Consider the following 57,671-nt stretch of genomic DNA (forward strand, 5'->3'; position numbering starts at 1 on the left):
AGGAGTCTAGCAGGTGGTACCGACCTGACGCAGCGTCCCCATCTGACGACGCTCGTGTCGCCCGAGTCGATCAGCGCGCTGAATGATCTATCGCCGCGTCTCCGAGTCCGAACTTGAGACCAAGGAAGGGAGCGTCTAGGGCGGCCGGATCGTCGCGGTCGAGCGCGATCATCAACGCGCGAGCTTCACCGTCGCGGGCGACCTCGAAGGCGCCCGCCTCGACGCCATGAAGGATCGCGTCGGCAGGAGCCGAAGCCCGCTCCCACGAAAAGCGGAGTTCCGGTCCAGCGCGGTTCGACTTCGTCATGGGCCCGTCAGTTCGCGTCGAAGCGGCGCTTCGGCTACGGGCGGCTGCACGCACTCGTGAAGCGCAACGACATTCACGTGAATCACAAGCGCGTGCATCGCCTTTATCGGGAAGCAGGGCCAGCTGTGCGACGCCGTGGGCGGCGCCGCGACGTCATGATCGGACACGAGTAATTGGCGTTGCGAGTGCACCCAAAGAGGTTTGGTTGATTGACTTCGTGGCGGGATGCGCTGTCGAACGGCCGGCGCCTGAAGTGTGATTAACGTCGACGACTTGACCAAAGAAGCTGTCAATACTGGCGTGGACAAAGGCATCTACGGCGTGTACCCCGCATGAGCGTTGTCGATCCGAGCAGCGCGTTTCCGCCACTATCTTAAGGCACTGGGTGCCGACCAGAGACAGGATTTTACGCGCCGGACATTCGCCCAATGGGCATAGATGACATGGCGTTGAAACTGGTTCGGCCAGGCAAGCCGACGCAGAATGCGTACATCGAGTCGTTCAACGGCAAGTTCCGTGATGAACGCCTCAACGAACACTGATTCACGAGTCTGAGGGATGCTCGCGCGGTGATCGCGGCGTGGCGCCTAGACTACAACCAAGAACGGCGGCACAGCGCATTGAATTGCCTTTCGCCGGCGGAGTTCGCGGCGAAGCATCGGGCAACAGCGGATGCTCCTGTCGCGTTCCGGGCGCTGATTTAAAAGAACTTTGCTAAGCCGATTGGCCTCACCGAAGACAGGTCAGGCCAGCGGAATCTGGCGCAGCATTCGAAAGGTTACTATCCCCAGCCGACATGGGAACGTTCTATGGCACGAATCCCTATGAGTGGTTACCTTCCACGATAGAGACGCTCCAACGGGTACACAGCGCAATGCGTGGCAGACTGCCCGACCACTCCACCACAGTAACGTGTCAGGCTCGGCTGTAGGGGGACCGCCCAAATCGATGCGTGTTCCACACAGTTCGATCCGGTGCAGGTAACAATCGCGTGCAAAAGACAACCGCCGAAGTGCAGCTATTTTCCGGGCTTCCCACGCCGTCAGCGTACTGCCCCGGCATGGGCGTCGCACTCGGCCGACGCGCAAGCGTCAGACCGCGATCATCCCGCCGTCCACTGGCAAATCAACGCCAGCGATGAAGCTGGCATCAGCCGATGCGAGGAACGATACAGCAGCCGCGACCTCCTCGGGACGGCCGATCCGCCCAAACGGAACTGCAGCAGCGAAGCTGGCCCGCACCTGATCGGCTGCTTCTTTCGTCGGCGCCTGCGAGTCCATGATGGGCGTATCAATGGGCCCCGGGCTCACGGCATTAATCCGAATTCGGCGTTCTTTTAGCTCCGCCGTCCACGTGCGAACGAACGATCGAACGGCCGCCTTGGTGGCGCTATACGTGCCGTATCCGGGGATGCCCTTCACCCACGCGATGGATGCGATCAGTACGATGGCCGCACCATCCGGCAACAATGGAAGTGCCTTCTGGACGGTAAACGTAAGACCGCGTACATTGACGCCGAATACCTTGTCGAAGCTCTCCTCAGTGGTTTCTGCCAGCGACTGAGGATCGACGATTCCGGAATTGGCAACGAGGATATCGAGAACACCTCTCTCAGTCCGTACCTTAGCGTAGAGCCGCTCAAGATCAGCCATGTTCTGCACGTCGCACTGTACACCAACGACGTTGTGGCCGATCTCTTGAACGGCTTTATCCAACTCCGCCTGACGTCGCCCGGCGATGTAGACGAAGGCTCCCTCTTCAACGAAAAGCTTGGCCGTGGCCAAGCCGATGCCACTGCTCCCGCCGGTAACGACGGCAACCTTTCCCAGAAATTTAGACATAAATTCCTCTCTGACCTCTCGCGGTCGAATTTCAAGACATGCCCATAGGACCTGTCATTTCAGTATTCTGTACTCCAAACTAATTGTTATACAGAGCACATTCCGCCGTCAACGAGCAACTCACTGCCCGCCACAAAGCTGCTGTCGTCGGAAGCCAGGAATAGCATGGCCGACGCAATTTCCTCGGGCCTGGCCATTCGACCGAGCGGGATGTTGGCAGCGTGTTTAGCGCGGACCAAATCAGCCTCCTCCTTGGAAGAGACCTGTGCGTCTATCAGCGGCGTATCGCAAGGACCCGGGGTAATCGTGTTGACCCGAACCCCGCGTTCCTTGAGCTCCATCGTCCAAGTACGTGCATAAGACCGAAGGGCTGTCTTCGACGCCGCATAAGCACTTCGTCCAGGGAACCCGCGGAGCGCGGCTATGGTGCCCGTCAGGATGATCGAGGCACCGTGATTAAGCAGCGGTAGAGATTTCTGAACTGTGAACAGTACGCCGCGGGCGTTGACCTCGAAGTTGTGATTAAAGCTGTCGATGGTTACGTCGGCCAGCTTAACGCTATCGACTGCGCCAACGTTCGCGACAACGATGTCGAGCTTTCTCCCATCAGCCGCTACCGCGGCGTAGAGACGATCAAGGTCCTCGATATTCCGCACGTCACCTGCCACCGTCGCAACGTTGGGTCCGAGCAAAGCAGCAGTCTTGTCGAGTTCGTCTTTGCGTCGGGCGAAGATGTAGACAAAGGCTCCCTCCGCGACAAAGCGCTGGACAGTCGCTAGTCCGATCCCGCTCGTACCACCCGTGACTACGGCGACTTTGTGTTGCAATCTGGTCATGTATTCCCTTTAGGTCATCGATACGCGAAGGCACGTTCATCCGCTCCTGAGCAATTACACGACAGTAGTGTTCTGCACGGTAGTCGGGTCACCAGAATATTGCTTATGCCGCACGGGAATGGGCTGAAGCCGCTACCCCTCTAGGGCGGAAATCTATCCCCTCAAGCGGCCTCATTGATCGCCTCGGCAGAGTTCATGTCAGCACGCTAAATCCACCCCGGGGGGAGCTCGCCTGGACGCAGTCGCCTGCCGATGATAGGTCGCCTCGACAGGCCCCACATCCGAGGCTAAAAACTGACACTCCTTTCGCCGTTCCGAAATTCCAGAAAGGAATAATCATTATCGCCACCCAACTACTGGTCCCCACCCTCTCGAGCGCGCATAAATACGACTGAACCGCACAATTGACCGCAGGAAAGAAATGCCCGCAAAAGCAGACGAAGACTTCCACGAGACCATTCTCTCGCGAGAATTGCTGGTCAACGGAACGCTACACAGTCGCATTGCTCAAGCCGCAGGTCTGGGACTCCTATGGACGAGCGAGCAAATGCGGCGCTCCCTCTCAGAAACCATGGAGGGAATAGACCAGAGCAACGTCTGGATCTTCGCTTATGGATCGCTAATCTGGAACCCGATTTTCCAGGTCGCACTGAAGCGTACCGCAAGAATCTACGGCTACCACCGTGGTTTCTACCTGAGCTCTGTTGTTGGGCGCGGAAACCCCGAGCAACCCGGCATCATGCTGGCCCTAGACGCCGGTGGATCATGTGACGGAGTGGTTCTAAAAATTGGAGGCGACGACGTTCAAACTGAGTTGGAACTCCTCTGGAAGCGCGAGATGCTTGCGGGCTCCTATCACCCCCGGTGGGTGATGGGGCGATCGTCGGAAGGAGACGTCCGGGCGCTTACGTTCGTGGCGAATCGTGGCGCGCCAAACTACATCGGCCGTATATCCGACGAAGAGGCCGCACGCAGGTTAATGATCGCCAGAGGCCCTCTCGGTTCGAACCTCGACTATGTCAGACGTACCCACGCCGGACTCGAGACACATGGAATCCACGACCGCAACGTGGCTCGACTTCTACTTGCCTGCGACGCGTCGCAATGCAAGGGGAGCTAACCCGTGAAGCGCCTTACCGTCGTTTCTACGCTAACCGCCGGCCAGATTGGTATCCGAACGCTCAAAACGTCCTCTCTCTTGGCGGCCGGCGGTCTTGAGATCGAGTGCCAAATCGCGGAATCCATGTCCAATGCCTGTCGGAGCTGGCTGGGATCGCTGCCAAGTGGTCGGTGCGGACCAAACGCAAGACGCGTAGTGGATGCGGGGCAGAAGGCTAGTCAGGTAACTCGGCGTTGCCGCCTACTGGTCAATTGCCTTGTCCATGCAACGCGGACACGCGCGTTGCATCGTGCTTGTCACAGTATCCGTTCTATTTATCGGTGGCGATTCAAGCTAGGTGGAGGATAGCCGCGAAGCCGGCACTGCCCGACGCTGTGCGGCCCGCTTCCTGCCGGCTCTCCGGTGCGATTGATGGTGGTCGGCCAATTGGAAAGCCTTTGAATTAGCGCGTGGTTGCATGGGCGAGTACGTACTTACCCTGACTATCCTCGCTCATAAACGGGTCTGTACTGTCTGATCCGCGACGGTCACCATTGGCAGCCAGCGACACCGCCTGACATTTTATCGACTGCTCAGCAGGTGGCGCATCGAGGCGGCACTTGAAGGACTCGAACGATAGTGGGACATCGCGCGAGCGCCTTCCGGCACACAAGCAAACACGAAGGAGCAAGACGCATGGCGCGAATCATCGGAGGCATCGCTGCCTCACACACACCCACGATCGGGTTCGCGTTCGACAAGAACAAGCGCGATGACCCGGTATGGGCCCCCATCTTCAGGAACTTCGCGCCGTTGTCCGCGTGGATCGAGGAAAAGCGACCGGACATGCTGCTGTTCATTTACAACGATCATGTGACGTCGTTCTTCTTCGATCACTATTCCGCGTTCGCGCTCGGCGTCGGGCCACGATGGCATCCGGCGGACGAGGGCGGCGGTGTGCGCAATTTGCCGCCCATCGACGGTCATCCCGCATTCGCCGCGCATCTCGGCCAGTCGCTGATGGCCGAGGAGTTCGACATGTCGTTCTTCCAGAACAAGCCTCTCGATCACGGCTGTTTCTCGCCGCTGTCGATGTTGTGCGAACACCGCCCCGCGTGGCCGGTCAAGCTCGTGCCACTGCAAATGGGCGTACTGCAATGGCCTGTCCCGTCGGCGCGTCGTTTCTACCGGCTCGGCCAGGCGCTGCGACGTGCAGTCGAGAGCTATCCGGAAGATCTGAGCATCGCAATCGTCGCGACGGGCGGCCTGTCGCATCAGGTGCACGGTGAACGGTCGGGCTTCAACAACACCGAATGGGACGAGCGCTTCCTCGATCTGTTCGAGCGAGATCCGGAGCGGCTCGCGAACATGACGATCACCGAATACGCGACCCTCGGAGGCTACGAAGGCTCCGAAGTCGTGATGTGGCTCGCGATGCGTGGCGCGCTTCCGGCTGGCGTCGTATGCAAACATCGCAGCTACTACCTGCCGTCGATGACCGGCATTGCAACGGCTGTTTACGAAAGCGTCGATACCGAGCCAGATCCGTCTGCGATCAAGCATCATCGGAAGCGAATCGCGGCGCAGCTCGACGGCATCGAGCGGTTGCAGGGCACGTACCCGTTCACGATCGGCACGGCAGTGAAGGCGTATCGGATCAACGACTACCTGCACCGGATGATCGAACCGGATCATCGAACGCGCTTTTTGAGAGACCCCGAAGGCAGCTTCGACGCGGCCGGTCTGTCGGACGAGGAACGCGATCTGATGCGCCGGCGCGATTGGCCGGGGCTACTGCGCTACGGCGTGATCTTCTTTCTCCTCGAAAAGCTGGGTGCCGTGACGGGCGTGTCCAACCTACATATCTACGCGGCGATGCGCGGCCAAACGCTCGAAGACTTCCAACTCACGCGTAACGCGCAGGACGCGTTGTACTCGGTTGCGGGAAACAGCGCAGGCCCTCTCGGATGGCAAACGAGCGTTGCGCGCGACGACGAGTGACGCGGCAGCGAGCGTGTATCACAAGAAAAAGGTTACTAAGAGAGCAGCTATCACTGCCGCGACTACGCTGCAAGCGATCTGGATAGTGACGACGCAGCGCCCAGCGGCGCGAGCCCGTCGAACCGGAAGGCCGTTACTCGCTGCGCGGGACTTGTGACGCCGCCCTACCCACCTTTTGCACTGCGGGCGACTGCATGAGTCGCAACCGCTTTTGCGGCGCCGCGCAGTTGATCAATTTGAGGAGTGCGAGTGATTATCGACATACACGGCCATTACACGACTGCACCGCAAGCGCTGCAGACCTGGCGCAACCGGCAGATTGCGAGCATCGGCAACCCGTCCGAGGCGCCGAAGGTATCCGAACTGAACATCAGCGATGACGAACTGCGTGAGTCGATCGAGAACAATCAGTTGCGGTTGATGCGAGAGCGTGACATCGATCTGACAATCTTCAGTCCGCGCGCGAGCTTTATGGCCCATCACATCGGCGGTTTTCAAATCTCGAGCACATGGGCGGCTATCTGCAACGAACTGTGCCATCGCGTGAGTCGTCTGTTTCCCGACCGCTTCGTGCCGGCCGCCATGTTGCCGCAGAGCCCGGGAGTCGATGTTACGACATGCATTGCCGAATTGGTCCGCTGCGTCGAGGAATTCGGCAATGTCGCCATCAACCTGAATCCCGATCCGTCCGGTGGCCACTGGACGAGCCCGCCGCTGTACGACCGCTACTGGTATCCGGTCTACGAGAAGATGGTCGAGTACGACATCCCTGCGATGATCCACGTGAGCACGAGCTGCAACGCGTGCTTCCACACGACGGGTGCGCATTACCTGAACGCCGACACGACCGCCTTCATGCAATGCCTAACGTCCGACCTGTTCAAAGATTTCCCGGCGCTGCGCCTGGTGATTCCGCACGGCGGCGGCGCCGTGCCTTACCACTGGGGACGTTTTCGCGGACTCGCCCAAGAACTGAACAGGCATCCGCTCGAAGAACATCTGCTGAGCAACGTGTTTTTCGACACTTGCGTCTACCATCAGCCGGGCGTTGATCTGCTGACGCACGTGATTCCCGTCGACAACATCCTGTTCGCCAGCGAGATGATCGGCGCAGTGCGCGGAATCGATCCACGCACGGGGCACTATTTTGACGATACGAAGCGCTATATCGAAGCTGCCAACATCGGGCCGCAAGACCGCTATGCGATCTATGAGGGCAACGCGCGACGGGTGTATCCGCGTCTCGACGCACAACTGAAACTAAAGGGGCTTTGACCATGGTCGAACTTGGGGTCGTTTATCGCAATATCCGCCGTGCGGATGAGAGTGTCGCTCAGCGGCTCGCGGAGCTGGGTTCCGCAACAGTGCACGAAGCGATGGGCCGTACCGGTCTGCTGAAACCGTACATGCGGCCGATCTATCCGCGCGCGCGGGCGGCGGGGACGGCCATCACCGTGCTGCTACATCCCGGCGACAACTGGATGCTGCACGTCGCCGCCGAGCAAATTCAGCCTGGCGACATCGTTGTCGCGGCGATCACGGCTGACAGCACTGATGGCTACTTCGGCGATCTGCTCGCGACAAGCTTCAGGGCGCGAGGCGCGAAGGCGTTGATCATCGACGCGGGTGTGCGCGACGTCGCGATGCTCGACGAAATGCAGTTTCCCGTGTGGAGCAAGGCGGTCTCAGCGAAGGGTACGATCAAGGCGACGCTCGGCTCGGTGAACGTTCCCGTCGTCTGCGCGGGAGCACTCGTTCACCCAGGAGACGTGATCGTCGCAGACGATGATGGTATTGTCGCCGTGCCCGCCGCGAGCGCCGCGGTGGTGATCGAGAGGGCGGCCTTGCGTGAAGCCAATGAGGTCTCGAAGCGCGCGAAGCTCGCATCCGGCTTGCTGGGGCTCGACATGTACGACATGCGCGAGCCGCTGCGTAAAGCTGGTCTGCGCTATATCGATTAAAGTGAGCCCGCCGAATGGACTATGTAGCACGAACGTCAATTGAAGTCTCAGGCATCGCGTCGATGGCGACGCGGCCGATCCTCGCGCAGCTCGCGGCGCAATACGAACGAGATACAGGTTGCCGCGTGGCGATCACTTCGGTCGGCGGCGTCGAAGCCGCGCGCCGCGTGCAAGCGGGCGAAGCGTTTGACTTTGTGGTGCTCGCGTCCGACGTGATCGACCGGCTTGCGGCTGACGGTTGCGTCGATGCGGACGGCCGCGTCGATATTGCACGCTCGCGCGTGGCAATCGCGGTCGCCGCAGGCGCTCCGCGTCCGGATGTGGGTTCGGAAGAGGCGGTGCGCGATGCGATCCGGGTGACCGGACGAATCGGCTACTCGACAGGACCGAGCGGCACCCATCTGAAGCGTCTTTTAGAACGCTGGGGCATCGCCGATTCGATCGCCTCGCGAATCGTTCAGGCACCGCCGGGCGTGCCCGTCGCGAAGCTGATTTCGAATGGCGACGTCGATCTTGGGTTCCAACAGTTGAGCGAGCTGATGCATGTGCCGGGCGTCGACGTCGTCGGACTCTTGCCGCCCGCGATCGAGGTTGCGACGGTGTTCTCGGTCGCGACGTGCCGCGCAATGCACGAGCGTCACGCGACTGTAGGGTTTATCGAGTTGCTAGTGTCGCCGCATGCGGACGCTGTCAAGCGCGAGCACGGAATGGAGCCGATGTGATGGCCACACGGCAGTGAAAGCACGCGCGCCCAAAGCGCCAACGAAGCCGGATAACTCGGAATTTCATGTTGGCGACGCGAATGATCAATTGTCCTACAACCATGGCGGGCCTCGTTAAGTTGAGAGCAGGAAGTTGGGGGGTATCGCAGATGTAGAAGATTCCTTTTGATTATCGGGCGATTCCGGTGCCGCTCCCAGCTGGGGTTAGGAATTAAGTCGCTCCCATACAGAGCTCGACTGCGCTAGGCGAAGGTCGAAGCGACTGTTGCCGGCTACGTATTATGTTTGGAGCGATTGCTTATCGGCCCGTCCTCCGCCACCACACACAAATGCGACAAGGCCACGACTCGCTGCGGGCCAGGTAACAGACCGCCCACTCGCTCTGGCGAACGCCGCTAATACTGCCGCGCCGATGCTCCTGTCGCTGTTCTGAAGACACCACGGCCATATGATTACCCCGACGTTGTCCATCTCATCGTCGCAGTCGCGAACCGTTGTGTAGCTGCTGCGGATCACGCCCGTGTCGAGAGCCAAGCCCGCGCCCGGGCCGTTGCGAGACGATACGCTCGGCCAATCGGCTGCGGCCGATAGAAACGGTCTTGATGTGCAGTTTGCCGGAGTCTACGCGGTACAGAGGTCAGACCGGGTCGACCGATTCCCGATGACTTTCGCAAGCGATTGAATGCCACCCGTCCTCGCCGATTCATAGCCAGTTGGCGATAACAGTTATCTTCCTCCGCTGTTGAACGCCGAAATGCGCCCAACTACTATCTTATTGAGCTGCTCGATTATATGCCAGCCGACGGCGGCGCCGACGAATCGACCGACTTGAAATCAGTTTCTACGAAATCTCAATTTATGAATGGAGAGGTATTCCATGATCAAAGTTCTGGCAGTCTTGAAAAGAAAAGATGACATTACCCGAGAACAGTTCATCAGTTATTGGAGAGAAACGCATATTCCGATGGTCAAAACGCTTCCAGGTCTGCGAAAGTTCGTCTGCAACGTCGTTGTGGACGACTTTGTCCAGTCCAATTATCCTGCCGTAGATCGCTATGATGGGTGTAGCGAACTCTACTTTGACGACCTAGCGTCTGCCGATGCGGCATTCAACTCCGCTCAAGGAAAACTTAACGGTGAGGATGCACTTAACTTTATTGGCCAGCGCTTATTTCTAGCGACCGAGACCGTGGACATCACCGATCTCCAAGGCGTTTGACAACCGTTTGCCCGCGCGTTCGGCGGGCCGCGACTGCGCACCGAGCATTTTGTCTGCCGGCGCCACCTTCTCGGCTCGCCAGAAGCGACTCTTCTCTTGTGAATCGAATAATGCGAGACGCACTCGTATTACTGATAGCCCGAACGAGCAGCGGACCGTCGTAACACCTCGCCGACACCGAGTCGCTGGCGGAGAAGCCGCTGGACTTGCGTTTATGTATGCACAATCATTAGATTTAATGGAGACAAGATGAATGCCAACGTCATATCACGAGAGGGAGATGCGCTGCATGCAGGGGCGGTGTATGCGAAGGTCAGCCGCCGGCTTCTGCCGTTCCTATTTATATGCTACATGATTGCCTATCTGGATCGAATTAACATCAGCTTCGCCAAGTTGCAAATGCTCAGCGCCCTCCGAATGTCGGATGCGGTCTATGGTTTAGGTGCTGGTGTGTTTTTCGTGGGGTACTTGCTCTTCGAGATTCCAAGTAATCTTCTTCTGTTGAAGGTCGGTGCACGTCGATGGATTGCTCGCATTATGGTGACATGGGGGATTTTGTCGACCAATATGATGTTTGTTAAATCGCCGGCATCATTCTACGTCTTGCGCTTTCTCCTTGGCGTGGCAGAAGCTGGATTTATTCCAGCGGTGCTGTTGTATCTGACTCATTGGTTTCCAGCTTATCGGCAAAGCAAAGCGACCGCGCTATTCCTGACTGGAATTCCCATGTCCGGCGTTATCGGCGGACCTGTTTCAGGATGGCTGCTGAGTCATTTTTCGGGCACCCTAGGTCTTGCTGGTTGGCAATGGCTATTCTTTCTCGAGGGCCTGCCCGCTATAGTCATCGGCGTAATCGCATTTTTCTACCTCGATGATGACGTTCCCTCCGCCCGGTGGCTTTCATCGGCGGAAAAGACGTTGATTTTGCGAGACGTGGCCGACGATGAAGGTGGGCATAAAATGCATTCTGTAAGAGACGGCCTCAGTAATCCCCGGGTGCTTCTTCTCGGTCTAATCTACTTCTTCTTCATAATGGGGCTTTACGGCGTTACGTTCTGGTTGCCGACTATAGTCAAGGCGACAGGGGTGACCGATGCCCTCAAGATTGGACTGCTTTCTGCCGTTCCGTATGTGGCCGCCGTGCTCGCAATGATTTTGACCAGTCGCAGCTCAGACGCCACGGGGGAACGTCGATGGCACTTGGCCTTGGCTGGGTTCGTTGGTGCCGCCGGTCTCTGTGGCAGTGTGGCGTTCGCACAAACCACTGCATTGGCGCTGTGCGCACTTACAATGGGTACGATGGGTGTGATGACCACCATCTCGCAATTCTGGGCATTACCGTCGCGTCTGCTCACCGGCGCTGCGGCAGCAGCGGGCATTGCATTCGTCAATTCGATCGGGCAGATCGCTGGTCTAATCAGCCCCGTACTCGTCGGATGGATTCAAGTGTCAACCGGCACCGCAACCATAAGTGTTCTCGGTTTGGCACTGAGCATGGTGATTGGCGGACTGCTTGTTTTTTGGGTGCCTGGTCGCCTGGTGAACGTTCGGAGAGAAGCGATCGCAGGGTGAACGCCCATTGATTCGCTAAGACTACCTAGCGCAGGCAACGACCGATAAGGTGAATGATGGGCGTAAAAGATGAGCGACTGACGGAGATGCGGGCCTTCATGGCTGTTGCCACGGTGGGCGGGTTCACTGCAGCTGCATCACTACTTGAATCAAGTCAATCGTTCATAAGCTCGACTGTGTCTGGACTCGAACGACGTCTTGGCGTTCAGTTAATGCATCGCTCGACACGAGGTCAGCGTTTGACTGCGGAGGGTGAACGGTTCTTGGTTTCATGCAAACATATCATGCAGGAACTTGACGACGCCGAAGCCGACATCCGATCTGATGAGCCGAGGGGCGACTTACGCGCGAGCATACCGCTTGCCTTCGGTACCGACCAGATCGTCCCTCAACTGACATCGTTTCTAAGCACGAATCCCAACGTGAGCCTTCACCTGTCCTTGACAGACGAGCCGGTGAACCTAATGAAGGATAACTTTGATGTCGCCGTGAGGATGGGACACCCTCAGGACTCTTCGCTGGTTAGCAGACGTCTTTGCACAATTAAGCGCCTAGTCGTGGCGTCACCTCAATATATCTCCAAACGAGGCTATCCTACGACGCCCGCCGAACTGGCGCAGCACCAATGTCTAATATGGGAACCACCGATGGAAAGACTCAATCGATGGCCCTTTTTTCTTGATGGAGGGCGCGAAGAGGTTACAGTGCACGGGCATCTTCATGCAAGCAGCGGCACAGCGCTCTACAAATTCTGCCTGGCGGGCATCGGCATCATGCGCTTGGCGGAGTATTTGGCCATCCCGTCGATCCAAAAGGGCGAATTGGTCCCCCTTCTGACCGAGTTTCAAGCCATAGAGGAAACGCCCGTGTATGCGGTGTTCCATCGAGAACAGAAGCTGGTGCCGCGCATCAGGGCGTTCGTCGACCATTTGGTTTCCGCGTTCGAAGTCCCGCCGTGGCGTCAGCCGCCTGACCTTCCCAACGACCGCTGACGAGGCGGCAAGCGCGACATTTCGAGCTTGCCGATGGGAGGTACTTCTACGCTTCTACGGCATCGCACGTTTCGCGCGGAGCTTACATATTCTCGACGCAACGGATTGCCGCTACCTACACGGCAGAAAAATCAACCGAATTTTTCCGTCAATGCAACTTAGCACGCGACCTGCTCGCTTATTATGAATTTGGACGATACGTAGAATCCGATCGACTCGGTGCCGCCGGTGATTTGTCGTCTGTGGCGGGTACGCCGCCTTCGACTCCTCGCCACCGGCGAAAACCTTCGCCACTATACCGAACAAGATGATTGTCGCCGCACATTTCCGGGGCGGTTCAAAAACGGGCGAGCTGCAGGAGGTCGACAAGGAGCAGAAGCCGCAGACCGAACTTGAAGACGAGCTGGCACGCGTGCAGCGGAAACTGGCGGGAGTGAAGATGAAGCGTGATCTGTTGATATGGCCTAATTTTGCAAGCAGGTCGGGCAACGTCCTTGCTGTCGCGATTTCGAGCATCAATGTATCCGAGCTGATTGGTAACGCGATAGACGGGCTGTTTATCGACGATGGATCAAGCTCATATCCAGGGACTGGTTACCGCATTACATCGTTCCGTCACGGGATGTTGATGTCCACGCCGAACTGCTCCCGATCGTACACCGGCGAAATCGTTGGCTATGCGATAAGCGAACGCATGACGAAAGACTTGGTGATGCAGGCGCTGTTTCAAGCCGAAGTCCGAAGCCCGTCCTGATTCAGCACACCGACGGCGGTTCGCAACATTGCGCACGAGCTTACCAGAAGCTCGTTAGGCAGTTCGGCATGCGTGCGTCGATGAGTCGCCACGGCAACTGCTACGATACGCGCGGATCGAATCGTTCTGGGGTTCTCTGATGAGCGAACTGATCTGTCATCAGCGATTCGCCACGCAGGAGCAAGCCAGACTCGTCATAAGCGAATACATCGAAATATTTTACAACCGGCAGCGTACGCAGGCCCGTCTCGGCTACCTGTCGCCTGCCGTCTTTACACAGCGGTTCTATTTGGATCGTACTGCGGCTTAACGCGTTGGTCTCCACCAATTCCGACCGACCTCAGTCTTAGGTGGCTTGCCCTGAAGCTCAAAGGTCATGCTGAAAGAGATCGTGGCCGCCCTCACGCTGAGATTGGCTCCGACCGAGAAACCAATCCTCAAACCGGCCCCATTCACCGCCCTGACAAGATACATCCATTTGCCGTGGACCTCGGATATCTTGATCCTAGTGCCCAAGAAAGCGCCGCGTGCGTTCCATGACGATGCGCGCCTGCTCGCCGAACGGAAGTCCGCGCAAAGCAAGCGTCGGAGTCTCGATAGCGAGCGTCATGTCCGTTCGAAGCTGCGCGAGCATTGCTTGCAACGGTAACTCACCATCCCCTGGAAGCAGGCGCGCTGTGCGCGCCTCGGTGCGGCGACCTTCCACAGAAGCGGGCGATGCAAGCCGCGCATCGCAAAGCTGGATGTATTCGATGAGCTCCGGATTTATGCGCGCGATATCTTCCGTGTGCGCCCCCGAACGAAAGAACTGCAATGCATCGATAAGCAGCCGCGCATTAGGCTGGCCGCTGCCGTAGACGGTCGCAAGTGCATCGCTCGGGGTGCCGATCGCGCAGTACGTGATCGGCTCCAAACCCACTGTCATGTCAAAGTGCGCCGCCGCTTCACACAGCACGCAGAAGTTGTCCGTCAGGCGCGCGCGGTCGTCGTCCAAGCCTACGGTCAGCACATGCTTTGCACCCAGGCGATGCCCCACCTCCAGAGCTGGTAGCAGGTCGCCAATATTCGTGTCTGCTTGAAGCCAGCCCGGTTCGATATCGAGCAGCTTTACGCCCGTCGCGTGCGTGCGCGCTTCGAGTTCACGAATCAGCGCGGCGTCGTGCACGACATCGACGGCTCGCAGGCCGTAATAATTGAAGCCGCTGGCATGCGCGGCGTCCGCCAGTTGCAGCGGGCTCGCGTCCCGTAGCGTGAGATGGTGCAAGGAAAGTTTTTGCATGATCATTCTTGTCGATGGTTGAACAAAAAATCATAGGCAAGCGAAGCTGCGCCGGACGCTCAACAGCGGCGGCCGCTGATTCTCCTTCGCTTAAAAGGGCTAACTAGCGGGATCCAGAGCTCTCGATAGAATTTCCAATCAAGACTTCGCCATCGGCATCGGTAAGTTTTGCGGGGCCTGCCCACTTCAACCCGACAACCGCCGAAATCAGGCACGCACCCGCAAGGTACATTGCTACATACCTGTAACCGCCTCCGTTGTAGAGCACAAGGGAGGCTGCGATCAGAGGAGTGAAGCCGCCGGTGATCGCGCTGGCCAACTGATAGGCGACACCTGCCCCGCTGTAGCGAAACGACGGATCAAACATTTCTGTAAAGAGCGGCTGCTGAACCGCGACGACCGGATCGTGCCCAAAATTGGCAACCAGAACGAATGCGAGGGTGATCAATACGATGTTATGGGTTTGTAAAGCCCAGAAGAGGGGAAACGCGCCAACCACACCGATGAGCGCACCCGCTACATATACCGGTCTACGACCGATCCGGTCTGAAAGCGAGCCCAACGCCGGGATTAATGGAATGGCGACAATGCCAACCAACAGGGTCGCAGTCAGCAGGCTCAAGCGCGGAATTCCTAGGTTGTTACTACCGTAGCTCAACGCAAATACAGTGACAGTGTAAAAGGAGACTAGTTCGGCAAGCCGCATGCCGATGATTTTAAGAAAGGCGCCAGGATGACGCTTGATAGCTTCAATGAGAGGTACCTTAGCGACATGGTCTACGACCTTGACTTCCGCCACAAACTCCGGCGATTCATCTACGTTCCGGCGAATCATGTATCCGCCCCAGACTACCAACAGGCTTAACAAAAACGGGATGCGCCATCCCCATTCGAGAAACTGCTGTTCGGTTGTGAGGAGATCAATCAGCGAGACCACGGCGGTTGCAATGAGAAGTCCAACCGACGAGCCTACCTGTACGAAGCTCCCGAAAAAACCTCGACGTTCCTCAGGGGAATGCTCGACAGCCATCAAAGCGGCGCCTCCCCATTCGCCTCCGACTGCGAAGCCTTGTACAAAACGCAGGGCGACAAGCAGGATCGGTGCGACAATTCCGACTTGACTATAGGTCGGCAATAAGCCGATAGACGCAGTAGCAAGTCCCATCAGAACCAGCGTCAGCACCAGCATTGCTTTACGGCCAATCTTGTCGCCGAAGTGCCCGAAAACGACTCCGCCGAGGGGTCTCGCAATGAAGCCAACACCAAACGTCGCAAAAGTGAGAAGAACTCCAACAGACGAAACATTCCCGGGGAAAAATAATCTTGGGAAAACCAAAGCGGCGACGAGGCCGTAAACGAAGAAATCGTACCAATCCATCACAGCCCCGGCAAAACTAGCCGCGGCGGCCCTTCCAGCAGACAATTGCTGGGAGGGTTGCCCACTCTCATATTTGCTCATTTCGTAATCCTCCTTTTTTGCACATCGCGTCGTGGCAAACGTAGCCTTGTATCGATCATTCCCATTTCACAGAAACATCGGAATGCGAATTTTTCTAGCCGGTGATTGCACAACAACATTGATCTCAATCGTTAGTCGATAAGCTATAGCGTTCCATCTAATGAAGTTAGAATCGGTGAATGATGCCGACACCTGCCGCAAACATGCTGCGAGTCGCTGAGGGCGAGCCTTGAAAGCCATCGCCAATCGATGCGCTTGCCGCGATTTGGCTGTTCTTCGTCGTACCCGACGGAACGGCCAGCGTGGTGCCGTTGGCGCGCTGGAACGCTTCGAGTGCGTACAGACCCGTTCGCTTGGATAGCGTGTAGTACTGCGATAGGTTGAACTGATGGTAGGAGGCCGAGTTCTTGATTCCATTCGCACGGCTTGCCCACGTGTAGCTATATCCCGCGCCGAAGTCCCAAGCGGGTGTTGCCTTCCAGTGCAACACGCTGCCCACCGTGTTGAACACGGCTTCGTCGGTAAACAGGGAGTTGATACCGGGGATGTACTGCACGTTCGAATACGTGACCGAAATATCCCACGCGCCGTTGAATTGATAGTCGCCTGCGGCGGCGAACCGATTCTGTGCCTGCGCGCGCTGATAGCCCGCCGTGACCGCTGACACACCCGGTTGACCCGAACCATCTGTGGCCGCCGTGCTGTTGATAGTCGTCGAGCTCGCGCTGTAAATGCCGCCGCCGTTCGCCGCATTGTTCATGCGCTCGAAAGCAACGGCCGCGCCGATCGGACCGTTAGCGTACTGAATCGCTGCGGACCACGTCGATCCCTGATACACGCTGCCCGGCACACCGGCGAACGAGTACGAGCCACTGACCGTGAAGCCGTACAGCTTCGGCGACGTATAGACCACGGAATTGTTGGCACGGTAAATCGTATCCATGTTGTCCAGATCGCCCGGATGCGCACCGAAGTATCCAGTCAGCCAGTTCGTCGGGCTATACGGCGACAGCATCGTGAAGTACGACGTGTACTGGCGACCCACGGTCGCCGTACCATAGGTCGGGTTTGTCAGACCCACCCATGCCTGGCGGCCGAACATCGCGTTGGTGAACTGTTGACCGCCGTTGGTGCTGTCGAAGCCCGATTCCAACTGAAACACGGCCTTGGTGCCATCGCCAAGATCCTCGGCGCCCTTGAGGCCAAAACGGGTGCCAGCCCAGACGCCGGACGCCGTCTTGACGTTAGAGCGGCCAGCCTGGGTCTTGGCGAGGTTCGACTGACTTGTTTGATAAACGACCGAATTGTCGACGATACCGTACAACGTCACGCTGCCCTGCGCGAACGCTGGTGCTGCAATGGTGGCCGCGCCGGTAACCAATACGGGGCTCAAATGTTTCAGTCGACTGATCACGTATATCACCTCTCCATGTTTATTGTGGGTCGCTGCCGTGCTCGATTAGCTCAGTCGCGCAGCGTTGAAGTCCGATCGTGCCGTGCCTAGGAGCCAAAGGCGGCGTTTGTACTAACGGTGCGAACGTACTTGGTCGAGGCGGCGATCGGAAAGCAGGGGTTAACCATTGGGAAAGGATCGATAAAGTGCGGCCGACGGGGGTTAGTCAGGGGCCAGAGCCTTCCCCGAAGGCCTCCAGTTCGGCGCGGGGACCACGCTCACTGCTCCGTCTCCAATAACCGACACTCAACGCACCATAAGCAGATTAGATAGCCGGACAAGATTGTTTGAAGAGCGGACTCCATCCTGGACGTTTAACATAGAACACAATTTATATATGAGACACGCTTGCAATCCGGCGCGCCCTCAGTATCGCTACGAATGCATCCAGGAAAGGTACCGCCCGTCCGCAGCGAGGTTTAGTCGAAGGAGCGTCCAAAGCGTCACACATGCCCCTGTACTTTCTTAGATCGAGTCAACGACGCAACGACTCCGAGTAAACTTTTTGCGTCAATTTATCTGTTATTTAGGATCACGACTATTTCTTCCCTTGCATCGCGGACTTGCGACCTCCTACTGACGACGAACCGCGACGGCGCCACGCGTCCAGTCAATTGAATTCAATGGAGGACGCGTTCAGAATAATGAACTATCTTTAATTGACGGAGCGCATCTTCTGGTGGAGATGTGCGTGCTCCGAGACGTAGTTTTTCGTGTGCTTGCCACATGACGCAGCCACATTTCTTTAGAAAAGGAGTTTCAGAGATGTCCGTAAATGACCACGAGCGGCGGCGCCTCGATGCGCCAGTGGATGCGGCAACAAGATTGTTCTTCATCTTCGGCTCGCCCATCAGTCACGTTCGCGCGCCCGTTATCTGGAGTGCACTGATGAAGCGGTACGGTTTGAATGCAGTCTTTCTTCCCGCACACGTCGACAGTGCCGATTTCGATGAGGCGATCGCCGGGATCAAAGGGCTAAAGAACGTTGATGGGATGATGTTCACCATGCCCCATAAGATTGCTGCGTTGAAGCACGCCGACGTTCTGACAGAGCGCGCGCAGCTTGTCGGTTCAATTAACTTGCTTCGGCGCAGTGCCAGCGGTATTTGGGAAGGAGACAATGTGGACGGTGCTGGCTTCGTGGCAGGTCTGAAAGCAGACAATGTCCTTCTCGATGGCATCAACGTCTATGTTCATGGGTGCGGAGGCGTCGGCCAGAACATCGCGTGGTCGCTCGCCATGGAGCCGATAGCGAGCCTGACCGTTTTCGACATCGATAGCGTGCGTGCTGCTGAGCTTGCAGGAAAAATCGGCAAAAAGTCATCCGCCAAAGTGATCACGGGCACCCTCGCTTCCCGTGATTGCGGACTCGCGATTAACGCATCGCCTCTTGGGCTCAAGGAAACGGATCCAGTGCCATTCCCTGTGGTTGAAATGCTCCCGAGTGCGATCGTCGCCGACGTTATCATGGAGCCCATGATGACCCCGCTTCTCACGACCGCCCAGGCTCGAGGGCTTAAAGTCCATCATGGACGAAACATGATGAACTATGCCATGCCGATCGCTGCTGCGTTCTACGGTTTGCCGTCGTCGTTGGATTGGAACGGTGGACCATTGCAGAACTAATCAGCGCTAGAATTGCGTAAGTCGGCCGGTCCTTTGACGTTCCGAGCGTGCCGCGATGTCTACGTAGAAAGTCAGGGGGACGATACCTATGTAGTTGTCTCCTTCCACACCCACTGTCTGATGAACCGGTGCGAAACATTACTTTGAATATTGACGGCATCATCTTTGATAGCGATGGCACGCTCGTCGACAGCGAAACGCTGTCGGCAGAGGTGATCGTCGACATCCTGCACAGTCTTGGCGTAACCGTAACGAAGCAACAGATTCTTGAACGTTTCCGAGGAACGCGCTTTTCGATTTTCGCCGCGTCACTCTTGGCTGATTTCCCCGTGACGGACGTTGGCCTGTTCACACTTGAGTTCCGGAACCGAACTGCGGATGTCTTTACCGACCGACTTAAGCCAATGCCTGGTGCGGTTGAAGTGATTCGCAATCTCGAGATTGAAAAATGCGTTGCGTCCAATGGCCCGCGCGAGAAGATCGAGCTTTGTCTGGACGTAACCGGCCTTCTGCCTTACTTCCAGGACCGCATCGCCAGCGCGTACGAAATAGGTTCGTGGAAGCCAGACCCCTCGCTGATCCTTCATGCGGCGTCGATGATGAACCTGCCGGCGCATCGTTGTCTTCTCATTGAAGACAGTCTGGCCGGAGTTGAAGCTGGGTTAGCCGCGGGCGTGAAAGTTATAGGCTACCGGTTGAGTGACGAGATCCGAGGTGCCGTAAGTCATCCGATTCAAGTCATCGCGGAACTCTATGAGGTTCGCGAGATGGCAGGCCTGCCGCCCGCTTGAGCGCTTCCGTAATCTGGCTGTCTCAATTTCGACTTCTTCATTGCGTAGAACTCCCTCTGCTGGAAATATGCTTCTGATCATGCTTACCGGAAGGGCAGATTCCCGAGCAGCAGGCTGCCGATCATGACGACGATCTGTATCGATGTTTTGCTGTTGTAGAGGAGAGTCATGGTGACTTCACGCAGCCGTCCCAGCGACAGTGGCGTGCTATAGGTAACCGGATAGATGGCCGACACGGCCTTCATACCTTGCAGGACCTGCTGGCGTTGGATGTCGCCCATAAGGCGAATATCCGGTAAGCACCATGGTCTATGCGTGCTGAATAAAGCGAAAAGTAACAGGGACGATGGTCCGTCGAACACGGCAATCGCGCAATGCTCCCTAGCCTGAAGGCTGAGCTGACCGACAATCCCGGGCAGCGACAACCAATACAGGCGGAAGAATAGCCCTCCAAGCGGTAATGCCAGGCTCCAGCGGGTGGCAAAGGGTCGCGCTAGCCCAAACACAGTCCTGACGCGATGGACGTCCTGTCGCACTCCATGTTGGTTCCCCGCCCTGATTTCCGTATAACCGCCCAACAATTATCGAGTCGCACATCTCCCGGCGCTGCCGGGCCGCGCTGTCGTGCTGCGCATCGAGCTGCCCATGGAGTCTCGCCCCTTCGGCTTTCCATCGCTGATGCCTGCGGCCCCGCTGTTCGATCCGAGCGTGAACGCACAGAAGCCACGTGTAGCGTAAATCCTGCGATAGGACAAACCCGCTGCCGAACACCGTCTGGGTTACGCCGCGAATATGGCAACCCGGCTATGCCGGGATGTAGAGTAGCGAAGTTACGTGGTGTTCATCGCTCTCGCCCAGCCGCATGGGATGCACGCGCGACCTCTGTCGCAACGAGACGGATCGCATCGATCAGTGCACGCGCGGCCGGAGACGGCGGGCTTCCGGCGCGCAGCGTCAACCCGATGTCGCGCCGGGTGTCGCGCATCGGTACACTGAGCACGACTAGCTGGCCGTACTCGCATTCATAACGCAGCTGCTGCGCAGACAACGTCGCGATCATGTCGGTATGCAGCAGCAGCCCGCGAATCACCGCGAGATCTGCGGTTTCGACGGTCGGCATTGGCGGCTTCAGCTTCATCCGCCGAAACAGTGTCTCGAACAGAACGCGCGTCGGCGAATTCGCGCGCGGCAAAATCCATTGGGCGTTTGTCAGATCGCGCGGCGACAGGGTCTGCGCAGCGGCGAGCGGATGACCGTGCCGGGCGAGCACGACCAGGTTCTCGGACATTAGCCGCTCGCTCTCGAGACCGCTTGCGGCGTCATTCGCGCGCAGCGCGCCCAAGATGAAGTCGATGTCGCCGGCGCGCAACGCCGCAACGAGCCCCTCGTACGCGTTTTCATCAGTGACCACACGAACCTTCCGATGCTGTGTAACCACACGCGCAACTGCTTCTGGCAGGATCAGCGTGCGGCCGAGCGGCAGCGCGCCGACCGTCACGACGCCCTGGATGCTGCCGCGCAGTGCCGCGATGTCGTCCGATACATGGCTCAGCTCGTTCAGCGCGCGCCGGACGTGCAGCAAGAACGTCTCGCCGTCAGTTGTAAGCAGCACCCCGCGCGGATGCCGATGGAGCAGAGGAAAGCCCGCGCCGTTCTCGAGAATTCGGATCGCGCTGCTGACCGCTGGCTGCGTGACGCCGAGCGCACGTGCCGCGCTCGGCATGTGCCGGTGCCGTGCGAGCGTCAAAAACAATTGCAGCCGGCGCGTGTTAAGCAGATACGCGGGGCAACCGGCTTCGGGAACGATGCGGCGGCGCGAATGGCGGATCGCACACCAGCGCGCGAGAGAATCGAGTTCTGCGAACACACGCTCGCTGCGGTTGAGCACGGCGCGTCCGATGGACGTCGGTAGCATCCCGGACGGCTTGCGGTCGAAGAGCGAAGTGCCGAGCGCGGCTTCGATTTCCTTCACGGCCCGCGTGACGGCCGATTGCGTCCGAAACAGCGCGGCTGCCGCGCGGCTCACGCTGCCGGTTTCAGCGACGCGTTGCACGGCGTACAGGCCAGCGAGATTGAGAAAGTCAGCGTGGTCCATGTGTTATTGAAACTGCAGCAGTCGCCGAAACGACGTCGCGACATTGGTTCGCTGACTTGCGACCGCTCGCGCCGTTTCAGGCATCGGCAATGCCAGTTCAGACGATTGGCACCCTGGTCTCTGCTTCGTCTGCCGCACCGGTGCCAGCCTTTGCCGCATTCGAGGAGACGGCGCGAGCGACTCTTGTACCCCGTAGCGAGAACTACCACTCATCATTCGATTCGGCAGGAAACAGACGCCGCCTTATGTCTGGAGGAAACCGTGGCAGTGAATTGGCCCGGATCTGTATTCACGCGCGCACTCAGTGTCGGCCGGCGCGCGTTGTCTGCCCGTCTCTCCGCCGATTCTCCACGGCAGCGAGGCCAGCATCAGGTCCGATTTTCGAAATATCTTTCTACGGGAATCAGCTTGGCAACCGGTTCAATCGTCAAGCCGGAAGGAATGGCAAGTGCACAGTCCATCATCAGTATTGCCTCATTACAGGATCTGTTGCGAGCCGAATCCCAATTAAAGCGTCGAGTGGTCCTTCACCGCCTCCTTTAGGGCAGGCTTCAGGTCGCGAAAACGCTCGTCCAGCGCCTCGGGGTCGCTTTGATTGAGTGCGACCATCTTTATCCGCGCTTCGCCGGCGCGGATCACCTCGAATACATTGGCTGGAATGCCTTCTTTAACCGCAACGGCGACGTCGGTGGCGGACTCTCGGGAAGCCCAGTTCCGGGCCTGCGCGGTTTGAGCGCATCATGGGAGTATCCGTACCGCCAGGGTAAACCGGCAGGATATGTACACCTTCTCACTTTAGTTCGCGTCGCAGCGCCTCGCCAGGCCCGCTTTCACGGCAGCATACGTGGCATAGAACGGCACACCGGTTAACGCGATGCCAGACGCGACATTGACCACCATGCCGTCGCCGCTCGCGCGCAACGCTGGCAACGCAGCACGCGTCAGCAGGATCGGAGCCAGCAGGTCTACAGCCACCATCGATTCAATTTCCACTTCCGACACGGTTTCCAAGCGTCCAGCGCGCAACCCACCGGCATTGTTGATCAGGATATCGAGCCCGCCGAGAAGAGTCAGAGCCTCGTTCACGGTCTTCTCTCTCGCGGCAGGAGTCCCGACATCCGCTATACCCCCCCTGGCGCGACCATTTGCAGCGCCAAGATCTTTCGCTGCCGAGGCTACCAGCTCCGCTCGCCGTCCCGAAACAACGACCCGCGCGCCACTTTCAATGAGGGATTTGGCCAGTTCCAAGCCGATTCCGCTCGAGCCGCCAGTGATGAGGACACGCTTGCCTTGAAGTTCCATTGTCTAGCTCCTTCTCGCGGGAGCCTTTGGTCGCATCAATGTCAGCGCCGTGAATGCGCTATCCAGAAGATACTGCCGTTTATGCGGTCGAAGGCTCCTTCGGCTTCGCCCACTCGGCTCCAGCCATAAACGGGTCGAGTTGGGTGCGGGTAATGTGATTCGTGTAATTCGACAGTATCTTCGTACCGACACCTAGAATCACCTCCAGTACGTTACGACGCGAGTAGCCCGCGCCGATGAACGCGTCAACTGCCGCGTCTGGAGCGAAACCCCGCTCCCGCACAACGACACTGGTGAAAGCGCGCAACACTTCCAGCTTGGCGTCGGGAACGGGCTTTCCGGATCGAATGGCCTGCACCACGGCGTCATCAATCTTCTGCATGGCGGACAACTTGGTGTGCCCAGCCATGCAGTAGTGGCACTCGTTTTCGTAGATGGCGGTCAGATAGACAACTTGCTGCTCGGTGCTACTCAGGGACGTTTTCGAGAACAGCTCCCACAACGCAGCATAGCCCGACAACAACTCGGGCGACTCCGCCATGTTTGCCTGCAGATTCGGGACAAAGCCAAATCCATTTTTCACGGCTTCGAGGATCGGCTTCGATTCCGCCGGCGCGGTTTCAACGGTGTAGGTCGTAAATTTCTGCATGCACTTGAGTCCAGAAGGAACTTCCAATCCGGCGAACCTCGCCGGTACGTAGAAGCATTATTTTGCGCGTTCCTCGCGAGCGGAACGGCGACCGCCGGCATAATGGCTATTCCTTCATGGAATGAACGGCGAGTAAAATCCAATCAGTGCAGCTTTGCTCGAATACGTCGGCGGACCGGTGCTATCCGCAGCGTGGACTCTGGCGCTAAACTGCGGCCTGCGTCGCCTCTAGGAATGAAACTCCGCGATGGAATAAGCGTTATTCTGTACGTCGGACGTGCTCTTGCGGACTAGGGCGCAGCATGCCTAAATGACGCTTGCTGAACGCACATTGACTATGGATCTATACGCTGGCAAACGCTCACGGTGAATTACAAGCACTTTTGTATGCGTGGACTTGCGCTGAGCAAGAAGGTCGTAAGCTATCGTGACGCATCGGTCGGATACTTCGGTATTTCCGACATCGTAAAAAACGATCGCCCCAAGGGTACAAAAACGTTCTCAAGGAGCGATCGTGCCGATCACCACTTCGGTGAGAATCGGGTATAGCTGAGTGGCTTGATAACGCGTTTCGAGACGGCCCTCCGCTGTTTTCCTCCGGGGGAGTCGGCCACGGTCAAGCCCTTTGACAAGTGGCCTGGGACACAGGTCGTGCCGCCTGCATTGCGCGCCTCGATCGTGTCCATATCGCCGGTCCAACTTAGGGGCGCAGTCGTTCTTTACTGAACAGTCGGGCCTCGATGAAGCTTGTGAAGGCGCGCGCCTTCATACTTGCTTGACGTCCTGTCGGAAATACAGCCCAAAGATCGATATCGGGTAACGTCCAGTCTGCAAGCGCTTCTACTACCTTTCCAGAGCAAAGCTCCGTGGCGAACATCCATTCCGACGCGACAGTAATACCCAAGTCAGCGAACACTGCCTCCCGCACCCCTTCGGCTGCTGTGATGTGGACTCGCCCGTTTGCGACGATCGACTTCTCTTCTGCGCCGCGCTTAAATACCCACGTCGCGCCGCCGCCACGCTGATCGTAGATCACCGCCTTGTGTGTGGCGAGATCGTCCGGTGTTTGCGGGTGTCCGGCACGTGCAAAGTAGGACGGTGTGGCCAAGAGTACCCGCCGGCCGTGGCCCAATTTGCGGGCGGTCAAGGTCGAGTCAGCGAGGTCACCCATGCGTAACGCGACGTCGATGCCGGCCTCAATGAGATCCACATTGCGGTCGTCCAGGACGACATGAAGATCGAGCGAAGGATGTTGATCAAGAAAGGCCGGTAGATGGGGCACAACGTGAAGACGAGCGAAGGTCACCGCGGCACAGATTCTCAATCTGCCCGACAGCGTCGCACTTGCACCACGGGCCGCCTGGTCCGCCTCTTCCGCCTCGTCAAGTGCGCGCTTTGCGTGCTCGTAAAAATTTTGCCCGGATTCTGTCGGAGCAAGGCCATGCGTTGATCTGAAAAGAAGACGCACGCCAAGCCGCTCCTCGAGTTGCGCAACAGCCTTGGACACGGCCGGTTGGCCAATTCTAAGGTGCCGTGCTGCCGCCGAAAACGAACCCGTGTCGACGATCCGCACAAACGCTTCCATAGCAGCGAGTCGGTCCATTGATATTCCTCTTTGGAATGAACGATATCACTGTTTTCTGGCTACCACAATCGTTGCGGAATCGGCCAAATAGAGAACCAAGCGGAATATCTCCTTTCCAGCGGCTAGCAAGGAAAACTGATGCTGAAAGTCTTTGCGTTTTCAACTCCAAACAGTGTGCGAATACCCATAGCTTTGGAAGAGCTCGGGCTTGAGTATGAGATCGAGCCCATCAATGTGCGTAAGGGTGAGCAGAAATGGCCAAACTACCTTGCCATCAACCCGAATGGCAAGGTACCCGTTCTCGTCGACAACGACGGTCCTGGGGGCGAACCGATCACATTGACAGAGTCAGGCGCGATCCTTATCTATCTCGCGGAGAAGGCAGGTCGCTTACTTCCCAGCGCGGGCGCTGTTCGGGCAAGAACATTCGAACAACTGCTTTTTCATTTGACCGCGATAGGTCCAGCCTTAGGACAACTGGGATTCTTCAAACGCCAGGCGTCGGAGGAAATTCCCGTGGCCATCGCGCGGTTCCAGACAGAGTCAGACAGAGTGCTCGCTGTTCTGGATCGAGTTCTCGCTCAACGCCAATATGCGGCCGGCGGCGAGTTCACGATTGCTGACATCGCCCATTTTGGCTGGCTGTGGCGGCGCGAATTTGCGGGCGTTAACCTCGACGGATTCCCCAATATTGAACGATGGTATCGCGGAGTTGAAGGTCGACCGGCCGTGCAGCGCGGCATTCAGCGAGTCACTGCACTGGTCCCGACCGACTGATTTTCCAATAGTCCCTGTGCCTTTTGGCAGGTTTTGTCGGAATTCCTCGGGTGCACTCCCCGCGCGCTGCATCGTAACGATGGCGCGCAGCCCGATATATCCCTCGCATCGCGGCCTGTAGGTGGCCAGGAATTGCAAATCGGCGCGCGGACCGTCGCGTGCAGAGTGAAGTAATCGAAGCTCATACGAAAAAGGTACTCATTATGAAAAACAAGGTTCTGGTTGTCGGCGCAAGCGGCCTTATCGGCGTAGCAGCGATCGAAGCTTTTCTTAACGCTGGCTGGGACGTAGCAGGAACTTCAAGGCGCAAGCCAGAACTTCCCAGCGGCCGTAGCTTCGAGTTCCTTTCTGCGGACCTGCGCGACGCGACTTCTGTCAGTAAAGCCTTGGTGCACCACCACAATCTCACACATGTCGCTTATGCCGCCATTTCGGAAAGCGCAGAGGACCTCGTCGGAGGCTGGTCGAACGCGGAGCAGATCAAGACCAACAACGCGATGTTGCGCAACGTCGTCGAGTCATTGGTAGCGGCAAAGGCGCCCCTCAAGCATGTGTCGATCCTACAGGGGACGAAAGCCTACGGCGTGCATCTTCATCCAATCGCGATTCCTGCGCGCGAGAGCGATCCGCGCGATAACCATGCAAATTTCTTTTTCGACCAAGAGGATTACATACGCGAAGCCGGCGCTCGTCACGGATTCTCCTATACCGTGCTACGTCCACAGCTAGTGACGGGCAAGACACCCGGCGCCCTCAATGTCCTTCCAGCCATCGGTGTCTACGCCGCGATTCGCCGTGAAAAGGGAGAGCCGTTTAGCTTCCCGGGTGGACCTTCGTTTGTCTGGGAGATGGCGGATGCAGATCTGGTCGGTGAAGTCATGGTGTGGTCTGCAGAGTCGAAGGCAGCCGTCGACGAGACTTTCAACGTCACGAACGGCGATGTGTTCGAGTGGCGAAGCGTTTGGCCAGCGATGGCAAAGACGCTAGGTGTCGCCGTGGGAGAAGACGCACCCACAAGTCTCACGGCGTACATCCAACAGAACGCCGATGTCTGGCAAACCATCGTCAAGAAGTACGGGTTGAAGAGCGCCGATTTGCGATCGTTCGTTGCGCAGGGCGACCAGCATGCCGATTTCGCGTTTGCGTACGGTGCTCCCGCGGGCCCTGTCGCCTTCGTGAGCACAATCAAGCTTAGAAAGGCTGGCTTCAATGCTGCGGTCGACACGCGTGACGCGTTCCAAGCGGCCCTTCAAGCGATGATTGACCAAAAGTTGCTGCCACCCGCCCAAGGCTGATGCACTTCTTGGTCGTTTGAGATACCGAATGCGGGGCCGTCGTTGCCCCGGAGTCGATTTACAACGGGACGGAGCGTCTCTCGGGGAGTCTGAACAACGCTTCGTCCCATTCGGTATTTCTAGAAGAAAAGACGAGAATTTACGAAGGTGAAATATGCAGGATCCTGCCGGTCATGAGCGGGCGAACCAGAACGACATCGGGCACCGTGTAAAAATTCGGGGAAAGTGTGCGGCAAACCACATAGTCAGTGGTCCAGCTCCGCCCCCAAGCTGCATACACACGCACTGCCCGGCGAACGGCAAGCGGTCCTGATTCAGCGACCGATGGCGCAATCATCGGCGCCTCGTATCGCCGAGGCGCACAACGCTCACTCACGCCGGGAGCTAACCGCACGCTGCTCAACACATCGCCAAGCGGGTGTAACCAGACGCAGGGCTCGACCGATCTATTCAAGGCAGTTTGCCGCCAGGCGTGACCGACACACCGCCGGTCACTCCGCCTGTCGCCCCTTCCGACCCGGTCTACCATGAATCAATCTCAATCACTCTTTCGTTATTTCGATCCGTCCTGGCTATCCCTTCGTCTTAGCGCCATCGCACCACTTCCCGTTCGGTTGATCGTCGGATACGGATTTATCGCGCACGGTTACGCGAAGGTGGTCAAGAATCCCGAAAACTTCGCGGCGATCCTACATGCATTGGGCGTGCCGTTCCCACATCTAATGTCGTGGGCGACGATCGTCGTCGAACTGGGAGGCGGATTGGCTATCCTGCTCGGCGCCTTCGTCCCTTTGATTACGATTCCAATGATCATGGTCCTGCTAGTCGCCACCCTCACAGTGCACGCGCAGTTCGGTTTCACGTCGATCAAGCTGATGTCAGTGACCAACGGCGTGCCGCATTTTGGGCCACCGGGCTATGAGACCGACCTTCTCTATATCGGCGGTCTGCTGACGCTCGTGTTCGGCGGCAGTGGGCCGTTCGCCGTCGATACGCTGCTCAAGCCGTTCTACACGCGGCTTACCACGGCAACGTCGCGCAACTGATTCTTGCGGCGCGCGAATTTTATCCGGCTGTAACCGCGCCCCTCTCTTTCCCGATTTACCAAAGGTGACAGGCGACATCTGGAACCTGTCTCGCCATTAAATCATTCTCTCTTCAGGAACTCCCAATGAACATCCGAGCACTCGCCATCACTGCACTCTTCGCCTTCACCTTCCTGGGCACCGCTCGCGCACAAGGCGTCACAAACGACGAGCAGCAACAAGTGCAAACGCAACCGGCGAAGCCAGCGGCGAACGCCGTCATGGGTCCGCAGGCTGACCGCACGTTTAACTCAGGCTCGACGAATCAAGCGGTGCCGATGTCTTCGGCACCGCGCTCAAACGACGGGTGCGTAGGACCTGTCAGCTTCTGCAATATCTTTTTCGGCAGCTAGGCCTTTTCGGCGCAACGGCTCTATCAGCTCAAAAGTCGGGCAGACTCTTATCCCGCAGCAAGCGGCTCGCTCCTTAAGCCGTTCCGTATCGCCGTCTATTGGCATCAGCCGCCGGCATCGGCAGCCATATGCGTCGTGGCAACAAATGGCACTTCGCGTCGCAGCTACGAACTGTTGAGGCCGAACGTGGATTTTTCCGCTGGGGCACATAGGTGGCTCACCTGCGGAAGCCACTCCTTGATGCTTAGTCATCGGCATCACGCCGCATCTGCGCTGACGATGTCGAACAATATTTCGGTGACTCTGTAACCGATGCCGGCTAGCAGGGGATCTGTCCAATTCGGCAGTACAACCCAGGTCCCGCACATGCGGGTAATTCAACCCCATTCTTTCGACGACCATGCCTCATCCTCGCATATCTTCGGCATCCACCGCTGCGCCAGTCGTCGGCATGCGCCTCCTGCTATGGCAACCATTCATTTGACGCCGACGCAACCCGTGATGGCTCAAGCGGCATCCGACGAAAATGGCGAAGGCCGCGCGCGCGCCGCGAGCTCGCTGACCGATACAGAGCGGCGGCTCACTACGCTGCTCCAGGCGTCGATCGCAGGGGACAAGCACGCATATCAAGGGTTCCTCAGTGAACTCGCGCGTCATCTGCGGATCCGGCTGCACAAGCATCTCTGGCAGCAAGATGCCGACATCGAGGATCTCGTGCAGGAAGTGCTGATTGCCGTACACAAGGGCCTCGACACGTTTCGGCCTGACGTCCCGCTCACCGCATGGATCAGCGCAATCGTCCGCTACAAACTTGCCGATCACTTTCGCGCGAGCGCGCGACGCGGCGAACTGTTCCAGCCGCTCGACGACGATGCATCCACTGCGGCAATGGACATCGCAGTCCCATCGAATCAGGATGCGTTCGACGCCCAGCGTGATCTCGACCGGCTACTCGCGACGCTACCGCCGCGCCAGCGCGAATCGATCGTGCAGACCAAACTATGGGGTCGATCTGTCGCCGAAACCGCGGCATCGACCGGTCTCACTGAATCCGCCGTCAAGGTCAGCGTACATCGCGGGCTGAAAGCGCTCGCAGCAAAGATCAAAAGGAGAAGCCATGAAGACTGACATGCTCATCATGATGCTCGCGCAGGGTCCCCGCGCGCCGTCGCGTGCGGCCGTGGGCCGCCGGCTCGGCACCGGCGTCATGTTCGGTGTGGCCGCCGCTTTACTGCTGCTCGTATTTGCTGTTCCGGGGGCGTGCCGGTCCAGGCGCTCGCCGCGCGGCTCACAATGCCCGTGTTCTGGGCCAAGTTGGCGCTCCCTGTCTCGATGACCGCCGCGGGCGTAGCGGTCCTGTCGCGTTTGTCCCAACCGGGCGTACCGACTGAGCGAGCATGGAAACTGCTCTGCGTGCCGATCGTGCTCGTCTGGCTGTCCGCGCTGGCGGTACTCGCGGGCGCGCCGGCGCCGATGCGCGAGGCGCTGATTCTCGGCCACACCTGGCGAGCCTGTCTCGCCCATATCGTCCAGCTCTCGATTCCCGGGTTCGCGGCGCTATTGATTGCGATGCGTGGTCTCGCCCCGACCCGGCCTGCACTGGCAGGCGCGACTACCGGCCTGCTCGCAGGCGCAATCGGTGCGCTCGCTTACTGCCTGCGCTGCCCAGAGATGGCACCGCCGTTCTGGGCGACGTGGTATCTGGCCGGCATGTCGGTGCCGGCGCTCATAGGCGCATTGGTGGGGCCGCGCGCGATGCGGTGGTGACCAGGTTCGCGATTCGCACGGTCAAACACCCGTGAAACAGAACCTTGCAAATTGATCACCCGACATTGAGCTTGCCGCTGAGCCGCGCGTGAAACGCGCGGCTACGTTCGTCCAGTCCGGTGAACTGCACGGCGACGTCGTGCCGCCGATACTTCGCCTCGATCGAATCGAGCGCGGCGACTGTCGACACGTCCCAGATCTGCGACCGCGAAAAATCGATCACGACGGTACGCGGATCGGCCGAATAATCAAATCGATCGACGAGTTCATTGCTGCTGCCGAAGAAAAGCGGACCATGTATTTCGTAGCGTACGCTCTGTCCATTGGCGGACACGCTGCGCGTCGTGCGGATTACATGCGCAACGCGTCGCGCAAACAGCATGGTTGCGAGCAGCACGCCGCCGACCACGCCGATCGCAAGATTGCCTGTATAGACGGTCAACGCAACAGACATGAGCATCACGGCGGTTTCCGTCAACGGCATGCGGGCGACAGTAGCCGGCCGCAAGCTGTGCCAGTCCACCGTCCTGACCGCGACGACCATCATCACCGCCGCAAGCGCCACCATCGGGATATGTGCCATGACGGGACTCAGCCCAGTGATCAGCGCGAGCATTGTGAGCGCGGCCGCGAGCGTCGAGACCCGCGTGCGCGCGCCGCCGATTCCCACATTCACTACCGTCTGACCGATCATTGCGCAACCCGCGATGCCGCCGAACGCGCCCGCACACAGGTTTGCGAGCCCGAGCGCGCAGGATTCGCGCGTCTTGTCCGAACGCGTTTGCGTTATTTCATCGACGAGCTTCGCCGTCAGCAGCGTCTCGAGCAAACCGACGAACGCAATGCTGACCGCCGTTTGCCACACGATTTTCAGCGTCCCCAGGTCAAACGGTACAGTCCACGCCGTGAGGCCTGGCAGGTCCGCACGCACCGGCTGGCCCGCGCCGACTGTCGGCACGCCCCAGTGCGTCGCGAGCGCGAGGCCAGTGGCGACGACGATAGCGATCAGCGGCGAAGGAATGACGCGCGTGAAACGCGGCGCGCCCAGCACGATCGCGAGCGTTATCGCAAAGAGGCTATAGACGGCGGGAGATTGATGCATCACGTGCGGTAGCTGCGCACAGAAGATCAGGATGCCAAGCGCGTTGACGAAGCCGAGCATCACCGGCCGCGGAATGAAACGCACGATGCGTGCGAGGCCGAAGAGGCCAAACGCCGCCTGGATCAGCCCGCCGAGCAGCACGGCGGGAAGGATGTAGCCGGTCCCGTGCGTGTGCGCGAGCGGCCCGACCACGAGCGCAATGGAGCCCGCCGCCGCCGTGACCATCGCCGGACGCCCGCCGGCCAGCGACATCACGACGAGCAGTACGACCGAGGCGAACAACGCGAAACGCGGTTCCACGCCCGAGATGAACGAGAACGAAATCACCTCGGGGATCAGCGCGAGGCTCGTGACCACGCCCGCAAGCACCTCACGCAGCCATTCGGCGCGCGACGCGGGCAATGCAATGCGCGATGCGACGCGCGGTTTATCGATCCTGTTCGCAGGAGTTGTCATGACCCTATCCCGTTTGTTGACGACGTGGGGAGCGGCGTGGGCAGTGCCCGGCGGGCGGCGCACGCGTCAGGCACGTACGACGCATCGAAAGCCGATGTGGCTCGTTGACGTGTCGAGCGTCTGGCCTTGGCGCGCGGCCGGCCGATAACGAAGGCAATAGTTCGGTGCGCACAGGTGCGAGCCGCCCTTCACCACGTGGCGCACGTTCGGATCGTCGAGCTTCGATGACGGAATGCAGCACGACTTCGTCTCTCCGGCGCTGGGCGCCTCGCCGTAGCGCGTGGCGGTCCACTCCCACACGTTGCCCGCGACGTCGTAAAGACCGTACCCGTTGGCGGAATACGACTTCACCGGCGATGTGCGTTCGTAACCGTCGAGCCGCGTGTTCTGCCACGGAAACTCGCCTTGCCACGTGTTAGCCATCTGCCGGCCGTCCGGCGCGAACTCGTCGCCCCACGGATAGACCGCGCCGTCGAGCCCGCCGCGCGCTGCGTATTCCCATTCGATTTCGGTCGGCAGGGCCTTGCCGGCCCATGCCGCATATGCGCTCGCATCCGCAAACGACACATGCACGACCGGATGATCCAGGAGTCCTTCGAGACCGCTTTCCGGGCCTTGCGGATGCCGCCAGCTCGCACCGGGCACATACGCCCACCACTGCCGATAGTCGCCGCGCCTGACGCGCCCGGGCGGCTGCGTGAACACCAGCGACGCCGGACACAGCAGCGCGGGATCGGCCTGTGGATAAAGCGCGGGATCGGGCTCGCGCTCGGCCGTCGTCAGATAGCCGGTCGCATCGACGAACGCAGCGAACTGCGCATTGGTGACCGGATGCGCGTCGATCCAGAAATCCGGCGCGCTCGCGCGCCGCGCCGGACGCTCTTCCCTGTAGAAGAGATCGGAACCCATCGTGAAGTCGCCGCCCACAATTCGCACCATGCCGTTGGTGCGGGCGGTTTCCGTCGCTGGGGCCTGTGCCGCTGCCTTTGCGGAAGAGCAGCAGCATGCACGCTTCGCGGGTCGTGCGTCCGTCGTCGGCGCGCTCATCGCGTTAGGCGTTGAAGACCGACTTCGGGACGAAGTAGAGTTCCGAGCCGGGCGGAATCAGCTCTTCCTGCTTCACGCTATCCTCGAATTCGCGCACGACGCGATGCGCGTGTTGCATCACCCACCACCGCACATAACGCTGATTGACCGCTTCGCGCTCCTTCGGGTCCTCCTGCAGATGCGTGATCCGCGCGAAGCCAAGCGGCAGTTCGGGATCGTGGAAATGCTGCTGGCGTTTGAAGTTGATCTTGAAGTCCTTCCACTTCACCGCGTGCAGTTCGTCCTTGAGCCACACCATGCACGATTCGCGATTCGAGGTCGGCTGTTCGCCGAGGAAGAAGCGCGTCTGATCCTTGCCGTCGATGAGCCGGTCCTTCGGCGGCTCGGCGCCCGCGAAACTCAGCAGCGTCGTGAACATGTCGGTGACGTGCACCATCTCGTTGCTCTCGACGCCGGCCGGAATGCGGCCGGGCCAGCGCGCCAGGAGCGGCGTTCGGATGCCGCCTTCCGCCGAACTGAAGTAGGAGCCGTCGAAAAAGCCCCCTGTGCCGCGTCCCGCGAGATGGTCCTCGGCGCCGTTGTCGCCGCAGAGGATCACGATCGTGTCGTCGGCCACGCCGAGACGGTCCAGTTCGTCGAGCAGCACGCCGAAGTCGTGATCGAGCATCAGCAGGCAGTCGCCCCAGTCGCCGTTGGTACTCTTGCCCACGAATTCGTCGCGCGGCGACATCGGGAAATGCATCAGCGAATGATTGAAGTACAGGAAAAACGGTTCGTCGTTCTTCACGCAGCGCTGCATGAAGTCGATGCCGCGTTTCTGGTATTCCAGGTCGCAGGTCTTCTTGGTTTCCATGGTGAGCTGCTCGTCGAGGAGCGGTTTCGTGCCCTTGCCCTTGAAACCCTCGTGCATATATGAGTAGCCATCGCGCTCCGGCACATAGTGCGGATCTTCCAGCCACATGCACTCGTCGTACGTCCGCAGCGGACCGTACCACTCGTCGAAGCCGTGATCCGTCGGGAACCGACCGTCCTCCGCGCCGATATGCCATTTGCCGAGACACGACGACTTATAGCCGCCCTTCGCCAGCAGTTCGGCAATCGTGATTTCCCACGTCACTAGGCCGCCGCCGTTGCCTCCGAGCGCGATCGTGTGATTGCCCGAACGGATTGGATAGCGGCCCGTCATCAGCGCGGAGCGTGTGGGCGTGCACTGCGGTTCAACCACGTAGTGGGTCAGCTTGGTGCCCTCCTTGCTGAACGCGTCGATGCGCTTCGTATCCGCGCCGCGCAGCTTGCCACCGCCATAGCAGCCCAGTTCGCCCATGCCCAGATTGTCGACGTGGAAGAACAGGATGTTGGGTTTCTTGCTCATTGCAAAACTCCATCTGTCGGAAGCGCTATCCCCCGCTCCCGGTTAGGGATACTGATCAACAAAAATGCCGGCGCTCTTCGATCCGCCGTGCATGAAGCCCTCAAAGCATTTCTTCGACGCCGTTCGGGCCCATCTCGATGCCGAAACCGTCGACGCCGCCGGACGCCAGCTCCGATCCCATCGCGGCGAGCGACTCTTCGCGGATCAGGTTCTTCAGCCTGTGAACCAGTTCGACAAACTCGGGCGTGTCGAACATCGCCGGAGTGCGCGGACGAGGCAACGGCACGCGGATTTCCGCCTTGACACGGCCGGGCCGCGCCGTCATTACGTAGACGCGATCGGACAGAAACACCGCCTCCTCGATGTCGTGCGTGATGAACAGCACTGAAAGCCGGAAGCGTTGCCACATGTTCGTCAGGATTTCCTGCATGACGGTACGCGTCTGCGTGTCGAGCGCTCCGAACGGCTCGTCCATCAGCAACACCTGCGGATTGGCCGCGAGCGCGCGAACGATGCCTATGCGCTGCTTCATGCCGCCCGACAGTTGATCCGGATAGTGGTTCTCAAACGCAAGTAATCCGGCGAGACCCAGCAGCGTACGGGCGGTGCTTTCCCGCTTTGCACGTGATACGCCCGCCATCTTCTGGCCGAACTCGACGTTCTCGCGTACCCTTAGCCAGGGAAACAGCGAATACTGCTGAAACACCACGCCGCGGTCCGCGCCGGGCTTCCTGATCGGCACGCCATCCAGCGTGGCCGTGCCGCGCGTCGGCTTCGTGAAGCCCGCCACGATGCTCAGCAGCGAAGACTTTCCGCAGCCCGATGGCCCGATCAGCGAAACGAACTCGTGCGGCTCGACGGTGATGGAAACATCCTTCACGGCCTCGGTCTGCGCGTCGCCCGACCCGAACACGACGCCAACGTTGCGGCAGTCGATCCGACCTTTGTTGGTTTTGCTCATTTGCGCGCTCCGTTCATGTATGCGAGCCACGGCGTCGACCACTGACCGACGAGGCGGATTGCGCCGCCGCACAGCAGACCAAGCGTACCGATCGTAATCATGCCGAGCACGATGGCCGGATAATCGACCAGCGAATAAGCCTCCCACGTGTAGTAGCCGACGCCATACTGCCCTGAGATCATCTCCGCCGCTATCAGCGATACCCACGCGACGCCCATACCCACCGTGAGGCCCGTGAAGATGTTCGGCAGCACACCCGGGAGAATCACATGCCAGAACAACTGCGCTTCGCTCGCACCGAGACATCGGCCCGCGCGCAGCAACACGCTGTCGAGCGATTCGACGCCGTCCACCGTGTTGAGCAGGACAGGATAGAACGCGCCTATAAAAGTGATGAACACGATCGACGATTCGGTGGTCGGCCACAGCATGATCGACAGCGGCACCCACGCGATCGCGGGGATCGGGCGCATCACTTCGATCGCCGGCATCAGCAGTTGGCTCACGATACGATAACGCCCGATCAGCAGCCCGAGGCCCACGCCAGACAGCAGCGCGATAAAAAAGCCGGCGAAAATGCGCCGTACGCTACTGCCGACGTCAACCGCAAACTTGTGCGAGCCGATGATGTGACGGGCCTCGCGAAACACGTCGAGCGGCGTCGGCACGTCCTGGAAGCGAATGTAGAACTGCACCCGGTAACGCGTGGCGAGATACCAGAGCACGAACAGCACGCCTATCGACACGCTGGCCAGCGCAGCCTTCGTGCCGAGCGCGCGGGCGCTGCCGGGCGACGGTGCGAACAGGCGACGTATTTTTGGCGGCCGCACGGACGGCGTGGGCGCACCGCTGTCGACGTTCAGATCAAACAACCGTTCCATGTCACTTTTCTCCTTTACGGGCGGCGTTCAACGCCTGTGTATAGTCGACCACCCTCGCGCCCGACTTCTTCGCGCTCGCTTCGGCATCGCGCTTGAGGAGGAACGGCTGGATGTCCGGCTTCGCCTTGTCCGCGCCGCCGAGCGTGTAGAACGCGGCGTCCGCAAAAACCTTCACTCCGAGCCTGCCATCCATCAGATAGACCGCATCGAGTTTTCTGCCCTGCGCGTGGTACTGATCGACGCCCGCGAGCGTACAGGCCGCCGAGCTGAACGAAACGATGTTACCGCCGTCAATCCAGATCTGTCCGGCCCGCGACGGATCGGCAATCGGCGCGTGGCAAAGGGTGTCGGTTCCCTCGACCTGATAGTTCGAAAAGCTTGCGAGCTGCGCATCGTAGTTGCGACCGGTTTCTCTGAACGCTTCGCGTACGAACGAATCGTCGACCCACTTGTCGATGTCGAGATCCTTCACCATTTCGAGCTTCTTGAGCACTGCGTAGTCCTTTTTCAACGCGGCGACCCAGCGCGGCTTGATGGTCGGATCGAGCGTGTCGATGCCGCCGGGACCGAGGAAGATGTAGGCGACCTCCTTGTTCACCCCCGTCCACGATTGAATCTTTTCCGCCGCCTGTACCGGATTTTTCCGGACCCAGTCATTCGCATCCATCAACGCCTTGATATAGGCGGTTACGATCTCCGGATACTTCTGTCCGAAGTCCTTGCGGATTACGACGCCATGAAACGTCGGCTGCCCGGTCTCGACGCCGTCGAAGATCTTCCGTGCGTATCCGCGAAAAGGCAGCAGCTCCCCGAACGGCACGAAATCCGCATGTGCGTCGACGCGGCTTTCCTGGATGCTGGTGCTGCCCACTTCCGGGGACTGATTGGTGAGCGAAAAGTAATCGCTCGGCAATCCGCGGCTTTGCAGCGCGGCGAGCACCATGCCGTGCGCGGCGGAGCCGAACGGGACTGAGACGCGCTTGCCCTTCAGGTCGTTAAGATCGTAGTACGGCGAATTCTTCGGTACCACCACGCCGTTGCCTCCGCCGAGCGCGTTGTACGCAAGCACTGCGACGAGTTCGGTATCGTTGCCGGTTGCATGGCCCGTCGCGCCGTTCACGAGCAGCGGATAATCGCCCATCATCCCGATCTGCAGCTTGCCCGCAATCATGCCGTTCGTGATCGGTGGCCCGGACGTCGCGTTCTGCCAGGTCACGTTGTACGTGACGTCCTTGTACTTGCCGGTGTGTGGCAGATATCTGTTCAGCAAGCCCAATTGCTTGATGATGATGCCGCCCGTAACCGTGTTGGTCGTCGTATCCTGGGTACCGATGCCGATGTCGATCGATTCGGCGTGCGCGTTGCCAGTACCCGCCAGCACGGCTCCCATCGCGACGAGCGAACTGCATAACGCACAGCCTGTCAAATCCCTGATTCGCATGATGTAACCTTGAAGATTGAATGACATGAGATCGCGCAGCCTGGCCCATGTCGGACAATGACAACCGGAACGCCGAAACGGCGCCCGCATCTGATCGGGTCGGAGTCCTTAGCTTGTGGCGCCGACGGCCTGCCTCTCGACGTGGACCTTGAACTGGAAAGCATCTCCCCGGTAATACAGCTCCTCATATTCGAGCGGCGCGCCAGCGCTCGTGTGAATCACGCGCTCTATGAACAGAATCGGCGCGCCCTCCTCCACGCCGAGCACTTTGCACAATTCGTCGGTGGCGAGAAGCGAGCACATCTGAAGATCGGCGTGTCCCAGCACGATCTGGCAGTCGTTTTCGAGCACCGTAAACACGTCGCGATTCGTCAGGTCGGCCTTCGCGACGCGCAAACCGATTTCGGACGGCAGATACGACACGTCGAGCGAAATGGGCGCGCGGCTCAAGAAGCGCAGCCGCCTCAATTCGACGACCCGCGCGCCGCATGCGATTCGGTCGCGAACATGCCTCGGCGGCACGATACTGCGCAGCGACAGCACCTTCGAATGCGTTTCATAGCCCATCTGGCGCATCGACGCTCCGAAGCCCTGCAGGCTGCCGAGATCCTGAAACGCGCGCGGACGCGAGACGTACGTCCCCTTGCCATGAATACGGAAGACGAGCCCCTCGTTCTGCAGATTGCCGAGTGCCTGACGTGCCGTGATTCGGCTAACGTTGAAGGCTTTCATCAGTTCGCTTTCGGAAGGCATCTGCTGATTCGGCCGGTACTTTCCCCCCAGAATCCGATCGCGCAGGATGTCGGCAATCTGCATATACATTGGGCCGGGCGCGCCGAGATGTATCGGCGGTCCGTCCTCGGGCATGGTGCTCGTCGCAGGTGCGGGAAAGTCGTCCACGTGCATGGCAGTAGTTATAACTCGTCATTACAAGTTGCCTTTGATAAGGCAAGAGCTGTGCCAACGTTTCCGTCGCGTAAACCGCCGTATTTTCGGATTTCGCTACCGACCTTTTGCCCCACAAGCGAACTTGGCTGCGGCGTTCGGTGCAGGAGCGTTTCCGACTGGTGCACACTTCGCGCGCGTCCCGTCAGTGTTCAGATCCATGCGAGCGTTTTAAAGCGCAGCAGCAGCGAGAGGCCGACCGCCGTCGTCATGAACGGCGCGACGCGGGCCGCCGCAATGCGCAGCGCGTGGATCGACACCCGTGAGCGCACCGTGAAGAACGCACAGGCGCACAGCGCGGCCGTCAGCAGAACGAAGTCTGCCGCGACCCACGCCACGTCGGCCGGCGCGCGGCCCGCGAACAGACTCGAATAGACCAGGACATTGTCGACCGCGCCGGACGTGGCAACGAGACCCACGGTCGCGACACGAGCCGGTCGCCCTTTCCCGGAGAATGTCCCATGCGTGGGCTCAGGCATGCCGGCGTCGCCGGCCCGACGCAACCCCACGATGCCCTTCAGCCCGACGACGAGCGGCACGACGCCCGCAAGCCCGACGAACGGGGTGTCGGAGCGCCATCCCAACTGTCCGATCGCGAGGGAAAGCGCGACCTGCACCCCCACGCTGACGAATTGCCCCGCGGCGACCTCCATCGCGCGATAGCGCGCGTTGCCGAAGAAGACGAGCAGAAGCGAGTAACCGTCGACGTTGGTCGACAGGTACGCGGCCGTCGCCGCCATCATCAAGGTAGAGAGCCCGTTCAACGCCTGCTCCCGTCTTGTCCGGCTCGTCGCGAGGCGCGTCTGGATCTTTCCCTCATGGCAAAACCCCCTTGTTATTACATGATATGTTCACACTACGCAAATACGATGCCATCCAGCGCACAGCCGGCACGCAACGGTATAATCTTTTGAAATCAAAACCGCACGATGCGGCCCCATCGAACATGCCCAACCTCCACCCGCCATTCGAGCTCGACTCCCCGATCCCGCTCTATCAGCAGATAAAGGAAAAGCTACGTAGCGGCATTCTCGACGGCACCTACGGGCCTCACTGCCGGATGCCGTCCGAGAGCGAACTCCAGGAGATGTTCGACGTCAGCCGCATCACCATTCGGCAGGCGCTTGGCGATTTGCAGAAAGAAGGCCTGATTTTCAAGGTGCACGGCAAAGGCTCGTTCGTCTCCCAGCCGAAAGCCTCGCAGAACATCACCTCGCTGCAAGGCTTTGCCGAAGCGATGTCGAGCGAAGGGCACGAGATTTCCAATCGGGTGGTGTCATTCGAGTTCGTGCCCGCGAGCACGCAGGTCGCGGCCAAGCTCGAACTGGATGAAGGGACGCCCGTCGCAGAGATACATCGCGTACGGCTGCTGAACCGCAAGCCCACGTCGTACGAGATTACGTTCGTGCCCGAGCCGCTCGGCAAAAGGCTTCAGCGCGCGGACCTGATAACAAGAGACATTTTCCTGATTCTCGAAAACGACTGCGGCATAGCGCTTGGCAGCGCGGACCTAGCCATCGACGCGACGGCAGCGACGCCCGCGATAGCGCTCGCCCTCGAAGCTCGCAAGGGGGCGCCGCTGCTGCAGGTCGAGCGCCTGACCTACGACGCCGCCAAACGTCCGATCGACTTTGAATACCTATACTTCAAGAGCGGGACGTTCCAGTACCGGCTGAAAGTGGACCGCAAGCGGTCGGCCGACGCGCGTGGCAAGCGCCAAGCCACGGAAGCGAAGGCGTGAGTACCCGGCGCTTCGCGCGCCGCCCGGCTAACAATGGGCTGTCATTGATGTAACCAGTCAGATGGAGCCCATCCTGTCCGGCCTGTCCAATGCCAATGCGTGCGCGGTCGTCGCGTCGATGCCCGCACAGAACCGCTGGGCAACGTTCGCCGACGAGCTGGCCAAACTCGATACCGCGAGGCGAAATCTGCAGCGCACCGATGCCTGAGGCGACCACTGCGCCGTGCTATCAAGCAATGGAATACCAGCACCGGAAGTTTCATTACCGGGCCGCTATCCACACTAGTCTCAAGGCGTTGCTGCGGCATCGCAGCAGCAACCTGACATGCAACGCGAGAGACAGGAACAGCGCATGAATGAGACAGCTCAAACCCAGGTCATGCCCGGCAAGGCGACACCGCGCGGGCGACTTTCTTTTCGTGTCGGGCTCCAGTTCGCAGCGGCCCGACAACGCCTTCGCCGGTGCTTACGCCGATAGCTTCGGCACGGCATCCGCCGATATTCGCGCGCAGACGCGCTCGGTGATCGAGAACGTCCGCGACATCCTGCGCGCCCAAGCCGCCGATCTGTCGAACGTCGTCGAGGTGACGACGTTCCTCGTCAATATGAACGACTTCGGCGGCTACAACGAAGTCTATGGCGAGTACTTCGACGAAACGGGTCCGGCGCGCACGACGGTCGCGGTGAATCAGTTGCCGCATCCGCTGCTCGCCATCGAGATCAAGGCGGTCGCGTGGGCGCCGCGCGCCGCTGCGGCGAATCGCCGGGCTGACTGAACAGGAGAACGCGCATGTTGAAGTACTGCAAGCCGCTCAACTTCGCACACTGGGTCGATGAGCGCGCGCATTTGCTGAAGCCGGCCGGCCGCGCGCTGTCCAGCAAGACCCTGCGAGCCTCATCCTGTCTGCCGTCTGATTGAAGGTTGATTACCTGCTCGATTAATGGCAAGGCACGCGCCCGCTCAGACTTGATTCCAGCGTAGATCCCCTTTTCGTCGTCGACGTTCGAACCTTCGAGGAAGATTCTTTCGAGCGGCTCAGAAGACTGTTCATAGTCGCGCTGGAGCTTCCTGATGTTCTGTATCACAGCAGGGAGTTCGTCTTTGCCAGCCAGTGTGACGTCCCGCAAGACGATCATCGCACGATCGTGAACGCCGCCCCAAACTGGAGTTGCAGTCAATCGACGTGAGCGCGTGGCCTACTGTCGCCTTTACCGAACTGGACGATGTGGCGCGGGCCACATTCGAGACACGTCAACACGCCGTGTTGCGCTACACAGCCGGAGAGTCGGTCAAGGCAATCGAGCGTTCAACGGGCATCAATCGCCGGCAACTGTACCGATGGCTCGAACGAGCCCAGGCACCACACCCTGATGGACGTCCATTCGGCTTTCGGGCGCTCATTCGCTATTTGCGCATCGCGGATTACGGGCGGGTGTGCGACGTGCAGGTGCGAGGCGAGCGCGGCAGCCGGGGCGCCGCTGGTGCATTGACGCAGCTGTTCGAGCGTTACCCTGAATTGACTGGATGGCTTCTGCTTCAGGTCAAACAGCGCAGGGTGCTGCTCGAGCAGAGGCATACGGATGGACATCTGCGCACGCGCCTACGCGGTTTGCAATCGATGCACGATGAATTCCTGCGCCGATGTCGATCATTGGGATTGACGGCGGCCGACTATCCCTTCAACACCGGCGACCATGCGGTTCGCTCGCTGTCCCGACGGTTGAAGGCGGAACTGCCGCGTACGTTTGGCACGGCGGCACGCTCAGCCGGCGCCTCGCACCTTAAGGGCCTGCCCCGGCTCGACGGCGCGGACGCACCTGCGGCGGTCCGGCCGTACCAGGTCGTCGAATTTGATGGTCATCGGCTCGATATCAGGCTCAAGGTTGTCGTGCGGGATCCACTCGGTTTCGCACACGAATTCGAGATGGAACGGGTATGGCTCCTGGTAATCATCGATGTGTGCACGCGCGCCGTGCTCGGCTATCACATAGCGTTTCGCGAATACAGCCGGTATGACGTCGTCAAGACAATCGAGAATGCACTCGAGCCCCATCGTGCGCGAATGTTCACCATCGCAGGGCTTGGGTATGGACCACAGGACGGTTTTCCGTCGGGTCGCTTGCCCGAACTGGCGTACGTCACGTGGGAGTGGATCAAACTCGACAACGCAAAGGCCAATCTCGCAAGGGAAACACTGAATTCGTTGTGCGAGTTTGTTGGCTGTGTCGCTGACGCCGGACCGAAGTACAGCCCCGATGAGCGACCCTATATTGAGAGGTTTTTTGGGACGATCGCGAACCGCCTCTCATCGCGTTTGCCTGGCTATACGGGTGCTCATCCTCGCGATCTGCGTCGGGCACTCGCAGATCCGAAGGGCGACCTGAGGCTCTACGTCTCACTCGACGAACTCTCGGAACTCGTTGAGTACAGCATTTCCCGCTACAACGGCACCCCGCACGCCGGCCTTAACAACGCACGCCACTCGAAGCGATGGAATATTTCGTGCGCGGCAAACAGACGCTTGTGAGATGGCTGGCCCAGGCGCGTCGCCAGACACTCTGCCTGATGCAATCGGCCCGACGATGCCGGGTGCGCGCCTATCTCTCTCAAGGCGTACGTCCGCATATCAACCTGCATGGTGTGCGCTACACGAGCCGGTTGCTCGCGGCAGGTACGCATCTGATCGGCGAGTATCTGCTGGTCTACATGAACGCTGACGACTTGCGCTCAGTACGCGCCTTCGTGGCCAGTGGCGAGGAACTGGGTGTCCTCGAGGCGCAAGGGGCGTGGGGCGTCGTGCCGCACAATCTCAAACTGCGTCAGGAGATTCTCAAGCAATCTGGCAAGCGCCAACGCCATATTGCTGCGATCGATACCAATCCAATCGAGGTCTACGTCCAGAAAAAGCTCACGCAGGCGAGGAAGACTCGGAAAGCAGCGACGGATCTCGCCAACGTCACGCGGATTCTGACGTCGGCCCCGACGGTACGTACGCCTGTGGGGCCGAAACGTCGGGCCGAGGCAGAGACTACGACAATGGTCGCATCACCAACCCCAGTCACACAGCCGGCGACGGACATCGATCTCGCGCCACGGCTATCGGTGCGCCCACGCAAGCTCTCCATCGGTACCGGTCAGGTCTTCTGATTTCGTCGCTCACGCCAGGAGGTGCATCATGTCGCTCGAAGTGCCGCGTCCGATTGATCCTTCATTGCATCCGCTCGTCACCGGCAATTACCGCCTGGCGACGCCCGCGATCGAAGCGTTCTATGAACTTGTCACCCGCTGCCTGCGATATCGGATCCCTGGCGCACTTATCTATGGACCGCCGCGCATTGGCAAAACCCGCGCGATCGAGTATGTGCGGCTCCTGCTTGCGCGTCAGTACCCGAAGATGTCCAGCTACCATGCACAGTGCGAGCACAAGCCGAAACACGCGGAAGGCCCCTTCTTCACCAATCTGCTGGAGGCCGTCGGTGATCATGCTCCGCACGCGGGTACGAGTTCGGCAAAGCGCAGTCGCCTCTCGCTGCGTATCCGCGAGGCCGCGGCCCGCGCCGGAAGCGGCACCGTACTCCTCTTCTGCGATGAGAGCCAACGTTACAACGAGAATGAATATGAATGGCTGCGGGATGTGCATGATGCGCTCGATCGCCAGCAGATCAAGCTCTTCACGTTCCTCGTTGGCCAGCAGGAACTTCTGGCGCAGAAAACAGCCCTGCAGGTCGCAGGCAAAACACAGATCGTTGCGCGTCTGATGGTCGAGGAACTCGCGTTTTATGGCATCAGGAACGCCGAGGATGTCGCCACGTGCCTGAATGGCTACGATCAGACCGCGTATCCGGAAGGTTCTCATTGGAGCTTCACGCGGTTCTACATCCCACAGGCGTTTGACGCCGGCTATCGTCTGGTTGCCGACTCGGGAACGCTTTGGCAAGCGTTCGAGGCTGCGCATCACAAGGCGAGCCTGCCGGGCAACCTTGAAATACCGATGGAATCGTTTGCTCGCGCTGTCGAGATTGTGCTCAAGGAAAGTGAGCTCAAGGACGCTCCGGGGCATTGCCCTGATGCTGCCTTGTGGACTCACGCGGTTCAGCACTGCGGCTATGTTCAGTCCCGCCATGCGACGGGCCGCGTGCTGGCAACGGTGTGATCTCGTGGCACTCACGCGCCCGCGCTTCCCGATTCTGGCGTTTGATGAGTGGGAGCTTTCGCTTTCGCGAGGAAGTGCGTTCAACCAGAAGTGGCTGATGCCCGGCGAATCGCTGATCTCTATCCTGTGGAAGTTCGCGTGCGCGAACGTACTGCCCGGAGACGCGCTCATGCATCTGATCAGCCCGTTGGTTGATCCGTCTATGGGTGTAGCACCCGTGCGCGACAACATCGAACTCGCACGTCTGTGTCGCGTACTCCGTTTGCCCGAAGGGGTTTTGCGGATGTCCTTGCTTGACGCAGCCCTTGCGGTTCCGACTCACCCGGCCTTCCGATATTGCAGACTGTGCGCCGCGCATGGCTACCACAGCGTGCTATATCAACTTGAGGAGGAAGAGCGCTGTCCCGTACATCATCAATCACTCGACACACGTTGTCTGCATTGCAGTTGCGAGACGCCGCACATCCTCAGCGCCAGCGTAATCGAGGCCCCGTTTCGATGCTTGGGGTGCCGTTCCCATGTCAGTTATGGTCGACTATCGCTCCGCTCGACCATTCCCGCGATGAGCAGGCAGGACCGCATGGCGCTCAGTCGCCACTGGCTGCTGCGCTCGGGCAACGACATGAACGGCGGCTCCGGAAGTGCGTGATCGCGAGTTGTCGGCGCCGGCATCTCAAAAGCAGTTGGAGACACTTTTATTTCGGTTCTGGTAACAGACTGAATCTGCTGGAGTTTTTTGCGCCGCTGCATTACACGAACGCGAGTTGACAGAATTATTGGCGCAACGGAGACACTTTTAATACTGTCTACGGCTGGATCACGGGAGCGGTTGGAGAGACGTGCGGCGACCAGGCGCAGCGCCGAACGGTGCAGGCCTCCGCGGGGCGACCCGCCAGCGGTCCCCGCGATTCAATGCGGGAATGCAGGGGCGGCAACGCGATCCGGTCATGCGGACCCGACAACGCCTTTTCCGTTGCTGATGCCTGCCGCTAGTCGGTCATCACGCGGGCGCGCAGGTGCTCGAGGGTCGCCTTCAGTTGTCGGCGCAACTGTGGACCATTCGTGACCAGGTGCCCCTCACGCTCGAGCCGGTCAAGCAGATCGATCTCACGCAGCAGACGTTCGATTGCGCTGTTCGTGTCGTCAGCTTTCTGTTCGGCCATAGCACCCGCCCTTTACTCTGCTTGTAGTCGGAAAATAGTATAGGGGACGGGTGCGGCGCCGGGGATATCGCTGAAATTATTTCCGGGCGCAGATGGCACCGGCCTGCGGTGATGACCCGCGTGTCCACGCGGCCGTCATGGTCGAACGCCTTTGCGCCCTCCTCGCCGCGCTTCGACGACCAATCACATGGCTTGCCTACTACCGCGTCGAAACCGATCTGGCCAACGCGACACGAAGTCGGTACCGCTGCCCTTAAGCGCATGCGGCACCCATGCCGTACGATCAGCGCAGTTCCGATTTCGCGCACTCAGGCTCTGATCTTCCTCTTGGTGGTCTCACGTTCACCGCAATGAGCCGCGAAGTTACGAATAACGTATTGAACACTACATTTCAGCGCGAAAGTTGCAATAATATGCTGAACTGGCGGCCACGGACTGCTGACGGACCTCGGCCTGTCCTTTTCCGTGAAACATTCGACAAATAACTCGAATAAAGATCACTAAATCAATGATTTATAACTTTTAATCCGCCGCCCGGGATGTTTCACGGACAACCGACCCAGCAACGCTAGTGATTTAACATTACGGCCCGATAATGTTGAAAGCTTCGGGAATGTCGCGCTGGCAGCGCCTGTTGGTGAGCGTTTGCCAAGGCGAACAGGCGTCCACGGCCCGGCAACGCCACCGCATGTTGTGAGCGGGTGCCGCAGCGGCCCTGTCCAAGCACGGCCAGATGGGCGCATACGTCTGCCCGATCCACGAGCCCGGGAGGAACGACTGGCTACGCCTGCCATGGCGCGAGCCGTGCCGAATCCGCTCACGCATCATAAGGCCGTCGGGGTGGTACACACTCGACAGCACTTCACCCTGTATCGACGTGCGCGTAACCCGCCGGAGTATCGTGACCTTGCACGATGCGCTGGCTGCCGTCGTACGACGCGCTCGCGATACCGAGACAGCACCTGCGCCTGATGCCGGGCGGTACTACCACCGCAGAGTTACACGGCCACGACGACGTGCTAATGCTCGATACGTAAGGCGACCAGGTGGACCTGGATGGCGTGTCCGGCGAAGCGGAACTGCGGATGCTCTATTGCGCCGACTTTCCGCTCCGTGACCTCGCCGCGTGTCGACCGGAAGTGCCCGCAATGCTCGTCTTCGCGCGCCAAGCGGGTGGCGCTTGCCCGCAAGCATCGGCCCTCGCCGATACGCCACAGCATAACCCACCCGCTCGACAGCTAGTTCGATCCCTTCGTGGCGGCACGGCTAGCCGTCGCGGGACTAACACCCTCGCCTACCTGCTGGCGCTTTTCCGGCGCCGGCAGCCGCGCTGGCGCACCGCCGCGCTGCGTTTCGATCCGAAAGGCGCGCAGCGCATCATGGGCTGTCGCTGCATGCCGCGTCGCTCGGCGAGCTGTCGCCTCTTGTGACCGTGCCGCGCCGGCGGTTCGGAGCCGCTCATCCAGGGATTGCAAGGACACCCCAACTGGGGACATCGATTGACGTAACGCCGCTCAAATCGCTGCAGGCGATGCCGCTACCGGCCAACGCGACAGATCGCAGCGTCTCAACCGCGCGCCGCGCCTCGCCTATCAGGGCGCGCTCGATCGCGATCTCAACGTCCTCCATGCGTGGATCGCGGTCTGCGACGCGAAGCGGAACGGCTGCTACTGCGCGCGATCATCGTCGCTGAACACATTGGACCTTGGCGCGTGCATCAACGGTTTCTCGCCGATCCGCATCCGACGGGGCGCTGGATCCGCCAGGCAAAGTGGAACTGTTCTATCCGGCATGACGGCCCTTCATCAAGCCATTTCGCGATTGCGTCCGCGAAATCGCCCACAAGCTGCTGTCGGCCATGTGCGGCTCGCCGGTCAGGCAGCAGTACCTTCTGATCAACCCGGCCCATGGTCCGGCTAGGTTAGGGTTGCATGAAACGGGCGGGGGCCGCGGCGGACTTGGCCCAGACGCGTACGCAGTCGTTTCGTGCCGTAGACCGTCAGTCAGCGGCGTCCGACGCCAGCCGATCACCTCGACCATTTCGCGCTGTTGCTAGCCTGCGACTGACCGCGCCGCTTGGAATTGGTGACCGCCACCACGGGCGCCTGGTCACGCGATGCGGTCAACCTAGTGGTCAACGAGGGGTGGACCCTGCAGGTCGAGCGCAAAAGCCTGTGCGGTTGATGCAGACCTCACCGACTCCCTGCAGGTGCGGCCCAGAGCCCTGCACGCTGCGGACTGCGCGGATGGATACACCACTGATCGGCCATCTCATAGGGTGCTGGCCTCTGACACCCGACGCGCTACCCCGCGTCTGCAGGCACATCTTCACGCACGTTGCGCAACTGTTCTAGTCTTCCTATCTAAGCGCCGCGGCCGATTTGTGGCGGACGAGTACCGATTGGCTACGCCGCACGCACGCGGACCACGCCTTCGATTCAGACTGTGACCTGCGCGATGTGCAGACATAGGGCATGCCAGCCTCAGCACGAGCACCCTCGACACGAAAGGGAATGACATCCGACGCTACCAGCCCATGAACGTGTTCGAGGACGCGCTGTCGGTCGGCGAGGCGTAGGGGCTCGTGCGGGACGGGCGTTGTCCGTCTCGCATGGAAGATCAACCCGGCACCTGAACATCTCGCTGCCAAGGCGCAATATCTCGCAAAACACCTGCTTGTTGCCTCGCTGGATGCGTGTCTAGAGTCTAGACACAATCACACGTCACCTACCGCCCCCGGTGTTGGGGCACCGCTGTCGCGCGTCGACACACAGATGCGGAATAACAAGGCGACCGAGATCGCGGCTGGCGTGATGAATATGACGCATGTCCCGCCCGTTGACCGCCTGTCGATGGCCATTCGCCCTGTGCCGTCCCAGCGGGCATGGACGGCACTCCGCAGTGCGTTTGCAAGCGTGGCCGAGACGAAAAGGTGCTGATGGCCGTGACATACCGCCCTCCGCACGCGGCTTCCTGCATAGCCTTGACACAGCGTTGGAAGGCCCGCACATGGCGTGGCGCATCCGAGCAGATCTCGTGCCCGACGACAGCGGTTGCGCCATGCGCCCCGCGATTACCCAGGGCAACAAGCACTGGAAGTCGGGCGGGATACAGACATGCACCAGGTCAAAGGGGAAGGCGCAAGCATTGTGCGGTCCCCCCCCGGTCGTGGCATCCGCAGTTCAAGTGATTAGCTCGCTGCTGCACGCCAATATGTGAAGGCCGCATGCTACCCCGGGAGGCACCTGTCCCTTGCTGAAGCGCGACAGCAACCGGCATGCAGGTCCGCGAGCGACCTTTCACACTCGCGATACCTATCATCCCCGCCATGCACGGAAAGATAACCAAAGCGGGACACTACTAATCCCGGTCAGAGGGGCCATGTCGAATCGCTCCCCTGACGCTACTCACCCTCGTACCGTGAGGCGTAGTGTACGGCCCCCGGACGACCACGCTGTGTGCGGGAAGGCCATCAACTAGGTGCCGAACGCCGTCGCCTTAGCAAGGCGAAGACGTCGGCCACCGGAACCGCGCAGGGTGTAGGGCCGTCGTGACTTGCCGTAAGTCGACGGAAGTTGTCGGGAATTTGCGTCGCTAACCGGAAGGGGACCGTGCGATTGGCCGGACTCCTTGACCCGGGGTGACGGCGCGAGGGGGTTGGCAGGCTATCCCGCGCGTGCACACCCTGCCAGCCAGCATGCCGAAGTAGGGTGCACGAGGCAGCGAGTGGTTGGAGGAGAGCAGGTGTTGGCTCACCTTGTAACCTACCGAGTGCGAGTCCCAACGGCTATCCCCCGGATCTGTCTAGACTCTAGACACGTCGTCCGGCTCAGGCCACTTCGCATCTGGCGGTGAGGCGACGCCCGGCCGAATGTCAACCGGGCCAACGGTGTGTCTAGACTCTAGACGCACCGGCAGCGGCTGGACGAAAAAAAGCCCGCGCGAAGCGGGCTCGGCTCAGGAATGAAGTGTTCCTCAGTTCGCTTTGGGGTGAGCGTGGAACATCTGGCTGATCAACTCCCGGATCTGCGTCTCCTGTGCATCAGTGAGGACGCCAGCCCTAATCTTCACCGTGATTCCGTTAATATCCTTCGTGATGGAGCCCGCGTGCTCCTTTCCGGCGAAGAACTTATCGATGCTGCGCTCGCTTGCAGAATCCGCCGTCGTAGTCCGGCGGGTGGCCAACGCCTTGATGGCCGCAGCTACCTTTCCCTGGTCCATTTCGCCCTTCACAACGAGCGGCCATAGTTCCGTCGCTGCGTTCACGCCGTCGTCCCCGTACTTCCTGATTGCCGTAACGATCGCCTGGGCGGCCGTCCCGCCAAGCAGCCTTGGCTGGATGTCGAGATCTTTCCTGATGAAGTCAGGCAGATTTTCAAACGAGAGGAACTGGTAAAGCCCACTGCGGGACATCCCGAGTGCCTCTGCCATCCGCTTGCGGTCGGGAAACTCCTTTTCGGTCTGCCTGATAGACATCGCGATCTCATAATCGGACAGGTCGTCACGACTCACGTTCTCCACCAATGCCAGCACGGCCATGTCTGCATCGGAGCACTCCACGACCACAGCCTTCACGGCGTCGAGTCCGACCATCTTGTGAGCGCGCCACCGACGCTCGCCCGCCACAATCTGATAGACATCGTCGGAGCGACGGACCACGATGGGCTGCATCAGTCCGACTTCACGAATGGACTCCGCCAGTTCTGAGAGCTTCGCGTCATTGAATACCCTTCGCGGCTGCCAAGGGTTCGGCACGATGTCCGAGACCGCCAGTTGCGTTGCTGCGCCGGTGGACTCGAGCTCCTGCACACGGAGTTGCGCGACGGCAAGCGCACCCGCAAGGCCAGGCGCCGTCTGCGTCCGGTTGCTGCGCTTGACCTCATCTTCCTTGATCGACGAAGTCGCCCGGATACCCGACGTCTTGGCCAGCAGTTGCTCTCGCATGTTACTCATTGCGCGTTCCTCCATTTTTCTGCATAGATTTCGTCTACCCAACGGCAGTAGTCGACAAGCGGCTGTCGTACACGCTGCAACGATTTGGCCGCGCTGTGGGTGCTGCTGACGTCGAATACCGTTGAGAATGCCAGCGCTCCCGTACTCATCACGGAGCTGGCCGGCACTTCAATCGAATGCAGCCAGCTCTCGTATGCGCTCTGTGCCCATGCGCGCACGATCGGTGCGGACGAGGTCCGTCCATAGTCAACCCTCGAAAGCATTAGCGAGATAAAATCGTATTTTTTGTCCTGCTCATATTTGATGAAGCTCTTGGACACATCTGAAAACAGTCGCCAGAACGATAGCGAGCTGATGAAATCCAGGTTTTCCGGGACCATCGGCATGACCATCGCATCGGCCGCGAGGAGTGCATTCAGGTTCAGGTACGACAGCGAAGGCGATGTATCCATCAGGATGTAGTCGTAGCGTTTGCGTAGCGGCTCAAGACCCTGCCGAAGTACCGTCCAGAACCGGAACCCTGGTTTCATTTTCTGCATCGCGGGCAGATGGAACTCAGCACCGATCAGTTCCGTATGCGCCGGAATCACGTCAAGCCCATCCCAGTAGGTCGACTGAACCCTTGCTTCCAGACCGCCGTCGACTTCCTGATCGTAGATGTACGGCAGCACGGTGTCGTCCGGCGTGACGTCCTTTTCTGCGTACAACCCGCACAGTTCAGATAGCGAGGCTTGTGGGTCGAGATCGATGACAAGCACCTTGCGCCCACGCAGCGTCAGCCCCTGTGCGAGGCACATGGTTGTGGTGGTCTTCGCCGAGCCACCTTTCAACTGGGCAGTTATGACAATTCTCCCATCCGGTTCACGCGTTCCTGTCACGAGCGGCGTTTGGTAGATATCGGAGACCTTCTGAACCCAGATACGCGCTTCTTCCAGCGTGAACGTGCGGGTGCGGCCAGTGCCAGCGGCAGTACCGGGCGGTAACTCGCCCTCGCTCTTGGTGGCGAGGTACTGGACCTGTGAATGAGAAATGTTGCACATCTCCGCGATTTCTCCTGTTTTAAAAACAGGTGCAGCTTTTCGCGGTCGGGGAGCAAGAATGGTGTCACGCAGTTCGTCTGTAAAAATCGAGACCCTTTCAGCGAACTGGCTAATCTGCTCAAGAGGAACCGTTCGGTCTACAGCAGGAAGTTGGCTCGTTTTCACCATTCTGAGGTTTATCCGAAAATTTCGATAAACCTCAGAATACAGCAAACACTTGAAGTTTTCTCTATAAAGCGCTGTTTTTCATGCGGAGTCCCGGAAAAACAACCCTCACCGCGACGTTTTGTCGAAACCTCGATGCGATCGCAGGCGAAGCACGACATGTCTCCGCATCCGTAACCGCTGCGATCCGTCGCGGAGAGTGACTTGCAGTCGGTCTAAGCGTCACCGGCTGAGGCGGCAAGGTGAGGTCATTTGTGCGCGTTCAAAGCCGCCCGCCAATATGCGAAAACAGCTTTGCTTAAAATTACGGCACATGGTGAGGTCCGTTGTGCATATCGTGATCCCGCGAAAACACGCACGGCAGAAATTGCACAAACAACCTCACCTTCCGCTGATTACGACGGCAGCTGGCACTGACTTTTGCAGACCAGAGACCGTACGCACAATCAACCACGCCTTCCAATGCGCGCGTATGACCAAAAGTCTCGGCTCGGGAGGGGAACAACGCGCCTAGGACTAACGCGCAGCACAATCAACCTCACCTTCAAGCAATTTTCCTTTCTTGCACAATCGACCTCACCATGCACGAAGCAGGACAACAATCCTTTTTGATCACGGGTTGGTTTGTTGTTTTAAAACGTAAACCACCCCACCAACCAACAGGGACCTTCGACATTCTTTGTTTTCAATGTCTTAACCTCGGGAAGGTGAGGTCTAGTGTGTCAAAGGTGAGGTTTGCTGTGCACGAAGGTGAGTGCTGCTGTGTGAGAAGGGTGAGGCACGCTGTGCAGCAAGGTGAGGTCTAATGTGCGCATTTTGCCTCTCAGTGCCTAGGTGAGGTTGGCTGTGCGCGGCGCGAGACGCGCGAGGCGGGCCCACACTGCGCAACGGTTTGACGGAAGATGCGGGTCGGTGATGGTGAGGGTTGTTGTGCTGAGGTGAGGTCTGTTGTGCTGGTCGTCGAGGCGCCGCAGGTGAGCACTCGGCACCACTGGCTGATGGTGAGGTTTTGTGTGTTGACAGCTCACCAATGGATGCTAAATTCCGGGGCAGCGAAAACTAATAGCGGATGGGAACATGGCGGCGGAGGACAATCCGGAAGAAGGCAAGCCGAAAGTGACGCCTCGGCAGATGGCGCTCGCGCTGTTCGAGGACATGTTCGATCTGGGCTTACCCATCAGCGAAGCCAGCCGTGAGATTGGTTACCAGCGCAACAATTTTTTCACCCAGGTTGTCAACATGGGATTGCCGGCGCGACGTTTCCTGGATGCCGCGTATTTCATTGTTGCCCAAGAGCAGGAAGCACGGGACCAATACGACGTCGAGCTGAACTATTTCAAGTGGCTGATGCGCTACGACAGCCGCAATCTGAAGCACCTGCGTACTATTGCAGAAGAAGCGCAGGATGCGAAGATTCAGGTTACCGACACGCCGCTCGACCGCGATCCAAACGAAAACGATCTATGGGTTTCGGTCCAGTTGATGGGCATGGTCGGCTTTCACCGCGGGCGCGTCCGGTTCGACGTGCATCCCCGTCTGGTCCCACACATCCGCGATCCCAAAAAATCACACTGGCTGAGTCTGCGCATCTCGACGGCTTTTACCCGCAGCTTGGCGCGCGCGATCTATGACCAGGTCCTGCCCAGTGTCCCGAACGGCCGGACGGAATGGATACGGCTTGAGGACATGCGAAACTGGCCGGGCAAAATGGGAGCGAACGCGGCCATCTTCAAATACTTCAAGCGCGACTGGCTGGAGCCTGCTGTGCGTGAAATCAATGAGGTGTCGGACATCGAGCTGTCCTATGAAACCCGGACGGAGTCCACCACGTCGAAGAAAATCGACCGTATCAGATTCCTGCTCAAGCGCAAGGATACCGCTGACGCCGCGCTGGCCAGCCTGGCTGACGCCAGCCACCTGTACAAGATTCTTAAGGAAGAATTCAACCTGTCCACAAAGCAGTTCAGCGAAATTTCCGAGAACCGCGAAGTGTGGACCGATGCGCACATCCAGCAAGCTGTCGAATACACACGTTTCAAGCTTAACCGCGGACAGATAAAACGCAGTCCCGCTGGTTACCTGATGCGCGCGCTCCGTGATAACTGGAAGATGTCTGAAGCCGAGAGGAAGATGGTCGAGGTCCAGGCGAAGCTGCTTACGGAAGAAACTGATGCGGAAGTGGTAAAGACAGAAACCCAGGCTTCGGTCGCGCGCACCATCGCTTCGCGCGAAGAAGAAGTCCGTGCACGTATGAACGAGGAGTCTCGTAAGGGCCGCGAACACTTCAACGCGGCCGATGCCAGAACCCGTAAAGAACTGATCCGCGCATGGGTGACGTCAAGGGAAGGCAAACTCATGCTGCGCCGGATGAAGCTCGAGGCCGCGACGGTAACAGAGGAGGAGATCGTTGGGAGCGCGGAGCTGGTGTGGTACCTGGGGCAATTCATATTCGGACGCGTGAATTCGTCGCGCGCGGCTGCGTGAGCGTTAGCGAGAACAACAGCGGGTTTGCAACGAGTTCGACCATCCCCCAATGAGGAGATGGTCGCGGTGCCTTTCCAGTTTTTCATTCTGATCGGTTAAGTGTGCGATTCGCAGACATCGTTTCACTTTCGTGGTGGCCGTTTTTCGCCGTGCTGGAACCCGTGGCTCCGGTAGGCAACGCGAGTTCCAGCACGCGCCGGTGATGCTCCGCAAGTGTCATGTCCAGCCGACGAGAGTGCAACCGCGTTTCGGCGAATGCTGGAGGAATGCGGCATCGTGATTCCAGTGTGACTGGCAATCGCAGGTGCATGTAGCTCGCGCGTCGCATCGCTCGCCCGCTCGCTGCATCAGTCGAAGTCGCACGCCGGACTGCGGACGGTTGGCTGGCAATGAGATCAACATTGGCCCATCCAGTTCGCACACAGTCGATCCCATGCATGCGTGTGGGCTGATGTTCGCGCAAGGGCTCGAGTGCGACGGACTCCTGGCGAACACGGCATCCGTGAAAGTCGATCTGTACGGTTCGCTTGGCGCGACGGGCAAAGGTCACGGCACCGATCGCGGCGTGATGCTCGGCCTGCTCGGCGACGCACGCGTGACGTTCCGATTTCTCGATCTGGTTTTACCCCCATTTGGTCTGGCCGAGCACGGTTCGGTTGATTGATGGATCAGATGCTTCTGCATCTCGGTGTTGATTTCCTGGACGTCAGACTTCGTCACCGCACCCTGCTGAGAAGCGCCGAAATCTCCTCAACGACAGCCGGGTCGATGTCCTGTGCGAGCATCTTGAATACTTTCTGCTTGATGTTTTTCACATACTGTTGCAGCCGTCGCACGCGCGGCGACCGGCCGCACGTGCGCGCTGCCTTACGAGGTGCGGCGCGTGTCGCCGCTCGCGCCAGTAAACCTCCATATAGGTTGACTCAACCATTCGACGGCACCGGCAACCGTATGTACGGCTACCCGTTAGGAAGGACGGCGGGACGATTAAGTTTGACGGCCGCGCGGCAATTTCGACCCCCGGCTACCTTAGACGAACAATTACCTCTTCTGGCAGGCGGCGATGGCCCTCGACCGATGCTGCATGACTCCCGCGAAGAGAAGCATCAAGTGCCTTCGTGATGTGTTTCTTGGCTGTCGAAACGGAATGGCCGGTCAAGTGAACGGCTCGGACGGAAACCGTTTCCGAGCATTGCGTCGAGAAGCTCCTCAAGTTCCTTCACCCGCGGAGCAACTGTCGCCATATTCGGTACGTCGACCCTGAGATATCGTGCGTCAGCGGAGATGCTGACCCGAACGCCGGGTCGAGGAGCAGGCTTGCCTGTCGTGAGAACGGCGAAGATGGCATCGAGGCCAGTACCTTTCGGTATCGTATTCGCGCGATTGCGAACTTCTGCCTCACCGAATTGCTCAACGAGAAAATTAAGAGAGGAGACGTTTCGAAATGACAATCTCTGGCCATCGAATAGCGCCAGAATCTCTTGCGGCAGGCGAACTGCGGCGATCATCTTGTTGAGATGTGCGGTCGAGATCCCTAGCTCTGCAGCCATCGATTTTTGGCTCTCCCATATGCCCCGATTCAGCATTGAGCAATAGAATCGGCCCAGCTTGAGCATCGGCGACCTCGCATCTCGCAACCGCCTATGAACAGCAATTGCGGTGCGGCGGTTCGAGATCACGCTTGGCGAAAACTCTTGGTCTCCCATTCAGTTATCCTTTTCTGTTACAAATCGTTGCGAGCGAAACACTGATGCCCAGTCCATGCACCTGGCGCTTGCCCGGCAGAGAGCCAATAGTGTCTGATGGGCTCGCCTATATCAGGTTGGGCCATCGAGTCCCATGCGGAGCAAAAGTGCGTCAACACTTTCGCGCAGTTCTGTCACTGCCTGACTGTTCGGCTTAAAAAGAACGAGTGGAAGGTCAGACTCTCCTGTCGGCCCTTTCGCAAAGTCTTCGCTCCGACGGATCGAGGCGTCAAGCCATGAGTCACCGAGCGTTTGAGCGGACGTCATTAATTGCCCCATTACGCGAACTCGATTTGGATCGAAGAAGTTACAAACGGTGATAAGTTCGGGAGTCCGCTCGAATCGATTCTGCATCTCTGTCAGTACGCTTGAAAGATACGACAGTGCCTTAGTCGAATAATTTTCCATCGAGACAGGCGAAATCAGATAATCAGATGCAAGCAGGGCGCTGCTCGTAATGCGGTTCTTCGTCGGCGGAGCATCGAACAGAATGATGTCATAGTCAGAAACAGCAAAGAGCGAGTCTTTTTTTGCGAGCCCGTCCTTTAGCAAATTCCCGATGACGAAATCGGCGTTGCGCTCTTTGAGCGCGTCGTACATAAGAATCGTGTCCAGCCGGTCCAAATTTAAATCAGCCGGGATTAGGTGTGGGCCGTATTCGCCGTACGGCTTTTTAATTACTTCCTGCAAGGTCACACGCTCATTCGCGTAGTTCGGGACTAGGTTACCGAAGTGGTACTCGACAGATCGCGAATGGCTGATGCCCGCGCTCGCGGCTTCGTCGGGTGTCAGTTCAGGGTCATATCCAAAGCTCTGGGTGAGCTTTGCTCGAGGATCGAGGTCGACAATGAGCGTGTGGAGGCCCTTGAGCGCGAAGAGCGTTCCATAGTTACTCGCCAAGGTTGTCTTACCCACCCCTGCCTTCGGCGCGTAAACAGTCGCTACGACCTGCTGCTTCTTCTTGGGTTTTCCGCGACGGTTGGCGCGATACCGAGCGAGTTCGAAGATATTCTCAACAGAAAACAATCTCGTTCTTGTCCCTTCCTCCTGTCGAGTAACCTCGATGCCAGATTCATCGACCATTCGGCGAACCGTATCGGTTGTGGTCGATAGCAATTGGGCGGCTGCTTGCACCTTAAAGGGCTTTGTCAACAAGGGGTACCTCGCACCGTTTTTCTATGTTGGAAGAATTTTGTCGCCC

At 59.2% G+C, this 57,671-nt stretch carries 48 protein-coding genes and 4 pseudogenes (1 of these 52 cut by a window edge); 28 read left to right on the forward strand and 24 right to left on the reverse strand.

The window, feature by feature from the left end; translation table 11 throughout:
- Positions 1-10, forward strand: the final stretch of a protein-coding gene (locus tag PPGU16_RS40845; RefSeq protein ID WP_180727273.1) for an MFS transporter. Its footprint begins 1,091 nt before the window's first position; the window shows 10 of its 1,101 coding nt (coding positions 1,092-1,101); the start codon falls outside the window, past its left edge; its stop codon occupies positions 8-10.
- Positions 11-70: 60 nt separating this feature from the next.
- Here the strand turns inward: PPGU16_RS40845 and PPGU16_RS40850 are convergent, their stop codons facing one another.
- Positions 71-307, reverse strand: a complete 237-nt coding sequence (locus PPGU16_RS40850; RefSeq protein ID WP_180727274.1) for a hypothetical protein — start codon at positions 305-307, stop codon at positions 71-73.
- 56 nt (positions 308-363) lie between these two features.
- Between PPGU16_RS40850 and PPGU16_RS42995 the strand changes: the two are divergent.
- Positions 364-1,011, forward strand: a pseudogene (locus tag PPGU16_RS42995) (transposase); the annotation flags it as partial.
- A gap of 387 nt (positions 1,012-1,398) precedes the next feature.
- Here the strand turns inward: PPGU16_RS42995 and PPGU16_RS40870 are convergent.
- Together PPGU16_RS40870 and PPGU16_RS40875 are read right to left on the reverse strand one after the other, a co-directional pair.
- Positions 1,399-2,148 (reverse strand): SDR family NAD(P)-dependent oxidoreductase, encoded by a 750-nt coding sequence (locus PPGU16_RS40870; protein WP_180727277.1) that lies wholly within the window; start codon positions 2,146-2,148, stop codon positions 1,399-1,401.
- Between the two features lie 86 nt (positions 2,149-2,234).
- Entirely contained in the window at positions 2,235-2,984 is a 750-nt protein-coding gene (locus PPGU16_RS40875; RefSeq protein WP_180727278.1) for an SDR family NAD(P)-dependent oxidoreductase, read from the reverse strand.
- A gap of 421 nt (positions 2,985-3,405) precedes the next feature.
- Between PPGU16_RS40875 and PPGU16_RS40880 the strand changes: the two genes are divergently transcribed.
- The 9 genes and pseudogenes from PPGU16_RS40880 to PPGU16_RS40920 form a co-directional block, all read left to right on the forward strand.
- Positions 3,406-4,104, forward strand: a complete 699-nt coding sequence (locus PPGU16_RS40880) for a gamma-glutamylcyclotransferase (protein WP_180727279.1) — start codon at positions 3,406-3,408, stop codon at positions 4,102-4,104.
- A 675-nt stretch (positions 4,105-4,779) separates the two neighbouring features.
- Positions 4,780-6,084, forward strand: a complete 1,305-nt coding sequence (locus PPGU16_RS40885; protein ID WP_180727280.1) for a gallate dioxygenase — start codon at positions 4,780-4,782, stop codon at positions 6,082-6,084.
- Positions 6,085-6,333: 249 nt separating this feature from the next.
- Positions 6,334-7,359: an amidohydrolase family protein gene (locus PPGU16_RS40890; protein WP_180727281.1), complete on the forward strand. Its 1,026-nt coding sequence runs from the start codon at positions 6,334-6,336 to the stop codon at positions 7,357-7,359.
- 2 nt (positions 7,360-7,361) lie between these two features.
- Entirely contained in the window at positions 7,362-8,045 is a 684-nt protein-coding gene (ligK, locus tag PPGU16_RS40895; RefSeq protein WP_180727282.1) for a 4-carboxy-4-hydroxy-2-oxoadipate aldolase/oxaloacetate decarboxylase, read from the forward strand.
- Positions 8,046-8,059: 14 nt separating this feature from the next.
- Positions 8,060-8,767, forward strand: coding sequence for a substrate-binding domain-containing protein (locus PPGU16_RS40900; RefSeq protein ID WP_243460780.1), 708 nt, complete (start codon positions 8,060-8,062; stop codon positions 8,765-8,767).
- 877 nt (positions 8,768-9,644) lie between these two features.
- On the forward strand, positions 9,645-9,986 hold the full coding sequence (locus tag PPGU16_RS40905) for an EthD family reductase (protein WP_180727283.1): 342 nt from the start codon (positions 9,645-9,647) through the stop codon (positions 9,984-9,986).
- Positions 9,987-10,235: 249 nt separating this feature from the next.
- Positions 10,236-11,558: an MFS transporter gene (locus PPGU16_RS40910; protein WP_180727284.1), complete on the forward strand. Its 1,323-nt coding sequence runs from the start codon at positions 10,236-10,238 to the stop codon at positions 11,556-11,558.
- A gap of 53 nt (positions 11,559-11,611) precedes the next feature.
- Positions 11,612-12,550 (forward strand): LysR family transcriptional regulator, encoded by a 939-nt coding sequence (locus tag PPGU16_RS40915; protein WP_243460781.1) that lies wholly within the window; start codon positions 11,612-11,614, stop codon positions 12,548-12,550.
- Between the two features lie 655 nt (positions 12,551-13,205).
- A pseudogene (locus PPGU16_RS40920) lies at positions 13,206-13,614 on the forward strand (transposase); the annotation flags it as partial.
- A gap of 195 nt (positions 13,615-13,809) precedes the next feature.
- On the opposite strand, the gene PPGU16_RS40925 reads toward PPGU16_RS40920, so the two are convergent.
- The 3 genes from PPGU16_RS40925 to PPGU16_RS40935 form a co-directional block, all read right to left on the reverse strand.
- The gene (locus PPGU16_RS40925; protein ID WP_180727285.1) at positions 13,810-14,583 is read right to left on the reverse strand and encodes a sugar phosphate isomerase/epimerase family protein; all 774 of its coding nucleotides are present in this window, start codon (positions 14,581-14,583) and stop codon (positions 13,810-13,812) included.
- Between the two features lie 103 nt (positions 14,584-14,686).
- Positions 14,687-16,042: a shikimate transporter gene (shiA, locus tag PPGU16_RS40930; protein ID WP_180727286.1), complete on the reverse strand. Its 1,356-nt coding sequence runs from the start codon at positions 16,040-16,042 to the stop codon at positions 14,687-14,689.
- Between the two features lie 166 nt (positions 16,043-16,208).
- Positions 16,209-17,453, reverse strand: a complete 1,245-nt coding sequence (locus tag PPGU16_RS40935; RefSeq protein WP_434064467.1) for a porin — start codon at positions 17,451-17,453, stop codon at positions 16,209-16,211.
- Positions 17,454-18,260: 807 nt separating this feature from the next.
- Here PPGU16_RS40935 and PPGU16_RS40940 point away from each other — a divergent pair.
- Positions 18,261-19,121, forward strand: coding sequence for a shikimate dehydrogenase family protein (locus tag PPGU16_RS40940; RefSeq protein WP_180727287.1), 861 nt, complete (start codon positions 18,261-18,263; stop codon positions 19,119-19,121).
- A 128-nt stretch (positions 19,122-19,249) separates the two neighbouring features.
- Entirely contained in the window at positions 19,250-19,912 is a 663-nt protein-coding gene (locus tag PPGU16_RS40945) for an HAD-IA family hydrolase (RefSeq protein ID WP_180727288.1), read from the forward strand.
- 83 nt (positions 19,913-19,995) lie between these two features.
- On the opposite strand, the gene PPGU16_RS40950 is transcribed toward PPGU16_RS40945, so the two are convergent.
- From PPGU16_RS40950 to PPGU16_RS40970, 5 genes are all read right to left on the reverse strand, one after another.
- Positions 19,996-20,193, reverse strand: coding sequence for a hypothetical protein (locus PPGU16_RS40950; RefSeq protein ID WP_180727289.1), 198 nt, complete (start codon positions 20,191-20,193; stop codon positions 19,996-19,998).
- A gap of 560 nt (positions 20,194-20,753) precedes the next feature.
- A complete protein-coding gene (locus PPGU16_RS40955; RefSeq protein WP_180727290.1) occupies positions 20,754-22,007 on the reverse strand; it encodes a LysR family transcriptional regulator in 1,254 nt (417 codons plus the stop codon).
- A gap of 795 nt (positions 22,008-22,802) precedes the next feature.
- Positions 22,803-23,309, reverse strand: a complete 507-nt coding sequence (locus PPGU16_RS43255; protein WP_345961199.1) for an SDR family NAD(P)-dependent oxidoreductase — start codon at positions 23,307-23,309, stop codon at positions 22,803-22,805.
- Positions 23,310-23,388: 79 nt separating this feature from the next.
- The gene (locus PPGU16_RS40965; RefSeq protein ID WP_180727291.1) at positions 23,389-23,958 is read right to left on the reverse strand and encodes a carboxymuconolactone decarboxylase family protein; all 570 of its coding nucleotides are present in this window, start codon (positions 23,956-23,958) and stop codon (positions 23,389-23,391) included.
- A gap of 700 nt (positions 23,959-24,658) precedes the next feature.
- Positions 24,659-25,561 (reverse strand): LysR family transcriptional regulator, encoded by a 903-nt coding sequence (locus tag PPGU16_RS40970; protein ID WP_180727292.1) that lies wholly within the window; start codon positions 25,559-25,561, stop codon positions 24,659-24,661.
- A gap of 120 nt (positions 25,562-25,681) precedes the next feature.
- On the opposite strand from PPGU16_RS40970, the gene PPGU16_RS40975 reads away from it, so the two are divergent.
- The 6 genes from PPGU16_RS40975 (at position 25,682) to PPGU16_RS41000 (ending at position 30,820) form a co-directional block, all read left to right on the forward strand.
- Positions 25,682-26,320 (forward strand): glutathione S-transferase family protein, encoded by a 639-nt coding sequence (locus PPGU16_RS40975; protein ID WP_180727293.1) that lies wholly within the window; start codon positions 25,682-25,684, stop codon positions 26,318-26,320.
- Positions 26,321-26,523: 203 nt separating this feature from the next.
- Complete coding sequence (locus PPGU16_RS40980) at positions 26,524-27,615, forward strand: NAD-dependent epimerase/dehydratase family protein (RefSeq protein ID WP_180727294.1); 1,092 nt, start codon at positions 26,524-26,526, stop codon at positions 27,613-27,615.
- Positions 27,616-28,142: 527 nt separating this feature from the next.
- Positions 28,143-28,661 carry a DoxX family protein gene (locus PPGU16_RS40985; protein ID WP_180727295.1) on the forward strand — a complete coding sequence of 173 codons (519 nt, stop codon included), beginning with the start codon at positions 28,143-28,145 and terminating at the stop codon, positions 28,659-28,661.
- A 125-nt stretch (positions 28,662-28,786) separates the two neighbouring features.
- On the forward strand, positions 28,787-29,053 hold the full coding sequence (locus PPGU16_RS40990; RefSeq protein WP_180727296.1) for a hypothetical protein: 267 nt from the start codon (positions 28,787-28,789) through the stop codon (positions 29,051-29,053).
- A 312-nt stretch (positions 29,054-29,365) separates the two neighbouring features.
- Positions 29,366-30,181 (forward strand): sigma-70 family RNA polymerase sigma factor, encoded by an 816-nt coding sequence (locus tag PPGU16_RS40995; protein WP_243460783.1) that lies wholly within the window; start codon positions 29,366-29,368, stop codon positions 30,179-30,181.
- 171 nt (positions 30,182-30,352) lie between these two features.
- Positions 30,353-30,820: a DUF1109 domain-containing protein gene (locus PPGU16_RS41000; RefSeq protein ID WP_243460784.1), complete on the forward strand. Its 468-nt coding sequence runs from the start codon at positions 30,353-30,355 to the stop codon at positions 30,818-30,820.
- Between the two features lie 55 nt (positions 30,821-30,875).
- On the opposite strand, the gene PPGU16_RS41005 is transcribed toward PPGU16_RS41000, so the two are convergent.
- The 8 genes from PPGU16_RS41005 to PPGU16_RS41040 all read right to left on the reverse strand — a co-directional run bounded on the left by PPGU16_RS41005 (position 30,876) and on the right by PPGU16_RS41040 (position 39,789).
- A complete protein-coding gene (locus PPGU16_RS41005) occupies positions 30,876-32,378 on the reverse strand; it encodes a SulP family inorganic anion transporter (RefSeq protein ID WP_180727297.1) in 1,503 nt (500 codons plus the stop codon).
- Between the two features lie 66 nt (positions 32,379-32,444).
- Positions 32,445-33,317, reverse strand: coding sequence for a formylglycine-generating enzyme family protein (locus PPGU16_RS41010; RefSeq protein WP_180727298.1), 873 nt, complete (start codon positions 33,315-33,317; stop codon positions 32,445-32,447).
- A gap of 112 nt (positions 33,318-33,429) precedes the next feature.
- Complete coding sequence (locus PPGU16_RS41015) at positions 33,430-34,797, reverse strand: arylsulfatase (RefSeq protein WP_180727299.1); 1,368 nt, start codon at positions 34,795-34,797, stop codon at positions 33,430-33,432.
- A gap of 100 nt (positions 34,798-34,897) precedes the next feature.
- Positions 34,898-35,758: an ABC transporter ATP-binding protein gene (locus PPGU16_RS41020; protein WP_180727300.1), complete on the reverse strand. Its 861-nt coding sequence runs from the start codon at positions 35,756-35,758 to the stop codon at positions 34,898-34,900.
- Positions 35,755-36,639: an ABC transporter permease gene (locus PPGU16_RS41025; RefSeq protein WP_180727301.1), complete on the reverse strand. Its 885-nt coding sequence runs from the start codon at positions 36,637-36,639 to the stop codon at positions 35,755-35,757. Before PPGU16_RS41025 ends, PPGU16_RS41020 begins: the two co-directional genes overlap by 4 nt.
- A gap of 1 nt (position 36,640) precedes the next feature.
- Positions 36,641-38,080, reverse strand: a complete 1,440-nt coding sequence (locus PPGU16_RS41030) for an ABC transporter substrate-binding protein (RefSeq protein WP_180727302.1) — start codon at positions 38,078-38,080, stop codon at positions 36,641-36,643.
- Between the two features lie 108 nt (positions 38,081-38,188).
- On the reverse strand, positions 38,189-38,947 hold the full coding sequence (locus tag PPGU16_RS41035; RefSeq protein WP_180727303.1) for a GntR family transcriptional regulator: 759 nt from the start codon (positions 38,945-38,947) through the stop codon (positions 38,189-38,191).
- A gap of 230 nt (positions 38,948-39,177) precedes the next feature.
- A complete protein-coding gene (locus PPGU16_RS41040; protein WP_180727304.1) occupies positions 39,178-39,789 on the reverse strand; it encodes a cadmium resistance transporter in 612 nt (203 codons plus the stop codon).
- A gap of 182 nt (positions 39,790-39,971) precedes the next feature.
- Here PPGU16_RS41040 and PPGU16_RS41045 point away from each other — a divergent pair, with 182 nt between their 5' ends.
- The 7 genes and pseudogenes from PPGU16_RS41045 to PPGU16_RS41070 all read left to right on the forward strand — a co-directional run bounded on the left by PPGU16_RS41045 (position 39,972) and on the right by PPGU16_RS41070 (position 45,569).
- Complete coding sequence (locus PPGU16_RS41045; RefSeq protein ID WP_180727740.1) at positions 39,972-40,766, forward strand: GntR family transcriptional regulator; 795 nt, start codon at positions 39,972-39,974, stop codon at positions 40,764-40,766.
- A gap of 61 nt (positions 40,767-40,827) precedes the next feature.
- A complete protein-coding gene (locus PPGU16_RS41050) occupies positions 40,828-40,974 on the forward strand; it encodes a hypothetical protein (RefSeq protein WP_180727305.1) in 147 nt (48 codons plus the stop codon).
- Between the two features lie 148 nt (positions 40,975-41,122).
- Positions 41,123-41,542 (forward strand): RidA family protein, encoded by a 420-nt coding sequence (locus PPGU16_RS41055; RefSeq protein WP_243460785.1) that lies wholly within the window; start codon positions 41,123-41,125, stop codon positions 41,540-41,542.
- Between the two features lie 14 nt (positions 41,543-41,556).
- The gene (locus tag PPGU16_RS43170; RefSeq protein WP_274600004.1) at positions 41,557-41,685 is read left to right on the forward strand and encodes a hypothetical protein; all 129 of its coding nucleotides are present in this window, start codon (positions 41,557-41,559) and stop codon (positions 41,683-41,685) included.
- A 244-nt stretch (positions 41,686-41,929) separates the two neighbouring features.
- Positions 41,930-43,914, forward strand: a pseudogene (locus PPGU16_RS41060) (TnsB C-terminal domain-containing protein).
- Positions 43,915-43,942: 28 nt separating this feature from the next.
- Positions 43,943-44,920 (forward strand): AAA family ATPase, encoded by a 978-nt coding sequence (locus PPGU16_RS41065; protein ID WP_180727306.1) that lies wholly within the window; start codon positions 43,943-43,945, stop codon positions 44,918-44,920.
- 4 nt (positions 44,921-44,924) lie between these two features.
- Entirely contained in the window at positions 44,925-45,569 is a 645-nt protein-coding gene (locus PPGU16_RS41070) for a hypothetical protein (protein ID WP_180727307.1), read from the forward strand.
- A gap of 340 nt (positions 45,570-45,909) precedes the next feature.
- On the opposite strand, the gene PPGU16_RS41075 is transcribed toward PPGU16_RS41070, so the two are convergent.
- The 3 genes from PPGU16_RS41075 to PPGU16_RS41085 form a co-directional block, all read right to left on the reverse strand.
- Positions 45,910-46,083 (reverse strand): hypothetical protein, encoded by a 174-nt coding sequence (locus PPGU16_RS41075; protein WP_167306622.1) that lies wholly within the window; start codon positions 46,081-46,083, stop codon positions 45,910-45,912.
- A gap of 3,975 nt (positions 46,084-50,058) precedes the next feature.
- A complete protein-coding gene (locus PPGU16_RS41080; RefSeq protein ID WP_180727308.1) occupies positions 50,059-51,036 on the reverse strand; it encodes a ParB/RepB/Spo0J family partition protein in 978 nt (325 codons plus the stop codon).
- Positions 51,033-52,244, reverse strand: a complete 1,212-nt coding sequence (locus tag PPGU16_RS41085; protein WP_180727309.1) for a ParA family protein — start codon at positions 52,242-52,244, stop codon at positions 51,033-51,035. Before PPGU16_RS41085 ends, PPGU16_RS41080 begins: the two co-directional genes overlap by 4 nt.
- A 1,074-nt stretch (positions 52,245-53,318) precedes the next feature.
- Between PPGU16_RS41085 and PPGU16_RS41090 the strand changes: the two genes are divergently transcribed.
- The gene (locus PPGU16_RS41090) at positions 53,319-54,725 is read left to right on the forward strand and encodes a replication initiation protein (protein ID WP_180727310.1); all 1,407 of its coding nucleotides are present in this window, start codon (positions 53,319-53,321) and stop codon (positions 54,723-54,725) included.
- A gap of 433 nt (positions 54,726-55,158) precedes the next feature.
- Positions 55,159-55,317, forward strand: a pseudogene (locus PPGU16_RS41095) (serine dehydratase beta chain); the annotation flags it as partial.
- A gap of 514 nt (positions 55,318-55,831) precedes the next feature.
- Here PPGU16_RS41095 and PPGU16_RS41100 read toward each other — a convergent pair.
- Together PPGU16_RS41100 and PPGU16_RS41105 are read right to left on the reverse strand one after the other, a co-directional pair.
- Entirely contained in the window at positions 55,832-56,431 is a 600-nt protein-coding gene (locus PPGU16_RS41100) for a hypothetical protein (protein WP_180727311.1), read from the reverse strand.
- 111 nt (positions 56,432-56,542) lie between these two features.
- Complete coding sequence (locus PPGU16_RS41105) at positions 56,543-57,553, reverse strand: ParA family protein (RefSeq protein WP_180727312.1); 1,011 nt, start codon at positions 57,551-57,553, stop codon at positions 56,543-56,545.
- Positions 57,554-57,671: the final 118 nt, after the last annotated feature.

The sequence above is a fragment of the Paraburkholderia largidicola genome (assembly GCF_013426895.1).
In the GTDB taxonomy this organism is placed as follows: domain Bacteria; phylum Pseudomonadota; class Gammaproteobacteria; order Burkholderiales; family Burkholderiaceae; genus Paraburkholderia; species Paraburkholderia largidicola.

Excerpts from the sequence above, each read along its gene's own strand:
- PPGU16_RS40850 (WP_180727274.1), bottom strand. The coding sequence starts at position 307 with ATGACGAAGTCGAACCGCGCTGGACCGGAACTCCGCTTTTCGTGGGAG.
- PPGU16_RS40870 (WP_180727277.1), bottom strand. The coding sequence starts at position 2,148 with ATGTCTAAATTTCTGGGAAAGGTTGCCGTCGTTACCGGCGGGAGCAGT.
- PPGU16_RS40875 (WP_180727278.1), bottom strand. The coding sequence starts at position 2,984 with ATGACCAGATTGCAACACAAAGTCGCCGTAGTCACGGGTGGTACGAGC.
- PPGU16_RS40880 (WP_180727279.1), top strand. The coding sequence starts at position 3,406 with ATGCCCGCAAAAGCAGACGAAGACTTCCACGAGACCATTCTCTCGCGA.
- PPGU16_RS40885 (WP_180727280.1), top strand. The coding sequence starts at position 4,780 with ATGGCGCGAATCATCGGAGGCATCGCTGCCTCACACACACCCACGATC.
- ligK (WP_180727282.1), top strand. The coding sequence starts at position 7,362 with ATGGTCGAACTTGGGGTCGTTTATCGCAATATCCGCCGTGCGGATGAG.
- PPGU16_RS40900 (WP_243460780.1), top strand. The coding sequence starts at position 8,060 with ATGGACTATGTAGCACGAACGTCAATTGAAGTCTCAGGCATCGCGTCG.
- PPGU16_RS40905 (WP_180727283.1), top strand. The coding sequence starts at position 9,645 with ATGATCAAAGTTCTGGCAGTCTTGAAAAGAAAAGATGACATTACCCGA.
- PPGU16_RS40910 (WP_180727284.1), top strand. The coding sequence starts at position 10,236 with ATGAATGCCAACGTCATATCACGAGAGGGAGATGCGCTGCATGCAGGG.
- PPGU16_RS40915 (WP_243460781.1), top strand. The coding sequence starts at position 11,612 with ATGATGGGCGTAAAAGATGAGCGACTGACGGAGATGCGGGCCTTCATG.
- PPGU16_RS40925 (WP_180727285.1), bottom strand. The coding sequence starts at position 14,583 with ATGCAAAAACTTTCCTTGCACCATCTCACGCTACGGGACGCGAGCCCG.
- shiA (WP_180727286.1), bottom strand. The coding sequence starts at position 16,042 with ATGAGCAAATATGAGAGTGGGCAACCCTCCCAGCAATTGTCTGCTGGA.
- PPGU16_RS40940 (WP_180727287.1), top strand. The coding sequence starts at position 18,261 with ATGTCCGTAAATGACCACGAGCGGCGGCGCCTCGATGCGCCAGTGGAT.
- PPGU16_RS40950 (WP_180727289.1), bottom strand. The coding sequence starts at position 20,193 with ATGGGCGACATCCAACGCCAGCAGGTCCTGCAAGGTATGAAGGCCGTG.
- PPGU16_RS40955 (WP_180727290.1), bottom strand. The coding sequence starts at position 22,007 with ATGGACCACGCTGACTTTCTCAATCTCGCTGGCCTGTACGCCGTGCAA.
- PPGU16_RS43255 (WP_345961199.1), bottom strand. The coding sequence starts at position 23,309 with ATGGAACTTCAAGGCAAGCGTGTCCTCATCACTGGCGGCTCGAGCGGA.
- PPGU16_RS40965 (WP_180727291.1), bottom strand. The coding sequence starts at position 23,958 with ATGCAGAAATTTACGACCTACACCGTTGAAACCGCGCCGGCGGAATCG.
- PPGU16_RS40970 (WP_180727292.1), bottom strand. The coding sequence starts at position 25,561 with ATGGACCGACTCGCTGCTATGGAAGCGTTTGTGCGGATCGTCGACACG.
- PPGU16_RS40975 (WP_180727293.1), top strand. The coding sequence starts at position 25,682 with ATGCTGAAAGTCTTTGCGTTTTCAACTCCAAACAGTGTGCGAATACCC.
- PPGU16_RS40980 (WP_180727294.1), top strand. The coding sequence starts at position 26,524 with ATGAAAAACAAGGTTCTGGTTGTCGGCGCAAGCGGCCTTATCGGCGTA.
- PPGU16_RS40985 (WP_180727295.1), top strand. The coding sequence starts at position 28,143 with ATGAATCAATCTCAATCACTCTTTCGTTATTTCGATCCGTCCTGGCTA.
- PPGU16_RS40990 (WP_180727296.1), top strand. The coding sequence starts at position 28,787 with ATGAACATCCGAGCACTCGCCATCACTGCACTCTTCGCCTTCACCTTC.
- PPGU16_RS40995 (WP_243460783.1), top strand. The coding sequence starts at position 29,366 with ATGCCGGCTAGCAGGGGATCTGTCCAATTCGGCAGTACAACCCAGGTC.
- PPGU16_RS41005 (WP_180727297.1), bottom strand. The coding sequence starts at position 32,378 with ATGACAACTCCTGCGAACAGGATCGATAAACCGCGCGTCGCATCGCGC.
- PPGU16_RS41010 (WP_180727298.1), bottom strand. The coding sequence starts at position 33,317 with ATGGTGCGAATTGTGGGCGGCGACTTCACGATGGGTTCCGATCTCTTC.
- PPGU16_RS41015 (WP_180727299.1), bottom strand. The coding sequence starts at position 34,797 with ATGAGCAAGAAACCCAACATCCTGTTCTTCCACGTCGACAATCTGGGC.
- PPGU16_RS41020 (WP_180727300.1), bottom strand. The coding sequence starts at position 35,758 with ATGAGCAAAACCAACAAAGGTCGGATCGACTGCCGCAACGTTGGCGTC.
- PPGU16_RS41025 (WP_180727301.1), bottom strand. The coding sequence starts at position 36,639 with ATGGAACGGTTGTTTGATCTGAACGTCGACAGCGGTGCGCCCACGCCG.
- PPGU16_RS41030 (WP_180727302.1), bottom strand. The coding sequence starts at position 38,080 with ATGCGAATCAGGGATTTGACAGGCTGTGCGTTATGCAGTTCGCTCGTC.
- PPGU16_RS41035 (WP_180727303.1), bottom strand. The coding sequence starts at position 38,947 with ATGCCCGAGGACGGACCGCCGATACATCTCGGCGCGCCCGGCCCAATG.
- PPGU16_RS41045 (WP_180727740.1), top strand. The coding sequence starts at position 39,972 with ATGCCCAACCTCCACCCGCCATTCGAGCTCGACTCCCCGATCCCGCTC.
- PPGU16_RS41050 (WP_180727305.1), top strand. The coding sequence starts at position 40,828 with ATGGAGCCCATCCTGTCCGGCCTGTCCAATGCCAATGCGTGCGCGGTC.
- PPGU16_RS41055 (WP_243460785.1), top strand. The coding sequence starts at position 41,123 with ATGAGACAGCTCAAACCCAGGTCATGCCCGGCAAGGCGACACCGCGCG.
- PPGU16_RS43170 (WP_274600004.1), top strand. The coding sequence starts at position 41,557 with ATGTTGAAGTACTGCAAGCCGCTCAACTTCGCACACTGGGTCGATGAG.
- PPGU16_RS41065 (WP_180727306.1), top strand. The coding sequence starts at position 43,943 with ATGTCGCTCGAAGTGCCGCGTCCGATTGATCCTTCATTGCATCCGCTC.
- PPGU16_RS41075 (WP_167306622.1), bottom strand. The coding sequence starts at position 46,083 with ATGGCCGAACAGAAAGCTGACGACACGAACAGCGCAATCGAACGTCTG.
- PPGU16_RS41080 (WP_180727308.1), bottom strand. The coding sequence starts at position 51,036 with ATGAGTAACATGCGAGAGCAACTGCTGGCCAAGACGTCGGGTATCCGG.
- PPGU16_RS41085 (WP_180727309.1), bottom strand. The coding sequence starts at position 52,244 with ATGGTGAAAACGAGCCAACTTCCTGCTGTAGACCGAACGGTTCCTCTT.
- PPGU16_RS41090 (WP_180727310.1), top strand. The coding sequence starts at position 53,319 with ATGGCGGCGGAGGACAATCCGGAAGAAGGCAAGCCGAAAGTGACGCCT.
- PPGU16_RS41100 (WP_180727311.1), bottom strand. The coding sequence starts at position 56,431 with ATGGGAGACCAAGAGTTTTCGCCAAGCGTGATCTCGAACCGCCGCACC.
- PPGU16_RS41105 (WP_180727312.1), bottom strand. The coding sequence starts at position 57,553 with ATGGTCGATGAATCTGGCATCGAGGTTACTCGACAGGAGGAAGGGACA.